Genomic DNA, 44,970 nt, shown 5'->3' on the forward strand with positions numbered 1-44,970 from the left:
TGACGATCCCGCGCGACAAGCTGGTGGTGTTCACCGGCCTGTCCGGCTCCGGCAAATCATCCCTCGCTTTCGATACGATCTATGCCGAAGGCCAGCGTCGCTATGTGGAGTCGCTGTCGGCTTACGCGCGGCAATTCCTCGAAATGATGCAGAAGCCGGACGTCGACCAGATCGATGGCCTGTCGCCGGCCATCTCCATTGAGCAGAAAACCACCTCGAAGAATCCGCGCTCGACTGTCGGCACCGTCACCGAGATCTACGATTATATGCGCCTGCTCTGGGCACGCGTCGGCATTCCCTATTCGCCGGCGACGGGCCTGCCGATCGAAAGCCAGACGGTGTCGATGATGGTCGATCGCGTGCTGGCACTGCCGGAAGGCACGCGGCTGTATCTGCTGGCGCCCGTGGTGCGCGGCCGCAAAGGCGAGTACCGCAAGGAGCTGGCCGAATATCTCAAGAAAGGTTTTCAGCGCGTCAAGATCGACGGCACCTTCCACGAACTCGCCGAAGCGCCCGTACTCGACAAGAAATTTCCGCATGACATCGACGTCGTCGTCGATCGCATCGTTGTCAGGCCGGATATCGGCCAGCGCCTCGCTGAAAGTTTCGAGACCGCGCTGAAGCTTGCCGAAGGCCTCGCGGTCATCGAATATGCCGACGCACCCGCGGCGCCCGCGGACGAGAAGAAATCCGACAAAAAGGTCGCGAAGATTCACGACAAGACCGGCGCCGAGCGGATTTTGTTCTCCGAGAAATTCGCCTGCCCGGTGTCCGGCTTCACGATCCCCGAGATCGAACCCAGACTGTTTTCGTTCAACAACCCCTATGGCGCCTGTCCGAAATGCGGCGGCCTCGGCGTCGAACAGACCATCGATGCCGATCTAGTCATTCCCGACAAGGAACTGACACTGCGCAAGGGCGCGATCGCGCCCTGGGCGAAGTCGTCGTCGCCTTATTACGTGCAGACGCTGACGGCGCTCGGCAAGTTCTACAAGTTCACGCTCGATACCAAGTGGAAGGACCTGCCGAAGAAGACGCAGAACGCCATCCTGCACGGCTCCGGCGATGACGAGATCAAGTTCTCCTATGAAGACGGCGTCCGCTCCTACGACACCAAGAAGCCGTTCGAGGGCGTCGTCACCAATATCGACCGCCGCTTCCGCGAGACCGAGAGCGAATGGGCGCGCGAAGAACTCGGCAAGTATTTCAGCGACGTGCCCTGCAAGGGCTGCGCCGGTCATCGGCTGAAGCCGGAGGCGCTGTGCGTCAAGATCGGCGGCAAGCACATCGGCGAGATTTCCGAACTGTCTGTGAAGAAGGCCGGCGAATGGTTCGAGAGCGTGCCTGCTATGCTCAATGCCCAGCAGAACGAAATCGCGATCCGCGTGCTGAAGGAAATTCGGGAGCGCCTGTCGTTCCTGCTCGATGTCGGCCTCAACTATCTGACTTTGTCGCGCTCGTCGGGCACGCTGTCCGGTGGCGAAAGCCAGCGCATCCGCCTGGCGTCGCAGATCGGCTCCGGCCTCACCGGCGTGCTCTATGTGCTGGACGAACCATCCATCGGCTTGCACCAGCGCGACAATGCGCGGCTGCTCGATACCCTGAAGCGGCTGCGCGATCTCGGCAACACCGTGATCGTGGTCGAGCACGATGAAGACGCGATCCGGCTGGCGGACTATGTCGTCGACGTCGGCCCGGGCGCCGGCATCCATGGCGGCCAGATCGTCGCCAAGGGCACGCCCGCCGAGGTAATGGCCAATCCGGCCTCGCTGACCGGAAAGTATCTCACCGGCGAGCTGTCGGTGGAAATCCCGGAACGCAAGCCGCCGAACCATCGCCGCACCATCAAGGTGGTGAACGCATCCGGCAACAATCTGAAGAACGTCTCGGCGGAAATTCCGCTGGGGCTGTTCACCTGCGTCACCGGCGTCTCCGGCGGCGGCAAGTCGACGCTCTTGATCGACACCCTCTACAAGGCGATCGCGCGCAAGCTCAACAACGCCAGTGAAGGTCCGGCGCCGCACGACCGCATCGAGGGCCTGGAGCATATCGACAAGATCATCGACATCGACCAGTCGCCGATCGGCCGCACCCCGCGCTCCAATCCTGCGACCTACACCGGCGCCTTCACGCCGATCCGCGAATGGTTCGCCGGGTTGCCGGAAGCCAAGGCCCGCGGCTACGAGCCCGGGCGCTTCTCCTTCAACGTCAAGGGCGGCCGCTGCGAGGCCTGCCAGGGCGACGGCGTCATCAAGATCGAGATGCACTTCCTGCCGGATGTCTATGTCACCTGCGACACCTGCAAGGGCAAGCGCTACAACCGCGAAACCCTCGAAGTGCTGTTCAAGGGCAAGTCGATCGCCGACGTCCTCGACATGACCGTGGAAGAAGCCGCCGACTTCTTCAAGGCGGTGCCGCGCGTGCGCGAGACCTTCAAGACGCTGCATCGCGTCGGGTTGGACTACATCCATGTCGGCCAGCAGGCGACGACGCTATCCGGCGGCGAAGCGCAACGCGTGAAACTCGCCAAGGAATTGAGCAAGCGCGCCACGGGTCGCACGCTCTACATTCTCGACGAGCCGACCACGGGACTGCACTTCCACGACGTCGCAAAACTGCTCGAAGTGCTGCATGAGCTGGTCGAACAGGGCAACACGGTGGTGGTGATCGAGCACAATCTCGAAGTCATCAAGACCGCCGACTGGGTCATCGACCTCGGCCCCGAAGGCGGTGACGGCGGCGGCGAAATCGTCGCCTGGGGTCCGCCGGAAGATATCGTCAAGGCGCCGCGCAGCTATACGGGCAAATTCCTGAAGCCGGTGCTGGAAAAGGCCGGCAAGCCGAAGAAGCGGAAGCAGGCGAGCGAAGCGGCGGAATAAATAAAGGAGCCGGCGGTGTGATGATCACATCGTCGGGGAATCCTCAAGCCGTAAGCTCAATATAGGGGCGTCCATGCATGCGGTCGGGATCAATTGTAATTCGCTTCGAGAGGTCGTTCATTTAAAAGAACCTGCCGGAAAGCATTGCTAGCCAAGCATAGCAAATGCGGCGAGTGCCTATCCTTCTCGTTCATCTCAGCCCCGTCCCGTGACACCTCTGGCACTTCACGACCTTCTCGCCCTTCTTCAGCAGGCCCTTGCCTTCGCAATTCTTGCACTTCTGCTTCTTCTTGGTGTTGGGGCCTTTCTGGTTCGCTCTGTCGTCTGCCATGAGGGCCTCCTGCGGGTGACATGAAACGGGTAATGACGGGCTTAGCACGGGCTTAGCACGCTTGCGTGCAGCTCGTGCATCGTTTCGCCGCGCGGATGCGGGTTGAAAAGCGGGTCTGATGGGATCATCCTTCGGGCGGGTCGCATATCGGCCACGACTCAGACGAGAGCAGCCCGTGACCGCCACTGCCAAACACCCAACCAAGACCCCGGTCACCTCCCTGCCCGCCAGCCATGCCCTATAAGCTCGCCATCTTCGACTTCGACGGCACGCTGTCGGACAGCTTTGCGTGGTTTCTCAGCGTCATCAATTCCGTCGCAGACAAGCACAAGTTTCAACGCGTCGAACGCGACCGTATCGATGAATTGCGGAGCGTTGGTGCCGGCGAACTGATCCGGCTGCTCGGTGTCGCCAAATGGCGGATCCCGCTGATCGCCCGCGACATGCGCAAGCGCAAGGCGCAGCAAATCGATCGCATCAATCTGTTTCCCGGCGTCGATCGCATGTTCTGTGAATTGAAGGCGCGCGGCATGACGATTGCGATCGTCAGCTCAGACAGCGAGGACAATGTGCGTCACGTGCTCGGCGATCTCGAGCAGCACGTGGCCTATTTCGCCTGTGGCGCCGGCCTGTTCGGCAAGACGGCCAAGTTCCAGCGCATCCTCGACCTCACCGGCATCTCGGTCGATGACACGATCTCGATCGGCGACGAAATCCGTGATATCGACGCCGCGCGCGAGGCCGGTATCGATTTCGGGGCGGTGACGTGGGGCTATACGAGCGGAGCAGCGCTGGAAGCGCGCGCGCCTAATTATCTGTTTTCCCGGATCGACGAGGTGATCGCGGCGCTGGCTGTGCCCCGACGCTAACGGCCGGTGACAGACAGACGAGACCCGCCGATCTCACGACAAGACCGGCGGGCCTGATCGCGTGTTGTCATTGCCCGTGCTGGGCCATTTCCCCGTCGCTCAAATCCCAGTCCTGCCACAACTGCAGCGTTGCCAGCAGCACCACGAGGCCGCCGAGGCAGGTATGGATGAATCTGAGCATGCCGTCGCCGGCGTAGCCAAGGAAAAGTGGCGAGACGATCAGCCACAGGCCAAGAAGGATCGCGGCCACCTCCTCCCATCGTTGCAGTGCAACGTATTCAAGCTGGGCAAGGCCAAACACCAGCACGCCAACCACCACCGCGTTAATGATCGCGGCGCTAGGGTTCGCCCCGGTATATTCATGACCGTTCTGCGTGGGAAACCAGGGCGACAGCGCGATCAGGACGCCAAGCGCCATGCCGAACCAGTCTTCCCAGGTGCGATGCGTGCCGAGAAAACGAGAGTCTGACATCGTGACCTCCTCTTAAAAGAGGCATACGTCAGCGGCCGTTGGCATGACACTCCAACTGTCAAACGACCAATCCGGCCGCTTCGGGGCGTATGTCTGTAAATGACGTAGGAACCCGCTTTGCCTTTGCAAGGCCACGCCAAAGCCATTTTTCATGGCGTGCGGATCCACAAAACGCCCCGCGCGGCGGCCTGGAGTGAACCCGGTCCCGATGAATCACGCGGGAGTCGCATTGCACCCGCCAGAGGATGATTGCTACCTTCTCCCGGACACTTGTGAATGGAATGACAATGAGCAACGCAGTTTACAACAATACTTCGCTCCGCCGTTTCGAACTCGCGGTCGACGGTTATATCGCTTTCACCGAGTATACCCGGACGTCCGATACCATCACCTTCGTCCACACGGTGGTTCCGCAGGAATTGGCGGGCAGAGGTATCGGCTCCCAGCTTGCCCGCGGCGCGCTCGATGCAGTCCGGGCGGAGGGATTGAAGGTCGTGGCGCAGTGCCCTTTCATTGCGGCATATATCGCGAAGCACGCGGACTATCAGGATCTGCTGAAAGACGCGGCATGACCGCTATTCGCGACAACAAGGCTCGTAATCGCTTCGAGCTGGATGTCGGCGGATCCACCGCGTTTGCGAATTATCGCCGTGCCGGTGATCGCGTCATCATCACGCACACCGAAACGCCACCGGCCCTGCGCGGCCGCGGCATCGCGTCGGAGCTGGTCAAGGGCGCACTCGCATTGATCCGGGCCGACGGGATGAAGGTCGTCGCAGGATGTTCGTTCGTGGTGGATTATCTCGAGCGGCATCCGGACTATGCGGATTTGACGGGGTAAGCCACATTTGGTCACACCCGTCATTCCCCACCACTCCAACTGGAGTGGCGGGAAATGACGAGTTTGGGTCTCAAACGATCTTGATCGACATATCCGGCAAGCCCTGGATCTTGCAGAGCAGCACATCGCCCTTCACGACCGGGCCGACATTTTCCGGCGTGCCGGAATAGATGATGTCGCCAGCCTTCAGCTCGAAGGCTTCCGAGAGTTTGGCGATCTGCTCGGCGACGCTCCAGATCATCTTGTCGAGATCGGAGGTCTGTTTCACGGTGCCATTCACCGCGAGCGAGATCGGACCCTTGGTCATGTGGCCGGTCTTGGCGACCGGATGGATCGGGCCGATGACTGCGGCATGGTCAAAACTCTTGCCGATCTCCCATGGCTTCTTCTCGTCGCCCATGGCGCGCTGCAGATCGCGGCGTGTCATGTCGAGGCCGAGAGCGTAGCCATAGACGTGGTCGAGCGCCTTATCGACGGGGATATTGGCGCCGCCGGATTTCAGCGCGGCGACGAGTTCAACCTCGTAATGATAATTCTTGGTCAGCGACGGATACGGGTGATCGGCCACCTCGCCGATCTTGACGTTCTGGATCGCGTCGGTCGGCTTCTGGAAGAAGAACGGCGGCTCGCGCGTCGGGTCCGATCCCATCTCGCGGGAATGCGCCGCGTAGTTGCGGCCGATGCAATAGATGCGACGCACCGGAAACACGTCGGTTTCGCCGACGATGGGGATCGTCACCGCCGCGACCGTGAAAATGCTCTTCGGTCCGGCCTCGGCCTGCGCGGCCTCGCCGGCCAAGGCGCTGCCGGCCAGGGCAACGGCACCGGTGGTCAGAATCGTTCTGCGGTTGATGGGGTCCATGGCGTTTCTCCTCGTATGTTTTGTCTTGTTTTTTTGGTCTTGTTTTTATGCGTGCTGGCATACCACAGCAAAAAGGCCCGCGCGAGCGCGGGCCTTCAGCTTCATTCAAAAATGAAGAACTTAGTGCTTGATGTCAGCCGGCAGCTTGCCGCCATTGTCGGCGAGCTTGGTCATCATCTGCTTGTGCAGCCAGATATTCATGCTGGCGGAATCGTTGGTGTCGCCCGTATAGCCGAGCTCCTTGGCGAGATCCTTGCGGGCCGTCAGGCTGGAGTCGATGTCGAGCGCCTTCATCAGGTCGACGATCGAGGTCTTCCATTCCAGCTTCTCGCCCTTGGCCGCCACGGCCTTGTCGAGGATCGCCGCAACGTCGACTGAGTCCATCGGCGCGGCACCTGTAGCCGGGGCCGAACCGCCAGCTGCCGGAGCGGCATCAGGGGTTGCTGCACTGGCGCTGGTGCCGAAAATCGCGCCCATGATCTTTCCGAAAATGCTCATATGTCGCTCCCAATAGCTTCCGTGACAGATTGAAGAATTCGTGCAGCGTTTGTTCCGACTGCACCAGCCGGTCCGTATTTGTAGCCGCCCGCATCCGGCTTGCCAATGCGGCACAGCCGACAACGGGAAGAGACATTTCAAAACCAACTGCCAAAGTCATCGGCAGATCGTTTGATGTCGGTAGCAAGGTTCGTCTGAATTGAGGCGAAAGCCCGGCCGCTGCATTGCAGCGCTGTGAATGTCAGACGACATTTTCACCGAAGCGCGAGCCACGGCGCCACGGGATCAGCGTAGGGTCACTTCACAGGTTGCGGCAAGACCAGCTCTTTCGGCACTTTTGTTACGTGCGCGTCTGGTTTGTTCGCGATCGATACCAATGCAGCCTGCACGCTCCCTTTGAGCGCGACAAGGGGGGCACGACCATGGCGAGCCAATACGCTGCCCATGTCGCCGACTTCGCTCACGGCGCAACTGACGCCACCGCCGCGCCCGCCGTTCACACCATCACCTCCGCCGAATTGACCGACGCATTGCGGCTCGGCTGGCAAAACTTCAAGGCTGTGCCCAGCCGCGCAACAAGATCAAGCGCTCGGCCGCGGATTTCCCCGTCTCGCTGTTTCAATGGCGCAGTGACAAGTAATCCAGGCAAGGTCGTCTGATTCCTGCCGAACCGCCGGCCTCTCGCAGAATTGCGCGAGAGGTCGGCGCGCGATTTTGATATCACCACCGCAAGCCTTGTTTTAGCCGTGGTTCACCGGAAGGCTCGTCGCGCACTATTTTCGCGACATCATTTCAATAGCGAATGAGAGCCTTGAGACCATGCGCCCCCTGCTTTGTACGTTCCTGCTTGGTACTGTCCTGATCTCGCCGCTCGCGCCGGCCCTTGCTGCGCCTGCCTGCGGCACCGGCAGTTTCGATGGATGGCTCGCTGCCTTCAAGACGGAAGCAGTTGGCAATGGCATTTCACAAAAGACAGTCGATGCAGCCCTGGCCGGCGTCACCCTCGACAACAGCGTGCTGTCGCGCGATCGCGGCCAGCAGGTGTTCAAGCAAAGCTTCGAGGAATTCTCCGGACGCATGGTGCCACCAAGGCTGCGTCGGGGCAGCTACATGCTGAAGCGTTACGGCTCGGTGCTCGGACGCATTGAGCAACAATATGGCGTACCCGGTCCGGTGCTGGTGGCGATCTGGGGACTGGAGACCGACTATGGCGTGAACATCGGCAAATTCCCCACAATCCGCGCCATCGCGTCGCTCGCCTATGATTGCCGCCGCGCCGAGATGTTTCGTGCTGAATTGCTCGATGCCCTGCGCATCGTCGACCGCGGCGATCTGGCGCCTGCCGAGATGCACGGCGCCTGGGCCGGCGAAATCGGCCAGACGCAATTCATGCCATCGTCCTATCTGAAATTCGCCGTCGACTTCGACGGCAATGGCCATCGCGACCTGTTGCGCAGTGCGCCCGATGTACTGGCCTCAACGGCAAACTATCTCGCCAGCCATGGCTGGAAGCGCGATCAGGATTTTGCGCCGGGGACTGCGAATTTCGCGGTCATCCAGCAATGGAACAAGAGCGAGGTTTATTCGAAGACCATCGCTTACTTCGCCAGCCAGCTCGCCAAGGAGCCGTAAGCGGCGATGATGGAAGGGCCGTCCGCTCCTCAGCAAGCGGCCCCTCCCGTGATCTCCTACTTCGTCATGCCGACATGCATGGCCTTGGTCAGATGGACAGCACACACGCCCATCTTGTTGTCGAGCAACGCTGTCTGCGCGTCGGTCATCTCCTTGAACGCAACCCGTTTCGCATCACCGTCCGGCATCGCCTCGACGGCGGTTTCGGTTTTCATCAGGTTGCTGCTGCTGCAGCCTTCCATACGCGCAGCCGAAGCCGGCACCGCAGCGAACACAACAGCAGCCATGGCGGCCGCTCCCAGTAATCTTGTGATCATCTTGTTTGTCCTTCGCAACAGAACCGGCATCATTGCCGGCTTCTGTAGAAGGAATTGATACGTCCAGCTGTGATCCGGGAAATAACAGCCGCGGTGAATTGAACGTGAGGCGGTTGTGATCGCCACCAAGAACACTCAACTTTTGGCCGCTCCAGACATCACGGGTAACAAACTTACAGAAATGTAATTCGCGTAGGGATCGCGCATGTCGCGGTGTCGGCTCTTCGCGTTATGCACCGAAACACGAACCGATCTCATGTCCGCCATCCGATTACTTGAACGTGCATCCGTCTCGCCGAAGACGACGCAGCGCGAGCACATGATCGCTGCTGCGTGGACATTTCGAGTTGTAGGTACAAATATCCTCACGCAGTTGTATCTTTGGGATAAGCTTCTGATCAGGCCCGCATAAGGATGATTTTACATTCATATCTACTCTACGCATGCGATTCGCGCATGGCGACGGTGGCGATAGCCTCTTGAAGAACCGTCCGATCCAGCCATCTATTTAGGAAAGAACGGCTCGCTCCGGCGCCCCTAAACCCGCCAACGCGCTCAGCCACCGGAACCGCTCCAACCGCATGATTTAAATGACTAATTAAACCCGAAAACTGGCGCGGGAGGTGCCCCAATACGCACGATGCCTGTAAAATCACCTACCAGCGCCAAGAGGTTAATCATTCCTTGCGCGAGCTATGCGATCTTTGACTAGCTGCATCGCAACATTCCCACTGCTGCACTGCGATATCGTCATCTATATTCACTTCAATAGCGAAGCACCTCGCAAGAGATGAATCGCTTAACGAAGGAGAACCAAAATGTTGCTTTCATTCATCCGCATGATCCAGGCGTTCCGCGACTATCAGCGCAACGTTGCCGAACTCTCCCAGCTCAGCGATCGCGAGCTTTCCGACATCGGTCTCGACCGTTCGGACATTCCGCGTGTTGCTTCCGGCGCCTACAACGGCTGATCCGTCCGGGCGGCTAGCCCGTCCAGTTTGACGTTTCACGGATTGCGCCCGCCTCGCGCGGGCGCAATCGTGGTTCCCTGAAGACCACCATCTTCGGAGCCAGACACCTTCAAAGCCAAGCGTCTTCAAAGCTTTGGCTAACCGGCCAAATTTCCGCGAAGCGAATTCCACTTCGCGCCAAAACGCGCTACATGCGGGGCCATGACAACAGCCCCAAACTCAGACGACTGCGTCCATGTGATCGGCGCGGGCCTCGCCGGCTCGGAAGCCGCCTGGCAGGTCGCCAATGCCGGCGTTCCCGTGATCTTGCACGAGATGCGGCCGCACCAGATGACCGAAGCCCATCGCACCGATGGCCTCGCCGAACTGGTCTGCTCCAATTCCTTCCGTTCTGACGACGCGCTCAACAACGCTGTCGGCCTGCTGCACGCCGAAATGCGCAAGCTGGGCTCGCTGATCATGCGCTGCGCCGATGCCAACCAGGTGCCCGCCGGTGGCGCGCTGGCGGTGGATCGCGGTGGCTTCTCCGATGCCGTGACCAAGGCGTTGAACGACCACCCGCTCATCACCATCGACCGCGCCGAAGTGGCCGGCCTGCCGCCTGCCGACTGGCGCAACGTCATCGTCGCAACGGGACCGCTGACCTCCGCGGCGCTCGCAGACGGCATTCGCGGGCTGACAGACGAGAACGCGCTGGCCTTCTTCGACGCCATCGCCCCGATCGTCCATAAAGAATCGATCGATATGGAAATCGCCTGGTTCCAGTCGCGCTACGACAAGGTCGGGCCCGGGGGCAACGGTGCCGATTACATCAACTGCCCGATGACCCGCGAACAGTATGACGCCTTCATCGATGCGCTGTTGGCCGGCGAAAAGACCGACTTCAAGGAGTGGGAAACCAACACGCCCTATTTCGACGGCTGTCTGCCCATCGAAGTCATGGCCGAGCGCGGCCGCGAAACGCTGCGTCACGGGCCGATGAAGCCGGTCGGCCTTACCAATCCGCGCGATCCTCTCGTGAAGCCCTACGCCATCGTGCAGCTCCGTCAGGACAACAAGCTCGGCACGCTCTACAATATCGTCGGCTTCCAGACGAAGCTGAAATACGGCCCGCAGCAGCAGGCATTGCGGATGATCCCCGGCCTGCAGAACGCCGAATTCGCGCGGCTGGGCGGCCTGCATCGCAACACCTTCCTGAACTCGCCAAAACTGCTCGATGAGCAACTCCGCCTGAAGGCGCAGCCTCGCCTGCGTTTCGCCGGTCAGATGACCGGCTGCGAAGGCTATGTGGAGTCGGCCAGTGTCGGCCTGATCGCCGGCCTCTATGCAGCAGCAGATGCCAAGAGCCAGTCGCTGGCGCCGCCGCCCGTGACAACGGCGCTGGGTTCGCTGCTCGGCCACATCACCGGCGGGCACATCGAAACCGTCGATGCCGGCCCGCGCTCGTTCCAGCCGATGAACATCAATTTCGGCTTGTTCCCGCCGCTGGCTCAAGCGCCAACCAAAAAGCCCGATGGCTCGCGGCTGCGCGGCAACGAGAAGACCGTCGCCAAGAAGCAGGCGATGAGCGCGCGGGCGCTGGCGGATATGGATAGCTGGATTGCTGCCAGCCTGTCCGTCGCAGCCGCGGCATGACACCGGCGATTTGAATTTCAGGATTGTGCGATGAGTTTGCCGCCACAGGACGCCGCTGCGCTGTCCAAGACCTGGACCGAAGGCGTGTTGCTGAAACGCGACGTGTTCTCGACCGTCGAGCGCGGCCGCTATCGCACGTCATCGGGTGAAGTCGATGCGGTGCTGCGCCGGCTCGACCAGGTGCCGTGGTGGTCCTATCTGCTGGCGCTGCATCTGTTCACGCGGGAGCGCCGTGCGTTGACGCTGGCGCGCGATCTGCGCGTCGGGCCGGAATTGCTGTGGGCCGGCGACCGCGCGCTGGTGCGCGGCTTCATCGACGGCGTCGCACTGCATCTCGCAAAACCACACCATGACGCGCGCTATTTCAAATCGGCCAAGCTGGCACTGCGCAAGCTGCATCGCATGGGGGTGTGCCATAACGATCTCGCCAAGGAGCAAAACTGGCTGCGCGGCAGCGACGGGCTGGCTTATGTGACCGACTTCCAGCTCGCGGTCTGCTTCAAGTCCCGCAGCCAGTTGTTTCGCGTCGCTGCCTATGAAGACTTGCGTCATCTCCTGAAGCACAAGCGCACTTATGCGCCAGAGCTGCTGACGCCGAAGGAAAAGGCGATCCTTGCGAAGAAGTCGCTGCCGGCGCGGATCTGGCTGATGACCGGCAAGAAGGTCTATCGCGCCATCACTCGCGGCATCTTCAACTTCACCGACCGCGAAGGCGGCGGCAAGCGGCTGGTCAACGACGCGCCGCCGCTGCTCGAGATCATCAAGCAGAACCCGGCAGTGCGCGACGCTTCGATTGTCGCCTTTGCCGACCGGCGCACCGGCGTCGGGCTCTATGCATTCGTGGAGGCCGATGACGTCACACTGGAAACGAAGCTGCAGGGCGAATTGGCTGCCGCAAAGGCTGCGAAGCCGCCGGAGCATCTGCAGGTCGTAACAGCCCTGCCCCGCGACGCCTCAGGCCGCATTCGCACCGAGGTGCTGCAGCTCGTCGCGATGAATCAGGTCGATCTGCTGGAGCCGCTGATGACCAGCGATGCCGACCGCGCTTTCCTGAAGGGCATTCTGGAGTCGCGGAAGAACCTGCGGGATCGGTTCAACTTCGAAACGACGATCAGAAACTGACATCACACTGAACGCGATGCGCGCCACAGCGTCCAGAGGGTCCGCAACCGCGATCTGATGTGAAGTTCGAACGGATCGTGATCCGGTCGCGCCATCTGCTCCAGATCGTACTTCGCCAGCGCCATCGGCAGGAACGCCGCGCGCGCATCTGGAGACACATCTGCTAGCATTGCGTCCGCCGTCGCGAGCTGCTCTTGCGCGCCTGATATCAACTGATCCAGCGTTGCGCGGATGCCCGGCGTCATCTTGCCGACAAACATCTGATCGGCGCTGCTACCGTTCTGCAGGAGCATGTCCTGCGGAATGAACAATTGCCGCCGCATCGTATCATAGGGCAGACGCGCAATGATACGCACGACACCTTGGGCAAGCCCCGCATGCTCCGCGACATGCGCGCTGGCCTCCGAGCCATCGCCGAGGATACTGGCCGACGAAAACAGCAACGTGCCGAGCGTATCGCGAAAATGGCTCTCAAGCAGTGCCAGATCCGGCATCGGGTCGTCGTAGAGATCGAAAATATGCACATCGACCAGCTTCGATAGCCGATCGACGGAAAGATCATGCGTGCGGATCGCCAGCAGCAATTCGGCGGCAACGGGGTTCTGCTCGACATCGCCATGACCTACGCCGGCCAGCATGTCGGTCCACCATTGCAGCCGGATTTCGCCGGGCAATGGCTGCTTCACCAGCTCCCGAACGCGCGCAACCTCGGTGTTGAACGCATAGAGCGCCAGCAGCGAGCGGCGCTTGTCGGCCGGCACGAACAACGTCGATGCGTAACGGTCGAAGTCGTGGCTGCGCACCAGTTCCGCGCAGAACGCCGCGGAGCTCTGATCAGCACCACTCATGGCACCGCAATCAGCGCAGCAGCGACGCGGCGGCGCTCGCCCAGCATAACATTATAGGTGCGGATCGCAGGACCGGTCTGCATCGCGTCGATCACCACATGCAGATTGCGCAAGGCGTTCCGCAAATCATTCGGCACGATCCAGACCTCGTTGCCGGTACCGATAATCAGCGTGTCGATGCCTGCAGCGCCTTCGAATACGCGCCGTAGCGAATGGCGATCGATGTCACTGGCCTTGGTCACCGACCATGCCCATACCGCATCAGGCAGGCACAGCAGCGAGCCCCGATGCGACATGGTGTCGAAGTGGAAGCCGCCCTTGCCGTAGGCTTCGATGGCGGCCGAGCGCGGAAGGTGCGGCGCTTCGGGGTCGACCGGCATCTCAGGGCTTCGGCTTCGCGGCCGGCTTGTCGGCGTCTTCACGGTGTTCGCCGACGCCAAGATAGATCAGCAGCGGCGCGGCGATGAAGATCGAGGTGTAGGTGCCGACCAGCACGACGCCAAAGATCATGACAGCGGTGAAGGAGTGGATCGCCTGGCCGCCGAACGCGTATAGCGCCAGCAACGCCAGCGTCACGGTGACGTGGGTGATGATAGAACGCGACAGCGTCGAATTGATCGACTCGTTCAGCAGTTCAGGCATCGGCATCTTCTTGTAACGACGCAGGATCTCGCGAATACGATCGTAAATGACCACGGTGTCATTCAGCGAATAGCCGAGAATGGTCAGCAGCGCCGCAATACTGGTGAGATCGAAGTCGACTTGCGTGATCGACATGAAGCCGATGGTCAGCACGATATCGTGGACGTTGGCGATCATGGCGCCGAGGGCAAACTGCCATTCGAACCGGAACCAGAGATAGATCAGGATGCCCATGATCGCAACGATCAGGCCGAGCATGCCGTAAGCCAGCAATTCGCCGGACACGCGCGGACCGACCACCTCGACGCGGCGATATTCAACACTGTCACCCAGCGCCGCGCGAACCTTCTGCACGGCAGCCTGCTGCGCAGCATCGCCACCCGGCTGTTCGGCCAATCGGATCAGCACGTCGGCCGCGCCGCCGAACTGCTGCAACTGCACGTCACCGAGCTGCAGGGCCGCGAGCGTCGTGCGCATCGCACCGATATCGGCGGTACCGGACTTGGCCTGCACTTCCAGCAGCGTGCCGCCCTTGAAGTCGATACCGAAGTTCAGCCCGTGCGTGAAGAACAGTGTGATGGCAAGTATCGACAGCAGCGCTGAGATCGGGAATGAGATGCGGCGGAAGCGCGTGAAATCGAACTTCGTATCGTCAGGAACGATGCGGAGCGACGGCAACAGATCGAAGATCGCCACGATCGACAGAATGACGATCAGCGCACCCAGACCTGCCAGAACCATTTGTGTCGTTGTCAAAGTCTGCTCCGTAAACTCAAATCGGCACGCTGGTCGGCCGCTTCCACCTGACCCAGCCGGCGACGATCAGGCGGGTCACGGTGAAGGCCGTGAAAACCGTCGTGATGATGCCGATGCCAAAGGTCACGGCGAAGCCGCGGACCGGTCCGGTGCCGATGTAGAACAGCACCGCAGCCGCAATAAAGGTCGTGATGTTGGAATCCAGAATGGTCGCAAGCGCGCGCTTGAAGCCGGCATCGATCGCCGAGATGGCGGTGCGGCCGGCGCGGAGTTCCTCGCGGATACGCTCATAGATCAGCACGTTGGAGTCCACGGCGATGCCGACCGTCAGCACGATGCCGGCGATGCCGGGCAGCGTCAGCGTGGCGTTGAGCAGCGACAGGATGCCGAAGATCATGAGCACGTTGATGGTGACCGCGATATTGGCGAACAGGCCGAACAGGCGGTAGGTCAGCAGCATGAAGACAATGACGAGGATCGAGCCGACATAGGCGGCGAGTTCGCCCTTTGCGATCGAGTCGGCGCCGAGGCCGGGGCCAACGGTACGCTCCTCGATGATGCTGAGCGGCGCAGGCAGCGCGCCGGCACGCAGCAGGATCGCGAGATCGTTGGCGCCCTGCACCGTGAAGCTGCCGGAAATCTGGCCGGAGCCGCCGGTGATCGGCTCGCGAATGACCGGGGCGGAGACCACTTCGTTGTCGAGCACAATGGCGAAGGGCAGATTGACGTTCTTCACCGTCGCGTCTGCGAATTTGCGTGCGCCAGACGTGTTGAAGCGGAACGAAACGATCGGCTCATTGGTCCGCTGATCAAAACCCGGCTGCGCGTCGGTCAGGTCAGCGCCGGAAACCAGTACTTCCTTCTTCACCAAATAAGGTGTCTTCGGTGACTGCGAGCTCATCAGGAGGTCGGAATCAGGCGGCACCCTGCCCTGCGCCTGTTCGGCCGGAATCGAGGTGTCGACCATGCGGAAGTCGAGCTTCGCCGTCTTGCCGAGCAATTCCTTGAGGCGGGTCGGATCCTGCAGACCCGGCACCTGCACCAGGATACGGTCGAGACCCTGACGCTGGATCAGCGGTTCGACGGTGCCGAGTTCGTTGACGCGGCGCTCCACGATCTGGATCGACTGTTCGACCGACTGGCGAATGCGGTCATTGATCGCGGCTGGCGGCACCGAAAGGCGGATCAGGCCGTTGCCGGCGTCCGTAACTTCCAGACTGCGCTGGCCGCTCTGCCCCATCAGGCCGCCGAGCGGCTGCGACAGCTCGCGCAGCTTGGTGAGCGCGGTCTGATAGTCGGTGTCCTTGGTGATCCGCACTTCGACATTGTCGCCACGAACGCCGAGGCCGGTATAGACGATCTTGGCGTCACGCAGCGTACGGCGAACGTCGTCGCGCACCTGATCGAGCTTGTCCTTCTTGACCGAATTGGCATCCACTTCGAGCAAGATGTGCGAACCGCCCTGCAGATCGAGGCCCAGCACCAGATGGCGCTGCGCCCATTTCGGCCAGGTTTTCACGGTGGCTTCGGGGAAGAAATTCGGAACCGCGCACAGGCAGACCACGAGCGCCGTCAGAATGACCGCCAGCGCCTTCCACCGCGTGAAATACAACATCGAAATGACCCGTCAGATTCTTGAAATGGCGACGCGGAGACGCGTCAGCTCGCGGTCGAGTCGTCCTTGGCCTCGGACTTGTCCGCCTTCTCCTTGGCGGGCTCACCCTTGGTGCGCACACCCGAGATCATCGTACGGAGCTGGCGCACACGAACGCCTTCGGCGAGTTCGAATTCGACCTGCTCGTCATCGACCACCTTGGTGACCTTGCCGACCAGACCGCCCGAAGTGACGATGGTGTCGCCGCGGCGGATGTTCTTCACCATCTCGGCGTGGTCCTTCACCTTCTTCTGCTGCGGACGCAGGATCAGGAAATACATGATCACGAAGATCAGCGCGAACGGCAGCAGTGACATCAGCATGCTGTTGGTGTCGCCGCCGGCTGCAGCCTGGGCAAACGCAGGAGTAATAAACATCGGAAGTCCTCGTGAACGCTGGGGAATAACCGGCGACGCGTCGGCGTTCGGCCGGTTCGGGCAAATTCGCGCGGACTATAGCGGCCGGCGTCCCAATTGCAACGCCGGTAAACCCACTGATTTGTCTGCGATTTGTACCGCTTGCGGATGTGTTCCGGGCTCGATATGGGTGCGCGCCGAGGAAAGTCGAAAATGTCAAAAAAGCCCAATAAAACAAGCCGCCGCCCCGCCCAAAAGGCCCCCGCGACCCGCACGTTAAAGACTGTCCGCACGACCGCGGCAAAACGTCCGCGACCAGCCGCCGCCCCCCGGATCGACGAACGGATAGCGCTCGCCCTCGAAACCATTGCCGCGGGCATGGCCGCCGCGGCGCCGAAGCGCTCCAATGCCGATTCTCTGGCCAGTGCCGACGCCTTCATCTGGCATCCCGACGGCCGCCTTGCGCCGGTGCCCAAGGTTAGCCGGGTCGATATCGGCCTGCTGCAGGGCATCAACCAGCAGGTCGATACCCTGATCGAGAACACCCGGCGCTTCGCCAACGGCCTGCCCGCCAATAATGCGCTGCTGTGGGGCGCGCGCGGAATGGGCAAGTCGTCGCTGGTCAAGGCCGCCCACGCCTCGGTCAATGCCAGCAAATCCGTCGCCGGCCGCCTCAAGCTGGTCGAGATCCATCGCGAGGACATCGAAAGCCTGCCCGCGCTGATGGAACAGATCCGCGCCTCGGACTTCTATTTCATCGTGTTCTGCGACGATCTCTCCTTCGACGGCAATGACGCCTCCTACAAGTCGCTCAAGGCCGTGCTCGAAGGCGGCATCGAAGGCCGGCCGGACAACGTGATCCTCTATGCGACCTCGAACCGCCGCCATCTGCTGGCGCGCGAGATGATCGAGAACGAACGCTCGACCGCGATCAATCCCGGCGAAGCCGTCGAGGAAAAGGTGTCGCTGTCGGATCGTTTCGGCTTGTGGCTCGGCTTCCATAAATGCAGCCAGGACGAATATCTCGACATGGTCCGCGGCTATTGCAGCCACTACGGTATCAAGACCGATGCTGCCGGGCTGGAACGCGACGCGTTGGAATGGTCGACCACCCGCGGCTCGCGATCCGGCCGTGTCGCCTGGCAGTTCGTGCAGGAACTCGCCGGCCGCCTCGGCGTGAAGCTGACGACGAAATAACAATCGACTACGCGTCAAACAAAAAGGCGCCGCCTCAGTGAGGCGGCGCCTTTTTGTTGCAACTTCGCTGAGCCAAAAGCGCTTACGCTCCGTTGAGGAACTGCAGCGGATCGACCGGCGACGATCCCTTGCGGATCTCGAAGTGAAGCTGCGGCGAAGTCACTTCACCGGACTGGCCGGACTTGCCGATCACCTGACCGCGCTTGATGGTCTCGCCACGCTTCACCATCAGCTCACTCGCATGGGCATATGCGGTGACGTAGCCGTTGGAGTGACGAACGAGGACCAGATTGCCGTAACCCTTCAGCTCGTTGCCGGAATAGGCAACGACGCCATCTTCGGCGGCCTTGATCGGCGTGCCTTCGGGCACGGCGACGTTGATGCCGTCATTGGACTTGCCATTGGTCTTGGCGCCGTAGCCTGTGACCACGCGGCCACGCACCGGCCAACGGAACGTCGGCAAAGCGCCGGTTGCGTCAGCGGCTTTAGTCGGCGATTCCGGCGTGGCTTCTTCGGGCGTGGTCGTCGCACTTGCGAGACGCGCCTTTTGTGCGGGTTCGGTCGCAGCAACACGAGTCGCCGGCGCGGTCGTGACAGCGCCGGCAGGCGCCGCGGCAACGGCTGCCGGAGCCGGCGCAGCAAGCGGTGCTGCTGCGGGAGCAGCGGCAGCCATACGCGCAGCAGGCACAGTGATCTTGCTACCGAGCTTCAGCTGGGCAGTCGGCGCCAGGCCATTGGCGCGCGCGAGTTCGGCGACCGGCACGTTATTCCGGCGCGAGATGCTCATCAGCGTATCGCCGCGATTGACGAAATGGGTGGTCGATGTGCCGACGGCAGGTTTGCTCGGAGCAGCAGCGACTGCCGGAGCCGGCGCTGCGTTACCGTGGCGCGGAATGATCAGCGACTGGCCTGGCGACAGCGCGCGCGGCCCCTTGTAGCCATTGGCCTGCAGGATCGCAGCCGACGAGACGTTGTAGCGTTTCGCCAGACCATCGAGCGTATCGCTGGTGCCGACGATGATCGAGGTGCCGCCGTCGCGGGCAAGGCCGTTAGTTGCTGCAACCGAGCGCGGCGCCGTGGAGCCGGTGGTTTCGATCGGCGCACGCGCCGGCGGCGGCGTATACATACCGCTACCGCCCCCGCTGACGGGAGCAGCCGACGCAACTGGACGAGTTGTCGGATAGGACTGCGGTGCCGAGATCGGCGGCGGCAAAGCCTGAGATTGATACTGCGGCTGCGGATTATAGGCTGGGCGTTGATATTGCGGCAGCTCCTGGCGCTCGACCGGCGCACGTGGCGCTCGCTGCGGCACAGAGCCGGTGGTTTCGCCTTGCCAGCCAAAGCCACGGGACTGACCCGAGTCAAAACTTGGATTCTGAGATAGGCGCGTCTGCATGTCGGCGCTGCAGCCTGCAAAACCGATAGACATCAGCGCCAGCACCGCAACTTGCGGAGCGCGGCGCGAGCAAAGCAACTCGACAACGCTGGACATTGGTTACTCACTCATACGCAACAAACAACTGAATTGAGTAAACACCGTCTCCGTTACCAAGCCTTTAACCTTGCGACCAACACGTGACAGTCGCTCACGAACTTTTTTTCAGAGTTCGCGCGCGATGCCTGGAAGCGCCGGGACGAACCGCACGTCCACGAGGTCCTTTCGCTCCAATCCACCTCCGGTTTTGTGGATCCGGACCAAGGTCTGGACGCCATTGTGAGGACCGACCGGCGCAACCAGAATACCGTCCTCCGCAAGCCGATCGGTCAGCGCCACGGGCACCTCCTCCACGGCAGCGGTCACGATGATCCGGTCGAACGATCCCAGATTGGCAGCCGGGTTGAGGCCATCACCGAGCATGACCTCGATATTGTGGAGGCCGAGCGCCTCCAACCGGGTCCGGGCGGCATCGGCCAGCGTGCGATAACGCTCAATGCTAAGCACGTCGCGGACGAGTTTAGACAGGATCGCGGCCTGGTAGCCCGATCCCGTGCCGACCTCGAGCACACGGTGACCGGCATTCAATTGCAGCTGTTCGGTCATATAGGCCACCACGAAGGGCTGGCTGATGGTCTGACCGCAGGCAATGGCCAGGGCCGTATCCCGCCAGGCGTGGGCACGATCGTTCGGCTCGACGAAGCGATCACGCGGAATATCTTCCATTGCGCGCAGCACCAGCCGATCGCTGATCCCACGGCGCCGCAAACCGAGCTGAAACGCCATTTGTTCAGGCGGCTGCCCGACGGTAATCATGGAAATGCCTCACGCAGCACAGGTTAGAAACATGATCGATCTAGCAAAGATAGATTGACGTATTCTGCGATCGGAACCGGGACAGGCCAACGACAACCTTTATTGTTCCGCGCGCGGAACCAGCAACATACTAGCCCGTTATGGGCGGGGCGCTCACATCCGATTTCGCTCTATCTGGCACCGAACACGCAACATGCGTCTTGGGGTCACGAAAACGGCAATGCGTCGACATTGCGTTCAACCCGAGAATTTGCGATTTTGTTCAGAAGATTGGGGCAAGGAAACCGGCCATGACTGCAACGAACCCGCCGGGCGGCTCCGTCTTCCTTGTCGAAGACGAGGTCATGATCCGCATGATGGTCGCCGATATGCTCGAGGAACTCGGCTACAGCGTGGCCGCCGAAGCCGGTGACATCAACGAAGCGATCAAGCTGGCTGGTACTGCCAAGTTCGACATTGCGATCCTCGACGTCAACGTCAACGGCAAGGTGATTTCGCCGGTCGCCGAAGTGATCGCATCGCGCAACCGCCCGTTCATCTTCGCGACTGGCTACGGCGCCCAGGGCCTACCCGAAGAATTCCGCGACCGCCCAACGCTGCAGAAGCCGTTCCAGATGGAAACGCTGGCACAGGTGCTGTCCACGACGCTCAAGGGCGTCGCGGTCTAGGCGACCCCACTCGCCTATCTCGAAATCTCAGCCCATCGCCTTGGTCAGCGCTTCGGAGAATTCATCGTCCGTGCGATCAAGACGCAGCGGGGTAACCGAGACATAGCGCGCAGCAAGGGCTGCGAGATCGGTGCCCTCCAGCGGGGCTTCCGCGGCGACGATGCGTTCGAAACCGATCCAGAAATACGGATTGTTGCGGCCATCGCGCCGCTCATCGACGCGCAGAAAGCCCTGATTGCGCTTGCCCTGCCGCGTGACGACGACGCCCTTCACCTCGTCGGCCGCGCAGGCCGGGAAGTTGACGTTGATCACCGTGTTCTTTGGCACGCCCGCCTTGATGACCTTGCGAAGCACGTCCGGCCCGTATTTCAACGCGGTCTCCCATTGCGGGTTGTGACGCGTTTCCATCGAGAATTCCTGGCTCAGCGCGACCGACGGGAAACCGAGGATGGTACCTTCGAGCGCGCCGGCTATGGTGCCGGAATAGACGACATCTTCGGCGACGTTGCGGCCCTTGTTGACGCCCGACAGCACTAGGTCAGGTTGCTGATCCTTGAGGATGTGCCGCGCGCCCATGATCACGCAGTCAGTCGGCGTGCCGCGCACGGCATAGTGCCGGGGGCCGACTTCGCGCAGGCGCAGCGGATCGTTCAGCGACAATGAATGCGACACACCGGACTGATCGAGTTCGGGCGCCACCACCCAGACGTCATCCGACAATTCCTTGGCGATCTGCTCGATGATCTTCAGGCCGGGGGCGTGAATGCCGTCGTCATTGGTGCAGAGAATGCGCATTCGTGAGGTGCCTTTTCGATCGGGAGGGCCGCTGGCCGGCATCGGTTTTTGCCAGCATGTGCCCCCTTTTGCCACCCCCATTTTGGGCGCCGCGCATGCGCTGCCGAGGCTGTCCCGAAGGCGATTTTTCCCGCGGGCCGGAACATTTCGACGTCGCCGGGATTTTTAGCTTAGGTAGGTGAGTGCCAATTGCGTCAGAAGCATGCGCGCTCGACCCGGATGGCCTTGGTTGTAGCGCGCCATAGGACGACGGAGATGGCGAGACAGCTTGAACGGGTGTTGATCATCGGATTGCCGGCGATCGCGGTTGTCGGTCTGACGGGGTGGCTGCTGCTTCCCAGATGGGCCGAGACCAAGCCCGATCTCACCCTCAATACGGCGGTAGTGGCAACAATGCCTGACGAACTGAGTGAAGAAGACTTTGCCAATCCCACGCCGTCGCAACTCGTCAGCGTCCCCGACGCCGCAGAACTCAACCGTCTCAGCCTGACCCGCCAATCGTTTCGCCGCGGTGGTTTCGGCTCCCGGGCACTGATGACTTTCACCGTCCGCAACGCCAATGATTATCCGGTCAAGGACCTCGAAATCGCCTGTGCCTTCCGCAGCCGGGATGGTCGCTATGTGACGGAACGCCGCCGCGTTATCGCGGAGACCGTCAGCATGAAAAGCCGTAAGGCGTTTCCGATGACGCATATGGGCTTTGTCAACATAAAAGCCGAGAAAGCCAAATGCGCGTTGGTGACCGCCAGCCGCGCCTGAACGCGGCTGGCCGTGACGTGGTCTAGCCGGCCTGCACCACCTTGAGGCCGCCCATATAGGGCTGCAGCACATCCGGAACGGCAATCGAGCCGTCTTCCTGCTGATAGTTTTCCATCACGGCGATCAGCGCACGACCAACGGCCGTGCCTGAGCCATTTAGCGTGTGTACGAAGCGCGGCTTGCCGTCCGGTCCACGCGAACGCGCATCCATGCGACGCGCCTGGAAATCGCCGCACACCGAGCAGGATGAAATCTCGCGATAGGCACCGCCCTCGCCCTGGCCCGGCATCCAGACCTCGATGTCGTAGGTCTTCTGCGCTGCGAATCCCATATCGCCGGTGCACAGCGTCATCACGCGGTAATGCAGGCCAAGCCGGCGCAGCACTTCCTCGGCGCAGGACAGCATGCGCTCGTGCTCATTCTTACTCTCTTCGGGCGTAGTGATCGAGACCAGCTCGACCTTGGTGAACTGATGCTGACGGATCATGCCCCGCGTATCACGACCCGCTGCGCCGGCTTCTGCACGGAAACACGGCGTCAGCGCCGTCATGCGTAGTGGCAGTTCCTTTTCGTCGAGGATGGATTCACGGACGAGGTTGGTGAGCGGGACTTCGGCGGTCGGGATCAGCCAATAACCCTGTCCCTCATTGCCGATCGCACCGGCAGCGAATTGATCATCGCGAAACTTCGGGAGCTGCGCGGTGCCAAACATCGCATCGTCGCGAACCAGAAGCGGTGGGTTCACTTCCGTGTAGCCATGCTCATTCGTATGCAAATCGAGCATGAACTGCCCGATGGCACGCTCCAGCCGTGCAAGGCCCTTCTTCAGCACGACGAAGCGTGCGCCCGAGAGTTTGGCCGCAGCCTCGAAATCCATGAAGCCCATGGCTTCGCCAATATCGTAATGCGCCTTTGGCGTGAACGCGTAGTTGCGCTTGGCGCCGAAGTGATGGCGCTCGACATTGCCATGTTCATCGACGCCTTCCGGCACTTCGTCGAGCGGCAGGTTTGGAATTTCGGCAAGCGCAACCTTGAGCTTATCCTCGGCGTCCTTCACCGCAGCTTCCATCGCGGGCATCGTGGTCTTGAGCTCGGTGACCTCGGCCATCAACGCATTGGCGCGCGTCTCATCCTTGTTCTTCTTGGCTTCGCCGATTTCCTTTGACGCCGCGTTGCGACGAGCTTGCGCCTGCTCGGACGCAAGGATCGCAGTCCGGCGCGCCTCGTCGATCGTCAGCAACGATACCGACAGCGGCGCCAGTCCCCGCCGCTTCAGCGCAGCGTCGAATGCCTCGGGATTGTCGCGGATCGATTTGATGTCGTGCATGGCGGGATTCCTGAGCGAAAGCGGCCCTGAGTACCCCGAATAGCTGACATTTGGAACATCAAATGGCAGGCGTCACTTGGCAAAGAAACCGAGGACGGCCAACGCGTAGAAGATAAAACTCGCAATGATGATACCGCCGACACGCACGGTAATTTGCTGGGTCATCCTGTCTACAGCACCCTTCAAATCAACATCCGTCGCCGGCAGGTCCGACTTTGACGCCAGCAATTCGAAAGTTGAGATGGAGGCAGGAACGATGAAATCGCGGGCTGCCTCGGCATGAGCTTCGGCCTGCCCAACTGGAACGCCTGCTTCACGGAGACGCTTGGCATAGCTCAGAGTATCAAATGCAAAGGCCACGACCATCTCCCCTGCAACCCGAGATACAACCAAAGATAGATTTGTCGTTTCTGAGTTGCAAGGCGCCTTCGCCCTACTCCGCTGGTGTCACGTCCGTGCCGGTCTCCGCAGCCTTGGCAGCAGCGGCCTTGGCAGCGTTCTTCTCGACGATGCTGACGGCAATGATCGAGCCCTCGTAGAGCACCAGCAGCGGGATCGCGAGGGAGGCCTGGCTGATCACGTCGGGCGGCGTCAGCACCGCGGCGATGACGAAGGCGATGACGATGAAGTAGCGGCGCTTCTCGCGCAGCTGCTTCGACGTGAGGATGCCGATGCGGCCAAGCAGTGTCAGGATGACGGGGAGCTGGAAGGCGATGCCGAAGGCAAAGATCAGCGACATCATTAGTGAGAGATATTCGCCGACTTTCGGCAGCAGCTGGATCTGCGCGGTCTCGGAGCTCCCGGTCTGCTGCATGCCCAGCGAGAATCGGATCAGCATTGGCAGTACCAGGAAATACACCAGCAGCGAGCCCAGCGCGAAGAAGAACGGCGTAGCGATCAGATATGGCAGGAACGCGCCGCGCTCGTGCTTGTAGAGGCCGGGTGCCACGAACATGTAGACCTGCGCGGCAATGATCGGGAATGAGATGAAACCAGCGCCGAACATCGCCAGCTTCAGCTGGGTCAGAAAGTATTCCAGCAGCGCCGTGTAGATGAATTTCGAGTTCTCGGGGCCGGCGACCCAGACGAACGGCCAGACCAGCACGTTGTAAATCTGCTTGGCGAAGAAGAAGCAAAAGATAAAGGCCACGGCAAATGCGAGCAGCGCCTTGATCAGCCGGGACCGCAGCTCGATCAGGTGGTCCATCAAGGGGGCCTTGGAGGCTTCGATATCTTCGGCACTCATGACGCTTTGGCGTCCTTCAGAACGTCGGGATTGGCCGCGTCGGGGGCGGCTGCGCCATCATTGGCGGCAGCGTGTGTATCGACCGGCGACGGCTGAACTTCCCGGGTAATGGCCAGCGGCTCGTTCACGGCCATTTCCTGCGCATGCGTCTCGGCCTCAACGAAGGTCTCGGGCGTCGGCGGCTCCGGCGTGGTGGGCCCGGCCGGCGGCGTATCGAGATTGTCGACCTTGTCGATGGTCATATCGACTGAAGAATTGGTGTCGCTGACGTCCTTGGTCAGCGACGCCATGATGTTATTGGTGGTGAAGCCGGAGGCGGCATCCTTGACGTCGTCGAAGGCCTTCTTGACGTCGGCCATTTCGGCTTCGCGCATCGCCTCGTTGAACTGGCCCTGGAATTCCGAGGCCATCCTGCGGGCCTTGCCCATCCACTGCCCGACCATGCGCAGCACGCCGGGCAATTCCTTCGGGCCGATGGCGATCAGCGCGACGACCGCGATGACGACCAGTTCACTCCACCCGATGTCGAACATGTAAAATTCCGCTCACGCGGGGCTTGATGCGCCCGCGTCTCCTTCAATGGCTTCCTCGACCCTCAGGACAATTCCCTCGGGATCTCAGACAGCCTTGCTGCCCACGTCCGTACGGTTGGCGGTCGGCGCCGGCGGGGTCTGGTCGATGGTGCGAACCGGCTCGGTCGGCTTGTCGGCTGGTTTGTCATCGTCGGCCATGCCCTTCTTGAAGGCCTTGATGCCCTGCGCAACGTCGCCCATCAGGTCGGAAATCTTGCCGCGCCCGAACAACAGCAGGACCACTCCGATCACGACGATCCAGTGCCAAATGCTGAGTGAACCCATCCTGCTAATCCTCCAAACACGCGGCCGGTCGCCCAGCCTGATCTGACCGGAACGTAGGCTGCGGGGGTGTCAAAAACAAGGACTTAACCCTCGTGGAATCGCGGATGTCGCGGCGCAATGCCGCGAGCGTTAATGCCGCGATCAGCCCTTGTGGTCGTCGTCCTGGTCGGTTGCGTCCGGCTCGGCGTCATCCGGCTCATCTTCGTCCTGATCGTCCTCGTCGGAGTCATCGTCTTCAGCGTCGTCCGAATCTTCCGCATCGTCGTCGAGTTCGGCAGTTTCGGGCTCTGCGGTTTCGTCTTCGTCCGACTCGTCCTCTGCGACCTCGGCCGTTTCGGCTTCGGTCTCGTCCTGCTCGGGCGCGATCACGTCCAGATCACCGGTTTCGAGTTCCGCGACTTCGGCCACGTCGGCCTCAGGCTCGACGACATCCGCCGTCTCGGTCAATTCGGCCACTTCGGCGAATTCAGCCACCTCGACGAATTCAGCCTTGGCCTCGGCAAATGCCTGGGCCTCACCAGCGAATTCGACGGCGCCGGCCTCCGGTTCCTTGATCTGCAGTTCCGGGAATTCCGGATCGGGCGCCGACAGCGCCAGTTCCAGCTCGCCCCCCTCCAACGGATCCTCGTCCTCGCGAAGCGTCGGATCGTCGGACGGATTGGGCACGCTGAAGCCGGATGGCAGACGCGAGTCCAGCAAGCCTGTGCCCTTGAGTTCCTCGAGACCGGGCAAATCGCCAAGCGCCTCCAGGCTGAACTGCGACAGGAAGCTCTCGGTCGTGCCGAAGGTCAGCGGCCGGCCCGGCGTCTTGCGACGGCCGCGCGGCTTGATCCAGCCCGTTTCCAGCAGCACATCGAGGGTGCCCTTGGAGGTGATGACGCCGCGAATATCTTCGATCTCGGCGCGCGTCACCGGCTGATGATAGGCGACGATGGCGAGCACTTCGATGGCCGCACGCGACAGCTTGCGGGTCTCGGTGGTCTCGCGGGTCATCAACCAGGACAGGTCGCCGGCGGTGCGGAACGTCCACTTGTTGGCGACACGGACCAGATTGACGCCACGCATGGCGTAATCGGCCTGCAAACGGGCCAGCGCCGCCTTGATGTCGACGCCATCCGGCATGCGCTTGGCCAGCGCCGACTGGTCGAGCGGTTCGGTGGACGCAAACAGCAGCGCTTCAAGCAGGCGCAATTCTTCGGGGCGTGCCTCCGACTGGACCTCGGATTGTCCCTCGGACTGCACGATCTGATCCTCGACATCGTCGATGCGTTTCTCGGCGAGGCTTGCCATGTCTGGATCTCCTTCTTCCACTTACTCGGCCGGAACTTCCGGCCCCACCTGCACAGGCTGGGCGATGTGCTTGCGGAAATACAAAGGCGCGAATGCTTCTTTCTGGCTGAGGTCGAGCGTGCCCTCACGGACCAGTTCGAGCGCAGCCGCAAAACTCGAGGCCATCACCGTCGCGCGCTGCGCGGGGTCAGCGACGTAAGCCAGCAGATATTCGTCGAGACGGCTCCAATCCTCGGCCATGCCGACCAGCCGCTCCAGCGACGCACGCGCTTCGCTCAGCGACCAGACTGTGCGCTTGGCCAGATGCACGCGCGTCAGTACGCGGGCCTGACGCTGGGTCGCATAGGCCGACAACAGGTCATAGAGCGTTGCCGTGAAGCGCGGATGCTTGATCTCGGCGATTCCCTCGGCAAGGCCGCGCGGGAAGATATCGCGATTGAGCTGCGGACGGGTCATGAGTCGGTTCGACGCTTCGCGGATCGCTTCAAGCCGGCGCAGGCGATTGGCCAGTGCGGTCGCCATATCCTCAGCGCTCGGGCCCTCGCCCGGCACGGTGGTGTCCGGCAACAGCAGACGCGACTTCAGGAACGCCAGCCACGCCGCCATCACCAGATAGTCGGCGGCGAGTTCCAGACGGATCTTCCGGGCCGCTTCGATGAACAGCAGATATTGGTCGGCCAGCGCCAGAATCGAAATCTTGTGCAGATCGACCTTCTGCTGCCGTGCAAGCGCGAGCAGCAAATCGAGCGGGCCTTCATAGCCTTCGACGTCGACGACCAGCGCCGGCTCGTCGTCGGGAACAGCCTCGGCCGGCAGTCCAGTTTCAAACGACAAAATCTCAGCGCTCATGCACTTGCTCCTGCTCGAGCGATCAAGGCGTCCAGTTCCGCGCGTCCGGCCGCGCGGTCGAATGGCTGCGGCTGGCGGCGGGCAGCAACGGCAGCCTGCGCGCGCTCGAGCGCCTTGCCCGCCAGAACCGGGGTCTCGCTGACAACGTCGCGCATCTCGTCCAGCTTGCCGTTGCAATGCAGGACCATGTCGCATCCGGCACTGACGATCGCCCGCGTCCGTTCCGCGATTGATCCCGCCAAGGCGTTCATGGACACGTCATCACTCATCAACAAACCCTGGAACCCGATACTGCCGCGAATCACCTGCTCAATGATTGTCGCAGAAGTCGTGGCCGGCTGGGTGGCATCCAGAGCGCTAAACACAACATGTGCAGTCATCGCCATCGGCAGGTCAGAAAGCGGACGAAACGCTTCAAAATCAGAAGCTTCGAGCTCACTCTTCGAGTTATCCACGATCGGCAATTTGAAATGAGTATCGGCGGTGGCCCGGCCATGGCCGGGAATGTGTTTCAGGACCGGTAGAATGCCACCCTGCGACAGACCTTCGGTCACGGCCCGAGCGATGATCGCGACCTTGCCGGGCTCGGTGCCGTAGGCGCGATTGCCGATCACGGCATCGGCGCCTGCCACGGGAACGTCCGCTAGCGGCAGGCAGTCCACGGTGATGCCGAGGTCCACAAGGTCACTCGCAATGAGCCGTGAACTCAGCCAGGCCGCTCTGAGGCCCGCCTCCGGATCAGCATCGTAGAGTGCGCCGAACAGGGCGCCGGGCGGATAGACCGGCCAATGCGGCGGTCCCAGACGCTGCACACGGCCACCTTCCTGATCGATCAGGACCGGCGCATCCATGTCTCCGGTCGCCCCGCGCATTTCCTCCACAAGCCGAGCCACTTGGACTGGATGATCAATATTACGCTTGAAGAGGATAAAGCCCCATGGTCGCTCGGCGCGCAGAAATGCGCGCTCTTCAGCGGTCAGTTCCAGCCCAGATACACCGGTGATGAATGCGCGTGTGCTCATGGGGCCGATTAGCCCCCATCAACGCCCAGGGTCAAGGAAACGGCCGTTAATTCCTTTGGACGACGCACTGTCCGCCAGCCGATTTCAGGTTCCCGCAGACCTGCGAGGCCTCATCCTGCGAACCGAACGGCCCGACCATGGCCCGATAATAGGTCCCCTTGTCGCCAAGGTCGGCCTTCTTGATCAACGGAGCCCGCGATCCCAGCACCGAGGGGAACTTGGCCTGCAGAGCCCGGAACGATGCCTGCGCATCGCCCTCCGACCGCTGGGACGAGACCTGGACTACATAGCCACCGGAGACTGCCGGAGCCGTTTGCTGGGTCGGGTTGGTCGAGGCCATCCGTGAAGGCGCCGGAGCAGCCGGAGGCGCGGCCTGCGGCGAGAGCGACATCGGGGCGTTGACCGATGCGTTGGCATTGGTCGCGCGCGGTGCCGCGACAGGTGCTGTTGCGGGCATCTGAGCCGGAGCTGCGATGCGGGCCGGCGCCTGACGCGCGGCCGGCGTGGTCCCGGCGTCGGACTGGTCGCCCTTGACAGCGAAGGTGCGGATCTTGCGCGGTTCGTCGCCGCCCTGCATTGCGCCGTTGCCGACCATGGGCTTGTTGCTTGGCGAGACACTGGCCGTGGATGGCGGGTTGGCGTTCTGGTTCAGCGGCGGAAACACCACGCGCGGACCAGCCTTGGTAGCGTCCTGCACGTTGACCGGCTGCTCTTCGCGCGACACCAGCCGCTCGGGGGCTGCGCCACCGAGACGATCCTGGATCGGCTTTCCATCAGCAGAGGCCGTTGCGGACGGCGCGACGATCTTGTTCGGACCAGGCTCGGCCTTGATCACCGGCGGCTCGCCGGTGCGCGACGATCCCATGAAGGAGCGATAGGCGAAGGCAGCGCCGGTACCGACAACGGCGAGCGCGAGCACGATCGCGACGGTCGCCATGCCACCGCGACGCTTCGGCGCTTCTTCCTGCTCGGCATAGCTATCCTGATAGGCGTAGGGGTCGTCCTGGTATTGACCGTCCTGCGGATGCTGGGCCTGCGCACCATCGGCGTGGCCATACAGGGCATCGTCGTAGCGATCGGGATCGGGGTGTTCGTGAGCCTGATCGTACTGACCGCGATAGTCGTGCGCCTGATGGTCCGCACGCGCGGCAAAGCCCGGCGCCTGATGATAATCGGCCTCCGACTCCGAGTGCTGCTGCTCCTGATGCTGAGCACCGTAACGCTGCACTGGATGAAGGCTCTCGAATTCCTGCTGCTGCGGCTCACGGGATGCCGCACGCTGCATCCACGGCGGCGGGCCGGGCTGCGCGGGTTCTTCCTCATATTCCGGCTCGTCCTGATAGGCCGATTCAGCCTGACGTGGCGCGGGCGCCGGACGGCTGTTACTGGCGAACGGGTCGGTTTGCCCGATCAGCCGCGCGAGTTCGGCGAGCGGATCGCCCTCGCCGTTCGTCCGCGATTGAGGGTCGCGGCCGTAATCGTCATCCGCTGGGAAAGGTCGGTTCTGGTATCGATTAGCCATTGTGATGTCGCATCCCCTTCGGGAAAGCCGCCAACCCGCTTTTCAAACGAAACAGCTGCTATCAAGAACCACCCACAGATCCCCATGTGAGCGGTCGTCCCCAATCTACCGCATCTCGCCCGGTGCGGTGACGCCGAGAACGGCGAGGCCCGAAGCCAGGACTGAGACGACGCTCTGGACGAGTGCCAATCGCGCTTTGGTAAGTTCTGCATCATTAGTGATAATGAAGCGTAAATGAGGCATATCGCGCCCGCGCGTCCAGAGCGCATGAAATTCGCTGGCGAGATCATACAGATAGAAAGCAATGCGGTGCGGCTCATGCGCCACGGCCGCGGATTCGATCATCCGTGGGTACAATGCTAACTGCCGCATCAGGCTCAACTCGGCAACATCGTCGAGCCGCTCCATCACCGCGTCTTCCAGATAGGTAATGCGCGCTCCGGTTTCCAGAGGCAGGTCGGTCAGCATCTCCCGCGCATTACGGAAGATCGAATGACCGCGGGCGTGACCGTACTGGACGTAGAAAACCGGGTTGTCCTTGGACTGCTCGATGACCTTGGCGAGGTCGAAATCCAGCACCGCATCGTTCTTGCGGAACAGCATCATGAAACGCACGGCGTCGGAACCGACCTCGTCGACCACTTCGCGCAAGGTGACGAAATCACCCGAGCGCTTCGACATCTTCACCGGCTCGCCGTTGCGCAGCAGTTTCACCAGCTGCACGATCTTGACGTCGAGCTCGGCCTTCCCTGCCGTCACCGCCTTGATCGCCGCCTGAACGCGCTTGATGTAGCCGCCGTGGTCGGCACCCCAGACATCGACCATATTGAGGAAACCGCGATCGAACTTGGTCTTATGGTAGGCGATGTCGGAGGCGAAATACGTGTAGCCGCCATCCGACTTCAGCAGCGGACGATCGACGTCGTCGCCATAGGCCGTAGCGCGGAACAGGGTCTGCTCACGGTCCTCATAGTCGTCGACAGGTTTCCCCTTCGGCGGCGGCAGCCGGCCGATATAGACGTCCCCCTTGGCGCGCAGGAATTCGATGGTTGCACCGACCATGTCGGTACCGCCATCGATCAGCGAACGCTCCGAAAAGAACACTTCGTGCGTGATGTTGAGCGCGGCGAGATCGCCGCGGATCATCTCCATCATCGTGGAAATGGCCTTTGGCCGCACGACCGGCAACCATTTGTCCTCGGTCATCTGGTTGAGCGCGTCGCCGTGCTCTTTCGCCAGCGCCTGCCCGACCGGGACCAGGTAGTCCCCTGGATAGAGCCCTTCCGGGATTTCACCGATGGTCTCGCCGAGAGCCTCGCGGTACCGCAGATGCGCCGAGCGCGCGAGGACGTCGACCTGTGCGCCGGCGTCGTTGATGTAGTATTCACGGGTGACGTCGTAGCCCGCCGTCGACAGCAGGCTCGCCAGCGCATCGCCGAACACGGCGCCGCGGCAATGGCCGACATGCATCGGACCGGTCGGATTGGCGGAGACATATTCGACATTCACCTTCTCGCCGGCGCCGACGAGGCTGCGGCCATAGGCATCCCCATCGCGTAGCACCGCGCGCAGCGCATTCGCCCATGCGCTGGTCTTCAAGGTGAGGTTGATGAAGCCCGGTCCGGCGACATCGACGGAAGTCACCAGTTCGTCCGTTCGCAGCTTCGCAGCAATCGCTTCGGCGAGGTCGCGCGGCTTGGCTTTGGCTTCCTTCGCCAGCACCATCGCGGCGTTGCTCGCCATGTCGCCATGCGACGCGTCCTTGGTCGGCTCCACCACAATGCGCGACAGATCGATGCCAGTCGGCAGGATGCCCTCGGTCGTAAGGGCATTGCAGATCGCATGAACACGCGTGAGCATATTGGCGAACAGATGCGGGGTCGGAGCGGATGTGGCCATGACTGTACAGGAACCGGAACTTGCGCCGGGACTGTTCCCGGCTGGATTGCGTCAAGGATGGATAGCGGTTTCGTATGCGTTCCGCTGCACTTGTTTGATTTCAAACAGATACAGACTTCTGGAAATCGCAAATTTCGTAGCCCCAAAAGGCACTTACAGGGATCGCCTAACGCAATTCGGGGGTCGAGTCAAAGAGCCGGATATGCTCGGTAATGGCAAACCGGTCGGTCATTCCGGCGATGAAATTGCCAATCCGGCGCGCCTGCTCGCCCTCTGATTCCGGCTCGGCACCCTCAGGCGGCAGCCATTCGGCCGGCAGAACCTCGGGCGAGCGCTGATAGCGCGCGAACAGATCAGTGACGAGACATTCGGCCTCGACCATCACCCGCATGACGCGTTCATGGCGATACATCCGCTGCCAGAGAAAGGCCTTGATCCCCGCCTCGGCCTCCGCCGCATCGGCGCGAAACGCGGCGAGCCTTCGGCCGCAGCGACGAATGTCCTCGGCGGACTCCGGCCGCAATGCGCCGAGTCGTTGCTCCGTCTCGCCGACGACTGCGCCGATCAGATATGAAATCAGCTCGCGCACCAGTTCGGCACCGCGCCGGCTCTCATCAAGGCCGGGATAGCGCCTGTCGATCTCGGCGATCATGCCTTGCGTCAGCGCCATTGCCTTGAGGTCATCGACGGTGAACAGACCGGCGCGCAGGCCGTCATCGATGTCATGGGCGTCATAGGCGATATCATCGGCAATTGCTGCGACCTGGGCCTCCAGCGACGCGAAACTCGACAGTTCCAGATCGAAGGTGCGGTCGTATTCGGTGATCCCGAACGGCACGCCGTGGGTGGCATAGCGTCCCACAGGCGCGCCTGACGCATCCGTCAGCGGCCCATTGTGTTTGACGATGCCTTCGAGGGTCTCCCAGGTCAGGTTAAGGCCGTCGAATTCCGGGTACCGATGCTCAAGCGACGTCACCAGGCGCAGGGTCTGGGCGTTGTGATCGAAGCCGCCATGAGCTTCGAGGCATGCATCGAGCGCCCGCTCACCGGCATGACCAAACGGTGGGTGGCCGATGTCATGGGCCAAGGCCAGCGTCTCGGTCAGGTCTTCGTCGAGGCCCAGTTGTCGGGCCACCGCGCGCGCAATCTGCGCCACTTCCAGCGTGTGGGTGAGCCTTGTGCGGTAATGATCGCCCTCATGGAACACAAAGACCTGGGTCTTGTGCTTGAGGCGCCGAAACGCGGTCGAATGGATGACCCGGTCGCAATCCCGGCGAAATGCGCTGCGGGTCCGGCTCGGAGCCTCGGAAAATAGCCGTCCGCGACTGCGATCGGGGTCGCAGGCATAGGGGGCGCGGGGAGCAGCCATTCCGACCGACACGGCGTGTTTATCCTTGATCCAATTGATTCCTGAGCCCGCCGCACTTAACTATGGGCAGCGGCAGATTCAAATGGTTCGAATCCAGCCCGGAGAGAGATATGACCGATACAGCAGTCACCGAGGCCCCCCTCACCGTCAGCGCGCGTGCTGCGCGCCGGATCGGCGAGATCCTCAAGACCGAAGGCGACGGCGCGATGCTCCGCGTGTCGGTCGAAGGCGGCGGTTGTTCCGGCTTCCAGTACAAGTTCGACGTCGAACGCGCCAAGGCGGAAGACGACATCCTGATTGAACGCGACAGCGCCGTGGTACTGGTCGACCCCTCCTCGGCGCCGTTTCTGGCCGGTTCCGAACTCGACTTTGTCGATGACCTGATCGGCGCTTCGTTCCGCGTGGTCAATCCGAATGCGACGGCGTCCTGCGGTTGCGGGACCAGCTTCTCGATCTGATTCCTCTTAGACTCGTCTAGATTGGCCTATTTCTCGGCGAACAGCGCCCGCGCATTGCCGTGCGCGATCTGCCTGGCGATATCAGGCGGCAACTGCGCCAGCCAGGCCCGATAGGCATCCATGATATCGCCATAGCTCGCCCAGCGTTCCGGCACCCAGGTGTCGGAGCCCAGCAGGAAGCGATCAGGGTAGCGTTCGAACAGCACCCGCCATTGCGGCGTCAATCTGCCTGCCCCGTCCACAATGCCGCTGCGGTAAGATAGCTCACCCCAGAGTTTCGGATATTTTGCCAGCATCGCTGCGACACGGTCCGGTGCAAGGCTGAAGCCGGTATGCGCCCATATGACCCGCGCGCGCGGATTGTGCCGCATCAGGATCTCCACGGCCTCGTCGTCAGCATGGGCATGCAGATAGAGATTGTTGGCGACGGCGAAGTCGACGGTCTTCTTGACCATCTCGGTATCGGCCGCCTTGCCGGTCAGATGGAATTCGCCGACGCCGCGATAATAGCCGCGCTTGAATTCCTCCTGCACCAGATCGAAGATCACCGGATCGTTGAACCAGCTACCGATATCGGCGCGGATACGATACGGCCGGATGAACGGCACAACCTGCAGATCGCCCGACTTGCCCTTCGCCTTGTCGTCCATCAGCACATGCGTGCCAGTGTTCGGGCGGCTGGTGGCGAGAACGCCGGTGACGCGGTTCTTCCTGAAAACCTCGAGCACCTCGTCGGGCTGATAATATGGCTTCGGCTCCCAGTTGTAATGCATATGGGCGTCGAAGATTTCGATCCGATCGTCGGCACATACCGGCGCAACAACGAGTGCGGCCAGCAAAGCGGACGCAGTAAGTGTTCTCACCAGCACTGAGACGTCCCTATTCCGCAGCTACGATGCGGGGACGATCGTCGTGCTCTTCGTCCTCGAGTTGCGGCTGCAGCTTGCGCTTCAGCTTGCGGTCGATGCGATCGAGATAGATGTAGATAACGGGGGTGATGAACAACGTCAGCAATTGCGAGACACACAGACCGCCGACCACGGCAACGCCGAGCGGCTGACGCAATTCGGCGCCGGCACCTGCACCAAGGGCGATCGGCAGCGTGCCGAAAATAGCCGCAAAAGTTGTCATCATGATCGGGCGGAAACGCAGCAGCGCGGCCTCGCGGATCGCGTGTTCGGCCGACAGGCCGACGCGGCGACGCTCCAGCGCAAAGTCGACCATCATGATGGCGTTCTTCTTGACGATGCCAACCAGCATCACGATGCCGATCATGGCGATGACCGACATCTCCATCTTGAACAGCATCAAGGTCAGGATGGCACCGATGCCGGCCGACGGCAGGCCGGAAATGATCGTGATCGGGTGGATGAAGCTCTCATAGAGAATGCCAAGGATCACGAAGGCCGCAAACACGGCAGCCAGGATCAGCACGCCCTGCCCGCGCAAAGAATCCTGGAATACTTGCGCAGTGCCCGAGAAGCCCGTGGCGATCGTGACCGGCAATTTGGCATCAGCCTCGATCTGCGTGATCTGATCGACCGCATACCCCAGCGAATAGCCCGGCACCAGGTTGAACGAGATTGTCACCGCCGGCTGCTGTCCCTGATGGTTGATCTGCAGCGGCCCAACCGTCGGCACAAGACGCGCGACCGCGCTCAGGGGAATGGTCTGGTTGTTCGACGTCTTCATGTAAAGCTTGGAGAGATCGCTCGGATCAATCCTGAACTGCGGCTGCGCTTCCAGGATGATCTGATAGTCGTTGGTCGGCATATAGATGGTGCCGACCTGACGCGAGCCGAATGCGTTGTAGAGCTGATTGCGAACCTGATCGACCGTGACGCCGTAGACTGCCGCCTTCTCGCGGTCGATATCGACCGTCATTTGCGGATTCTTGATATAAAGGTCGGTGGTCACATCGAGCAGACCCGGCACCTTGGCGATGCGATCACGCATCTCCGGCGATACGCGATATAGCGTGTCGGTATCGCTGCCCTGCAGGACATATTGATACTGGCTCTTCGACGGACGGCCGCCGATGTTCAGGTTCTGGATGCTCTGGAAAAAAGCTTGCAGGCCAGGAACGGCCAGCGACTTCTGCCGCAGCCGGGCCATCACCACCTGTGCCGGTTCACGTTCCTTCGCGGGCTTCAGCGCCACGAACAGGCGTCCATAATTGCCCGTCGCATTCGGGCCGCCGGAACCCACCGTGCTATTGATGTACTCGACCGCGGGATCCGTTTTCAGCAACGCGGCGAGCACCTGCTGACGCGCGGACATCGCTTCGAACGACGTATCGGTGGCCGCCTCGGTGATGCCGGTGAGGAAGCCGGTATCCTCCTGCGGGAAGAAACCCTTCGGCACGACCATATAGAGATAGACGGTGCCGCCGAGCGTCGCGAGGGTAACCACTAACATCAGCGCCTTGTGCGCCAACACATGGTCGAGCGCCCATTCGTAGCCGCGCAGCCAGGCCGCGAACATGCGCTCGAAACCACGCAGGATGAAGTTCTCCCTATGCTCGGGATCGTGGGCCTTGAGCACCCGCGCGCACAGCATCGGCGTCAGCGTCAGCGATACAAAGCCGGAGACGATGATCGCCACCGCGATCGTCACCGCGAATTCACGGAACACGCGGCCGACAATTCCGCCCATCAGCAGCACGGGAATGAACACCGCGATCAGCGAGAAGGTGATCGAAACGATGGTGAAGCCAATTTCGCGCGCGCCCTTCAGCGCCGCATCGAACGGCTTCATGCCGAGTTCGATGTGCCGGACGATGTTCTCCAGCATGACGATAGCGTCGTCGACCACGAAGCCGACGGACAGTGTCAACGCCAGCAGGGTCATGTTGTTGATGGAGTAGTCCAGCATATACATCGCAGCGCAGGTGCCGAAGATCGAGATCGGCACGGCCAGCGCCGGGATGAAGGTCGCGGAGGCCGAACGCAGGAACAGGAAGATGACGATGATCACCAGCACGACGGCGATCAGCAATGTCTCCTCGACGTCGGCGACGGCTTCGCGGACCGATACCGAGCGGTCCATCATCACATTGACTTCGACCGACGGCGGCAATTGCGCGCGCAGCGACGGCAGCTTGGCGCGGACGCCATCGACCACGGCAACCGTGTTGGCGTCGGGCTGTTTCTGGATTGCCAGTACGATGGCGCGCTCGCCATTCAGCCAGGTCGCGATCTTGTCGTTTTCGACGGCGTCATAGATCTTGGCGACTTCGTTCAGCTTGACCGGCGAGCCGTTGCGCCAGGCAACGACGACCTGGCCATAGTCGGCGGCCTTGGACATCTGGCCGGAGGCCTGCAGCGAAATGTCCTGCTTCGGTCCGTTCAGCGTTCCAACCGGCGTGGAGGAGTTGGCGCGCGACACCGCTGTGCGGATGTCTTCGAGCGACAGCCCGCGGGCCGCGGCAGCCTCCGGATCGGCCTGGACGCGAATGGCGAATTTCTGCGTGCCATAGATCAGCACCTGCGCCACGCCGGGGATCTGCGACAGCGCCTGTCCGATGGTGATATCGCCAAATTCATTGACGGCCGAGAGCGGCAGCGTCGATGAACTCAGCGCAATGAACAGCACCGGAAAGTCGCCGGGGTTCACCTTGCGGAAGCTCGGCGGGATGGTCATCTCGATCGGCAACCGGCGCTGCGCGATCGTCAGCGCAGTCTGCACGTCCAGCGCCGCGGCATCGATATTGCGATTGAGATCGAACTGAATGATGATCTGGGTCGTTCCCTGCGACGAGCTCGACGACATCGAGGAGATGCCGGCAATCGTCGACAGCTGGCGCTCAATAACACCCGCGACCGAGGCGGCCATCGTATCGGCACTGGCACCCGGCAGCGTCGCCGTCACCGCGATGGTCGGAAAATCCACCTTGGGGAGCGCCGACACCGGCAGCAGCCGGAAACCGAAAATGCCAAACGCGATAATCGTCGCCGTGATGAGCGTGGTCATCACGGGGCGACGGATGCAGAGCTCCGAAAGGGTCATGTTTTATGCCCCGGCCCTGCGGGCCCGGGCCTCGACCCGTGTGCCTTGCATCAGCAAGAGCTGGCCATCGACGACGACATCCTCATCACCCTTCAGGCCTGAGGTGATCACCGAAACTCCCTGGAAGGTGCGATCAACCTCGACGGGCTGAACATGAGCGACACCGTCCTTCACCGTGAACACGAAGTTGCCAGTCTGGCTGCGCTGCACAGCCACGGTGGGCACAACAACGCCGTCCTCCGTGCGCACGATCAGCTTGGTCTGGACCAGAATGCCCGGCCATAGCGTCTCGTTCGGATTACTCATGATGCCGCGTACGGTGACCATTCCGGTCGTGGAATCGACGGCGTTTTCCACCATCGCCACCTTGCCGGTTTCAGAGCGGCCGCTGTTCGGGATGGTCGCAATGACCGAGGTCGATCCCGCCGCCATCGCCTCGCGCAGATCGCCAAGCACGCGCTGCGGCACGGCGAAGGACACATAGACCGGAGCCATCTGGTTGATGGTTGCGAGCGGCGCCGTGTCCGCAGGGCGAACGAAGTTGCCGACCTTCACATTGGCCGCGCTGATCCGGCCGGAGAACGGCGCGCGAATGATGGTATAGCTCTTCTGGACCTTGAGATTGTCGAGCGCTGACTGATCGGCCCGGATGGTTCCGGCCAGGATGTCGGACTGCGTCTTGGCATTGTCGACGCTGACCTGCGTAGTCGCGCCCTTCCCGATCAAGTCCGTAAAGCGCCGCACGTCGCGCTCCGCACCGGCCAATTGGGCCTGATCGCGCGCCAGCGTGCCTTCGGCCTGCTCGATCTGGGCATCGATCTGCCGCGAATCGAGGGTGAACAGCAGATCGCCTTCCTTGACCTTGGCGCCGTCTTCAAAATGAACCGAGGTGATGGTGGTTTCCACCCGCGACTTGAGCGCGACACTCGAAATCGGCGTTACTGTACCGATCGAGTCGACGTCGACCGGGACCGGTTTGCGTTCGGCTTTGGCAATCTCGACCGAAACGATCCGCGCGCGCTGCGGGGCCTGTGCATTCGTATTGCCACCGGTCCACGAGGAGCGCGTCACATAGGCAGCAACCGCGGCAGCGCCGACGAGAACGAGTAGAGCGATCGATGTGCGTTTCTTCATATGGTCCATGTCACCTGGTACAGAAGATCGGGTCGCCCCCGTTTCCCGCCCGTGGCAGCTTTAAAGACAGCGTCTATGCGCTTTAGGCTTAAAGCTTATCATGTTGACAGGCATGATGGTATGCCACGTTGACGTATTTTTGCCATTGTTGTTACCGGAATCCCAGTAGATGAGAATTGCGACCTGGAATGTGAACTCTGTCCGCCAGCGGCTGGACCACCTGCTGACCTGGCTGCGCGACTGCTCCCCGGACATCGTCTGCCTGCAGGAGATCAAATGCGTCGATGAGGCATTCCCGCGCGAGGCCATCGAGGCGCTCGGCTACAATGTCGTCACCCACGGCCAGAAGACCTTCAACGGCGTCGCTCTGCTCTCGAAATATCCGCTGGAGGAAGCCACGCCACGGCTGGCGGGCGACGACGAAGATCTCCACGCCCGCTTTATCGAAGGCGTAGTGTCGCTGAAATCCGGTGTGGTCCGGGTGGCCTGCCTGTATCTGCCGAACGGCAATCCGGTCGATACCGAGAAATATCCCTACAAGCTGAAATGGATGTCCCGGCTGCAGGAGTTCACCCGGATGAGGCTCAAGACTGAGGAGCCGCTGATTCTCGCCGGCGACTTCAACGTCATCCCGGCGGCAGTCGACGCCTATAATCCGGCGGCCTGGATCAACGACGCGCTGTTCAAACCGGAAACCCGCGCGAGTTTCCAGACCCTGCTCGGACTGGGCATGACCGACGCCCTGCGCGCCGTCACCGACGAGCCCGGCCAGTACACGTTCTGGGACTATCAGGCCGGTGCCTGGCAGAAGAACTGGGGCATCCGCATCGATCACCTGCTGCTGTCACCACAGGCCAGCGACAAGCTCATCGACGTCGGTATCGACAAGTATGTACGCGCCTGGGAGAAGCCCTCGGATCACGTGCCGGTCTGGGTCGACCTGGATCTGGAAGCGGCATAGCGGCCCGTCGCCGGCCCTACATACAGACTATCATCGCCCGGCTTGACCGGGCGATCCAGTCCTCGCCCACCCCTAGTCGCGTTTGCCAGACACCCAGTGCTCGAGCATCTGCAGCGCCATGGCACGGTCGTCTTCGGAGGCCTTGGCGATGGCCTTGTTGTAGCTGTCGCGGATCCAGGTGTCGTCGGGGCCGGCATTGTCACGGGCCAGCGTCAGCCACATCAGGCCGCGCGCCATCTGCCGTGGCAGCGATTCACCGTTGAACAACATCTGGCCGAGCAGCGCCTGGGCCTGGTGCTGGCCTTTCTGTGCAGCGAGACCAAGCCAACGGGCGCCATACTTGGTGTCGCGCGGGGTGCCGATGCCCTTCAGGTACAGCCGGGCCAGATCGTATTGCGCGTCGGCATTGCCGAAATAGGACGCGGCATAGGAGAACATCTCACGCGCACGTTCGGTGTCGGCTTTGATCTTCGAGTTCGGAATACCGTCGAGGTAATAGCGGCCGAGCGCCACGAAGGCGTTGGCGACGATGGCGGCCTGCGGCGCGGACGGGCTGTCCTCGGCATGGGCATTGGCAATGCGGCTGAAATATTCGAAGGCGCGCAGGTCGTCCTGCGCCACGCCGTTACCGTCGGCATACATCCGGCCGAGCTTCCACTGGGCGATCGGATGACCGCCTTCGGCGGCATATTGGAGTGCGGTCAGCGAGGTGTCGGGCTTGGCGGACTTCTTCAAGACCGGCGCAGCACCGGGAATGGTCGTTACAACCGGCAGCGCTGCGTCGCTGCTGCCAACGGGCGCGCCATCAAAGGCAAACGCCGGCGCGGCCACAGACGCGGCACCCAACACAAACGCTACAAAAATGGCACGCTCAACTATCCGCATAACAGTATTTCTCGTGGGCCCGGCCGGGTTCGGTCACGGCGCCACTAATGGCCGATACAACCTGCTGGGCATATGTCCACAGCGTCCCTGACATATGGTTAGTCGCGCGACGCTTCCCTTTGGTCGGGCGCGCGGCCAATTCTTTGTCGGTCAATTTTACGTTAAGGCAGCGCTCATCCGTTTCGCGCCTGATGGTGCTACCGTCCATCAATTCGAAGGCGTCAGGAGCCAGAGTCCCCTTCGATCCAACAAGGTCACCGGCAACGGTGATCGACTTGTCGGCAGAACGCATGACGCCCTGGTGGGAATTCCACTTCACGGTCTTCGAGCTCTCCGCAATCATCCGCCCTGTCGCAGCGAGGCAATCTCCCTGCAACCGGCCGTGATCGAGCAATATTGTCTTCAGCAACGGTATGTCGGCAACTTCCAATATGTCTTTGGCGACATAACGGCTTACCCGCTTCAAACCGGTGCTATATGGTGTCTTTTTGAAGATTTCGACGGAGCGGGATTCTTCCGCGCGCAGCTCGTGGCGGGCGACGGGCCGTTCGCCCTGCAGCGAAGTCAGACTCGTCGCGGACGGGAGCGCGCCACGCAACGCCAGCTCCCGGCCTTCCGTCATATGACGGCTAGGCAAACGCGACTTGATGTTCGTCTTGACGTCCATCGCGAACCTGGTTTCTCAGGCCGCTTCGGCGATCCGGGACAGTCCCACTGACATCCCGCCGACCTACGAAGCGCTCCAGCCTTCTGGCTGTCGATAAATGATTTCACGAAGGCGTGTGGCCAAATAGCGGCGGTTACAATACCCACAGCGTGACAGGGTTAAATCTTGGGGAACTGTGGCGGCGGAGACACATGCGTTGCGCGCCGGCAACCCTTTAGAGGTGTATCAAAGTTGGAGGCGCACGGCTGAAAACGAAAACGCCGCCCTTTCGAGGCGGCGTTCAATATCAGGATCGTGCGGAACGGCTCAGGTGTTCAGCACCCGGCCATAAGCATCCAGCACCGCCTCCTTCATCGTCTCCGAGATGGTCGGATGCGGGAAGATGGTGTGGAAGAGCTCTTCCTCGGTGGTCTCCAGGTTCATGGCGACCACGAAGCCCTGGATCATCTCGACCACTTCCGCGCCGACCATATGGGCGCCGAGCAGCTGGCCGGTCTTCTTGTCGAAGATCACCTTCACCATGCCCTGGTCCTCGCCCTGGGCGATCGCCTTGCCATTGGCGACGAAGGGGAAGCGGCCGACGCGGATGTCCTTGCCGGCTTCCTTGGCCTTGGCTTCGGTGAGACCGACCGAGGCCACCTGCGGATGGCAATAGGTGCAGCCGGGGATCAGGCTCTTGTCCATCCCGTGCGGGTTCATCCCCTTGATCGCCTCGACGCAGATCACACCCTCATGCTCGGCCTTGTGGGCGAGCATCGGCGGGCCGGCGACGTCGCCGATGGCATAGATGCCGGGCACGTTGGTCTTGCCGTATTTGTCGATCACGATGCAGCCGCGCTCGGTCTTCACACCAAGCTTCTCGAGGCCAAAGCCTTCGATATTGCCGACGACGCCGACCGCCGAGATCACGCGGTCGACGGTGAGCTGCTGGGTAGCCCCCTTGCCATCCTCGATGGTCACGGTGACTGAATCCGACTTCTTGTCGAGCTTGGTCACCTTCGCGCCGGACATGATCTTGATGCCCTGCTTCTCGAACTGTTTGCGGGCGAAGCCGGCAATCTCGGCGTCTTCCACCGGCAGGATCTGCGGCAGCACTTCCACTACGGTCACGTCGGCGCCCATGGTCTTGTAGAACGACGCGAATTCGATGCCGATGGCGCCGGAGCCGACCACCAGCAGCGACTTCGGCATCTTGTCGGGGTTCATCGCCTCGAAATAGGTCCAGACCAGCTTCTTGTCCGGCTCGAGTCCGGGCAGCACGCGCGGACGGGCGCCGGTGGCGACAATGATATGCTTGGCAGTGTAGCTGCCTGCCCCGAGCGCGCCCTTGGGTGCTGCGGCTTCCGTCTTCTTCACTGTGAACTTGCCCGGCGCATCCAGCGTCGCGTCGCCCCAGATGATCGAGATCTTGTTCTTGTTCATCAGATATTCGACGCCGCCGCTGAGGCGCTTAACGACACCACGTGAGCGCGCGATCACAGCCTTGATGTCGAACGAGACATTGTCGGCAGACAGGCCGTAATCTTTGGCATGCTGCATGTAGTGATAGATCTCCGCCGAGCGCAGCAGCGCCTTGGTCGGGATACAGCCCCAGTTGTTGCAGATACCGCCAAGATAAGCCTTCTCGACGATCGCCGTCTTGAAGCCGAGCTGCGCGGCACGAATGGCCGTCACATAGCCGCCGGGACCGGAGCCGATGACGACGACGTCGAAGGAATTGTCAGCCATGATATATCACTCGATGTTGTGGTGGCCGTTGAAGATGTGAGGGCGCGCAAGATCAGCGCGCTCACACCACCATCATCACGGGATTTTCGATCAGCTTCTTGAATGCAGTGATCAGTTCGGCGCCGAGCGCACCATCGATGGCGCGGTGATCGCAGGACAGCGTCACGCTCATCGTGGTCGCCGCCACAATCTGACCGCCCCTCACCACAGCCCGTTCCTCGCCCGTGCCGACCGCCAGGATCGAGGACTGCGGCGGATTGATCACCGCGGTGAAATCCTTGATGCCGAACATGCCGAGATTGGACACGGATGACGCGCCACCCTGATATTCGTTCGGCTTGAGCTTCTTGGCCTTGGCACGCGCGGCCAATTCCTTCATCTCGTTGGAAATTGACGAAATCGACTTGATCTCGGCCTGGCGGATAATCGGCGTGATCAGGCCGAACGGCAGCGCCACCGCCACGCCGATGTCGGAATGCTTGTGGCGGAGCATCGCAGCTTCCGTCCACGACACGTTCGCTTCCGGAATCTTCTGCAGCGCGACGGCCATCGCCTTGATGACGAAGTCGTTGACCGAGAGCTTGTAGAGCGGCTTGCCGTCCTTGTCCTTGCCGGCTGCGGCGTTGATCTCCTCGCGCGCGGAGGAGAGCTTGCCGAGATCGCAATCGACGGTGAGATAGAAGGTCGGCATCGAATTGGTCGCGGCGGTGAGACGCTGCGCAATCGTGCGGCGCATCGAGTCGTGCGGCACGCTCTCGTAAGCGCCCTGCTCGTACAGCCCGAGAATCTGTTGATCGGACATTGCAGGCGCACCGATCGCGCCAGTTGCACCGGCGGGAGCACCAGCAGGAGCGGCAGGTGCCTTCAGGCCAACACCGGACTTCGCCTTCTCGACATCCGCAGCGACCACACGACCATGCGGACCCGACCCGGTAATACGCCCGAGTTCGATGCCGGCATCCTTGGCGAGCCGACGCGCCAGCGGAGACGAGAATACGCGCGCGCCATTGCTCTGTGCAGCGGCCGGCTGTAGAGCTGGCGCAGCCGCTGGAGCTTTCGCTGCGGAAGCAGCAGCCGGCGCGGGTGCAGCAGCCGCGGGCTTCGGTGCGGGCGCTTCAGCAGCAGGCGCGGACTTCGGCTTGTCGGCCCCTGCCCCCGAGCCTGCAGCCTTCACGTCCTCGCCGTCGGCAGCGAGCACCGCGATGATGGCGTTCACCGCAACATCCTGCGTACCTTCCGCCACCAGAATCTTGGCGATGGTGCCTTCGTCGACGGCTTCGACTTCCATCGTCGCCTTGTCGGTCTCGATCTCGGCGATTACGTCGCCGGACTTGACCGTGTCGCCCTCTTTCTTGAGCCACTTGGCAAGGTTGCCCTTTTCCATGGTGGGCGA

General features: G+C 61.7%; 45 protein-coding genes. 13 read left to right on the plus strand and 32 right to left on the minus strand.

Features of this window, described 5'->3' with window-relative positions:
* On the plus strand, positions 1-2,879 hold a 2,879-nt coding region (uvrA, locus tag ACEK02_RS23510; RefSeq protein WP_371423953.1), incomplete at its 5' end, for an excinuclease ABC subunit UvrA.
* 190 nt (positions 2,880-3,069) lie between these two features.
* Here the strand turns inward: uvrA and ACEK02_RS23515 are convergent.
* Complete coding sequence (locus ACEK02_RS23515) at positions 3,070-3,210, minus strand: hypothetical protein (RefSeq protein WP_371423954.1); 141 nt, start codon at positions 3,208-3,210, stop codon at positions 3,070-3,072.
* Between the two features lie 233 nt (positions 3,211-3,443).
* Here ACEK02_RS23515 and ACEK02_RS23520 point away from each other — a divergent pair, with 233 nt between their 5' ends.
* Positions 3,444-4,079 (plus strand): HAD-IA family hydrolase, encoded by a 636-nt coding sequence (locus ACEK02_RS23520; RefSeq protein ID WP_371423955.1) that lies wholly within the window; start codon positions 3,444-3,446, stop codon positions 4,077-4,079.
* A 67-nt stretch (positions 4,080-4,146) separates the two neighbouring features.
* Here the strand turns inward: ACEK02_RS23520 and ACEK02_RS23525 are convergent, their stop codons facing one another.
* On the minus strand, positions 4,147-4,551 hold the full coding sequence (locus ACEK02_RS23525) for an SPW repeat protein (protein ID WP_371423956.1): 405 nt from the start codon (positions 4,549-4,551) through the stop codon (positions 4,147-4,149).
* Positions 4,552-4,838: 287 nt separating this feature from the next.
* Here ACEK02_RS23525 and ACEK02_RS23530 point away from each other — a divergent pair, with 287 nt between their 5' ends.
* The gene (locus tag ACEK02_RS23530) at positions 4,839-5,123 is read left to right on the plus strand and encodes a GNAT family N-acetyltransferase (protein WP_371423957.1); all 285 of its coding nucleotides are present in this window, start codon (positions 4,839-4,841) and stop codon (positions 5,121-5,123) included.
* Entirely contained in the window at positions 5,120-5,392 is a 273-nt protein-coding gene (locus tag ACEK02_RS23535) for a GNAT family N-acetyltransferase (RefSeq protein ID WP_371423958.1), read from the plus strand. The genes ACEK02_RS23530 and ACEK02_RS23535 overlap by 4 nt, the downstream gene beginning before the upstream one ends.
* Before the next feature lie 70 nt (positions 5,393-5,462).
* Here the strand turns inward: ACEK02_RS23535 and ACEK02_RS23540 are convergent, their stop codons facing one another.
* The 3 genes from ACEK02_RS23540 to ACEK02_RS23550 all read right to left on the minus strand — a co-directional run bounded on the left by ACEK02_RS23540 (position 5,463) and on the right by ACEK02_RS23550 (position 7,216).
* Positions 5,463-6,254, minus strand: coding sequence for a fumarylacetoacetate hydrolase family protein (locus tag ACEK02_RS23540; RefSeq protein ID WP_371423959.1), 792 nt, complete (start codon positions 6,252-6,254; stop codon positions 5,463-5,465).
* A 120-nt stretch (positions 6,255-6,374) separates the two neighbouring features.
* Positions 6,375-6,752: a DUF3597 domain-containing protein gene (locus ACEK02_RS23545; RefSeq protein ID WP_371423960.1), complete on the minus strand. Its 378-nt coding sequence runs from the start codon at positions 6,750-6,752 to the stop codon at positions 6,375-6,377.
* A gap of 296 nt (positions 6,753-7,048) precedes the next feature.
* On the minus strand, positions 7,049-7,216 hold the full coding sequence (locus ACEK02_RS23550) for a hypothetical protein (protein WP_371423961.1): 168 nt from the start codon (positions 7,214-7,216) through the stop codon (positions 7,049-7,051).
* A 355-nt stretch (positions 7,217-7,571) separates the two neighbouring features.
* Here ACEK02_RS23550 and ACEK02_RS23555 point away from each other — a divergent pair, with 355 nt between their 5' ends.
* The gene (locus ACEK02_RS23555; protein WP_371423962.1) at positions 7,572-8,384 is read left to right on the plus strand and encodes a lytic murein transglycosylase; all 813 of its coding nucleotides are present in this window, start codon (positions 7,572-7,574) and stop codon (positions 8,382-8,384) included.
* Positions 8,385-8,440: 56 nt separating this feature from the next.
* Here the strand turns inward: ACEK02_RS23555 and ACEK02_RS23560 are convergent, their stop codons facing one another.
* On the minus strand, positions 8,441-8,827 hold the full coding sequence (locus ACEK02_RS23560) for a hypothetical protein (RefSeq protein WP_371423963.1): 387 nt from the start codon (positions 8,825-8,827) through the stop codon (positions 8,441-8,443).
* 692 nt (positions 8,828-9,519) lie between these two features.
* On the opposite strand from ACEK02_RS23560, the gene ACEK02_RS23565 reads away from it, so the two are divergent.
* From ACEK02_RS23565 to ACEK02_RS23575, 3 genes are all read left to right on the plus strand, one after another.
* Positions 9,520-9,672, plus strand: a complete 153-nt coding sequence (locus ACEK02_RS23565) for a DUF1127 domain-containing protein (RefSeq protein WP_081421766.1) — start codon at positions 9,520-9,522, stop codon at positions 9,670-9,672.
* 201 nt (positions 9,673-9,873) lie between these two features.
* On the plus strand, positions 9,874-11,307 hold the full coding sequence (gene trmFO / locus ACEK02_RS23570; protein ID WP_371423964.1) for a methylenetetrahydrofolate--tRNA-(uracil(54)-C(5))-methyltransferase (FADH(2)-oxidizing) TrmFO: 1,434 nt from the start codon (positions 9,874-9,876) through the stop codon (positions 11,305-11,307).
* 30 nt (positions 11,308-11,337) lie between these two features.
* Positions 11,338-12,429 (plus strand): serine/threonine protein kinase, encoded by a 1,092-nt coding sequence (locus ACEK02_RS23575; RefSeq protein ID WP_371423965.1) that lies wholly within the window; start codon positions 11,338-11,340, stop codon positions 12,427-12,429.
* Positions 12,430-12,431: 2 nt separating this feature from the next.
* On the opposite strand, the gene ACEK02_RS23580 is transcribed toward ACEK02_RS23575, so the two are convergent.
* From ACEK02_RS23580 to yajC, 5 genes are read right to left on the minus strand one after another with little or no spacing between them, the layout of a single operon-like run.
* Positions 12,432-13,277, minus strand: a complete 846-nt coding sequence (locus tag ACEK02_RS23580; RefSeq protein WP_371423966.1) for a phytoene/squalene synthase family protein — start codon at positions 13,275-13,277, stop codon at positions 12,432-12,434.
* The gene (locus ACEK02_RS23585; RefSeq protein ID WP_371423967.1) at positions 13,274-13,657 is read right to left on the minus strand and encodes an Mth938-like domain-containing protein; all 384 of its coding nucleotides are present in this window, start codon (positions 13,655-13,657) and stop codon (positions 13,274-13,276) included. Before ACEK02_RS23585 ends, ACEK02_RS23580 begins: the two co-directional genes overlap by 4 nt.
* Before the next feature lies 1 nt (position 13,658).
* Positions 13,659-14,660, minus strand: coding sequence for a protein translocase subunit SecF (gene secF / locus ACEK02_RS23590; RefSeq protein WP_371423993.1), 1,002 nt, complete (start codon positions 14,658-14,660; stop codon positions 13,659-13,661).
* Between the two features lie 31 nt (positions 14,661-14,691).
* Positions 14,692-16,290, minus strand: a complete 1,599-nt coding sequence (secD, locus tag ACEK02_RS23595) for a protein translocase subunit SecD (RefSeq protein WP_371423968.1) — start codon at positions 16,288-16,290, stop codon at positions 14,692-14,694.
* A 44-nt stretch (positions 16,291-16,334) separates the two neighbouring features.
* The gene (gene yajC / locus ACEK02_RS23600; RefSeq protein WP_149530498.1) at positions 16,335-16,706 is read right to left on the minus strand and encodes a preprotein translocase subunit YajC; all 372 of its coding nucleotides are present in this window, start codon (positions 16,704-16,706) and stop codon (positions 16,335-16,337) included.
* A gap of 192 nt (positions 16,707-16,898) precedes the next feature.
* On the opposite strand from yajC, the gene ACEK02_RS23605 reads away from it, so the two are divergent.
* Positions 16,899-17,882 carry an ATP-binding protein gene (locus ACEK02_RS23605; RefSeq protein WP_371423969.1) on the plus strand — a complete coding sequence of 328 codons (984 nt, stop codon included), beginning with the start codon at positions 16,899-16,901 and terminating at the stop codon, positions 17,880-17,882.
* 82 nt (positions 17,883-17,964) lie between these two features.
* Here ACEK02_RS23605 and ACEK02_RS23610 read toward each other — a convergent pair whose 3' ends face one another.
* Both ACEK02_RS23610 and ACEK02_RS23615 read right to left on the minus strand, forming a co-directional pair.
* Entirely contained in the window at positions 17,965-19,374 is a 1,410-nt protein-coding gene (locus ACEK02_RS23610) for a peptidoglycan DD-metalloendopeptidase family protein (RefSeq protein WP_371423970.1), read from the minus strand.
* A gap of 108 nt (positions 19,375-19,482) precedes the next feature.
* On the minus strand, positions 19,483-20,133 hold the full coding sequence (locus tag ACEK02_RS23615; protein ID WP_371423971.1) for a protein-L-isoaspartate(D-aspartate) O-methyltransferase: 651 nt from the start codon (positions 20,131-20,133) through the stop codon (positions 19,483-19,485).
* Between the two features lie 290 nt (positions 20,134-20,423).
* Between ACEK02_RS23615 and ACEK02_RS23620 the strand changes: the two genes are divergently transcribed.
* Entirely contained in the window at positions 20,424-20,801 is a 378-nt protein-coding gene (locus tag ACEK02_RS23620) for a response regulator (RefSeq protein WP_089264477.1), read from the plus strand.
* A 27-nt stretch (positions 20,802-20,828) separates the two neighbouring features.
* On the opposite strand, the gene surE is transcribed toward ACEK02_RS23620, so the two are convergent.
* On the minus strand, positions 20,829-21,596 hold the full coding sequence (gene surE, locus ACEK02_RS23625; protein ID WP_371423972.1) for a 5'/3'-nucleotidase SurE: 768 nt from the start codon (positions 21,594-21,596) through the stop codon (positions 20,829-20,831).
* A 291-nt stretch (positions 21,597-21,887) separates the two neighbouring features.
* Between surE and ACEK02_RS23630 the strand changes: the two genes are divergently transcribed.
* Positions 21,888-22,355 (plus strand): hypothetical protein, encoded by a 468-nt coding sequence (locus ACEK02_RS23630; protein ID WP_371423973.1) that lies wholly within the window; start codon positions 21,888-21,890, stop codon positions 22,353-22,355.
* Between the two features lie 22 nt (positions 22,356-22,377).
* Here the strand turns inward: ACEK02_RS23630 and serS are convergent, their stop codons facing one another.
* The 11 genes from serS to ACEK02_RS23685 form a co-directional block, all read right to left on the minus strand.
* Positions 22,378-23,682: a serine--tRNA ligase gene (gene serS, locus ACEK02_RS23635; RefSeq protein WP_371423974.1), complete on the minus strand. Its 1,305-nt coding sequence runs from the start codon at positions 23,680-23,682 to the stop codon at positions 22,378-22,380.
* Between the two features lie 72 nt (positions 23,683-23,754).
* Positions 23,755-24,048, minus strand: coding sequence for a hypothetical protein (locus ACEK02_RS23640; protein ID WP_371423975.1), 294 nt, complete (start codon positions 24,046-24,048; stop codon positions 23,755-23,757).
* Positions 24,049-24,115: 67 nt separating this feature from the next.
* Complete coding sequence (gene tatC / locus ACEK02_RS23645) at positions 24,116-24,928, minus strand: twin-arginine translocase subunit TatC (protein ID WP_371423976.1); 813 nt, start codon at positions 24,926-24,928, stop codon at positions 24,116-24,118.
* Positions 24,925-25,461, minus strand: a complete 537-nt coding sequence (gene tatB / locus ACEK02_RS23650; RefSeq protein ID WP_371423977.1) for a Sec-independent protein translocase protein TatB — start codon at positions 25,459-25,461, stop codon at positions 24,925-24,927. The genes tatC and tatB overlap by 4 nt, the downstream gene beginning before the upstream one ends.
* Positions 25,462-25,545: 84 nt before the next feature.
* A complete protein-coding gene (locus ACEK02_RS23655; protein ID WP_092142544.1) occupies positions 25,546-25,785 on the minus strand; it encodes a twin-arginine translocase TatA/TatE family subunit in 240 nt (79 codons plus the stop codon).
* 141 nt (positions 25,786-25,926) lie between these two features.
* Entirely contained in the window at positions 25,927-27,075 is a 1,149-nt protein-coding gene (gene scpB, locus ACEK02_RS23660) for an SMC-Scp complex subunit ScpB (protein WP_371423978.1), read from the minus strand.
* Between the two features lie 21 nt (positions 27,076-27,096).
* Positions 27,097-27,924, minus strand: a complete 828-nt coding sequence (locus ACEK02_RS23665; RefSeq protein WP_371423979.1) for a ScpA family protein — start codon at positions 27,922-27,924, stop codon at positions 27,097-27,099.
* Positions 27,921-28,946: a beta-N-acetylhexosaminidase gene (gene nagZ / locus ACEK02_RS23670; protein ID WP_371423980.1), complete on the minus strand. Its 1,026-nt coding sequence runs from the start codon at positions 28,944-28,946 to the stop codon at positions 27,921-27,923. Before nagZ ends, ACEK02_RS23665 begins: the two co-directional genes overlap by 4 nt.
* A 46-nt stretch (positions 28,947-28,992) precedes the next feature.
* A complete protein-coding gene (locus ACEK02_RS23675; protein ID WP_371423981.1) occupies positions 28,993-30,468 on the minus strand; it encodes an SPOR domain-containing protein in 1,476 nt (491 codons plus the stop codon).
* A gap of 105 nt (positions 30,469-30,573) precedes the next feature.
* On the minus strand, positions 30,574-32,367 hold the full coding sequence (gene argS, locus ACEK02_RS23680) for an arginine--tRNA ligase (RefSeq protein WP_371423982.1): 1,794 nt from the start codon (positions 32,365-32,367) through the stop codon (positions 30,574-30,576).
* A gap of 166 nt (positions 32,368-32,533) precedes the next feature.
* Positions 32,534-33,748 carry a deoxyguanosinetriphosphate triphosphohydrolase gene (locus ACEK02_RS23685; RefSeq protein WP_371423983.1) on the minus strand — a complete coding sequence of 405 codons (1,215 nt, stop codon included), beginning with the start codon at positions 33,746-33,748 and terminating at the stop codon, positions 32,534-32,536.
* 98 nt (positions 33,749-33,846) lie between these two features.
* Between ACEK02_RS23685 and erpA the strand changes: the two genes are divergently transcribed.
* Positions 33,847-34,194 carry an iron-sulfur cluster insertion protein ErpA gene (gene erpA / locus ACEK02_RS23690; RefSeq protein WP_371423984.1) on the plus strand — a complete coding sequence of 116 codons (348 nt, stop codon included), beginning with the start codon at positions 33,847-33,849 and terminating at the stop codon, positions 34,192-34,194.
* Positions 34,195-34,220: 26 nt separating this feature from the next.
* Here the strand turns inward: erpA and ACEK02_RS23695 are convergent, their stop codons facing one another.
* From ACEK02_RS23695 to ACEK02_RS23705, 3 genes are read right to left on the minus strand one after another with little or no spacing between them, the layout of a single operon-like run.
* Complete coding sequence (locus tag ACEK02_RS23695) at positions 34,221-35,063, minus strand: amidohydrolase family protein (RefSeq protein ID WP_371423985.1); 843 nt, start codon at positions 35,061-35,063, stop codon at positions 34,221-34,223.
* A 10-nt stretch (positions 35,064-35,073) separates the two neighbouring features.
* Positions 35,074-38,202, minus strand: a complete 3,129-nt coding sequence (locus ACEK02_RS23700) for an efflux RND transporter permease subunit (protein ID WP_371423986.1) — start codon at positions 38,200-38,202, stop codon at positions 35,074-35,076.
* Between the two features lie 3 nt (positions 38,203-38,205).
* A complete protein-coding gene (locus ACEK02_RS23705; RefSeq protein WP_371423987.1) occupies positions 38,206-39,336 on the minus strand; it encodes an efflux RND transporter periplasmic adaptor subunit in 1,131 nt (376 codons plus the stop codon).
* Positions 39,337-39,505: 169 nt separating this feature from the next.
* On the opposite strand from ACEK02_RS23705, the gene xth reads away from it, so the two are divergent.
* Complete coding sequence (xth, locus tag ACEK02_RS23710) at positions 39,506-40,297, plus strand: exodeoxyribonuclease III (protein ID WP_371423988.1); 792 nt, start codon at positions 39,506-39,508, stop codon at positions 40,295-40,297.
* Positions 40,298-40,369: 72 nt separating this feature from the next.
* On the opposite strand, the gene ACEK02_RS23715 is transcribed toward xth, so the two are convergent.
* The 4 genes from ACEK02_RS23715 to ACEK02_RS23730 all read right to left on the minus strand — a co-directional run.
* Positions 40,370-41,182, minus strand: a complete 813-nt coding sequence (locus tag ACEK02_RS23715) for a tetratricopeptide repeat protein (RefSeq protein ID WP_371423989.1) — start codon at positions 41,180-41,182, stop codon at positions 40,370-40,372.
* A complete protein-coding gene (locus tag ACEK02_RS23720) occupies positions 41,169-41,849 on the minus strand; it encodes a hypothetical protein (protein WP_371423990.1) in 681 nt (226 codons plus the stop codon). The genes ACEK02_RS23715 and ACEK02_RS23720 overlap by 14 nt, the downstream gene beginning before the upstream one ends.
* A 306-nt stretch (positions 41,850-42,155) precedes the next feature.
* Positions 42,156-43,577, minus strand: coding sequence for a dihydrolipoyl dehydrogenase (gene lpdA / locus ACEK02_RS23725; RefSeq protein ID WP_371423991.1), 1,422 nt, complete (start codon positions 43,575-43,577; stop codon positions 42,156-42,158).
* Between the two features lie 61 nt (positions 43,578-43,638).
* Positions 43,639-44,970: pyruvate dehydrogenase complex dihydrolipoamide acetyltransferase (locus ACEK02_RS23730; RefSeq protein WP_371423992.1), on the minus strand; the 1,332-nt coding region annotated here is incomplete at its 5' end.

Origin of the sequence: Tardiphaga sp., from assembly GCF_041424195.1 — a bacterium.
Taxonomy (GTDB): Bacteria; Pseudomonadota; Alphaproteobacteria; order Rhizobiales; family Xanthobacteraceae; genus Tardiphaga.

Bases quoted from the DNA above. Each gene is read 5' to 3' on its own strand.
- ACEK02_RS23520 (WP_371423955.1), top strand. From the start codon at position 3,444: ATGCCCTATAAGCTCGCCATCTTCGACTTCGACGGCACGCTGTCGGAC.
- ACEK02_RS23540 (WP_371423959.1), bottom strand. From the start codon at position 6,254: ATGGACCCCATCAACCGCAGAACGATTCTGACCACCGGTGCCGTTGCC.
- secF (WP_371423993.1), bottom strand. From the start codon at position 14,660: ATGGTTCTGGCAGGTCTGGGTGCGCTGATCGTCATTCTGTCGATCGTG.
- ACEK02_RS23605 (WP_371423969.1), top strand. From the start codon at position 16,899: ATGTCAAAAAAGCCCAATAAAACAAGCCGCCGCCCCGCCCAAAAGGCC.
- erpA (WP_371423984.1), top strand. From the start codon at position 33,847: ATGACCGATACAGCAGTCACCGAGGCCCCCCTCACCGTCAGCGCGCGT.
- ACEK02_RS23620 (WP_089264477.1), top strand. From the start codon at position 20,424: ATGACTGCAACGAACCCGCCGGGCGGCTCCGTCTTCCTTGTCGAAGAC.
- ACEK02_RS23530 (WP_371423957.1), top strand. From the start codon at position 4,839: ATGAGCAACGCAGTTTACAACAATACTTCGCTCCGCCGTTTCGAACTC.
- ACEK02_RS23545 (WP_371423960.1), bottom strand. From the start codon at position 6,752: ATGAGCATTTTCGGAAAGATCATGGGCGCGATTTTCGGCACCAGCGCC.
- ACEK02_RS23675 (WP_371423981.1), bottom strand. From the start codon at position 30,468: ATGGCTAATCGATACCAGAACCGACCTTTCCCAGCGGATGACGATTAC.
- lpdA (WP_371423991.1), bottom strand. From the start codon at position 43,577: ATGGCTGACAATTCCTTCGACGTCGTCGTCATCGGCTCCGGTCCCGGC.
- ACEK02_RS23615 (WP_371423971.1), bottom strand. From the start codon at position 20,133: ATGATTACCGTCGGGCAGCCGCCTGAACAAATGGCGTTTCAGCTCGGT.
- ACEK02_RS23705 (WP_371423987.1), bottom strand. From the start codon at position 39,336: ATGAAGAAACGCACATCGATCGCTCTACTCGTTCTCGTCGGCGCTGCC.
- ACEK02_RS23580 (WP_371423966.1), bottom strand. From the start codon at position 13,277: ATGAGTGGTGCTGATCAGAGCTCCGCGGCGTTCTGCGCGGAACTGGTG.
- argS (WP_371423982.1), bottom strand. From the start codon at position 32,367: ATGGCCACATCCGCTCCGACCCCGCATCTGTTCGCCAATATGCTCACG.
- ACEK02_RS23655 (WP_092142544.1), bottom strand. From the start codon at position 25,785: ATGGGTTCACTCAGCATTTGGCACTGGATCGTCGTGATCGGAGTGGTC.
- secD (WP_371423968.1), bottom strand. From the start codon at position 16,290: ATGTTGTATTTCACGCGGTGGAAGGCGCTGGCGGTCATTCTGACGGCG.
- ACEK02_RS23585 (WP_371423967.1), bottom strand. From the start codon at position 13,657: ATGCCGGTCGACCCCGAAGCGCCGCACCTTCCGCGCTCGGCCGCCATC.
- nagZ (WP_371423980.1), bottom strand. From the start codon at position 28,946: ATGAGCACACGCGCATTCATCACCGGTGTATCTGGGCTGGAACTGACC.
- serS (WP_371423974.1), bottom strand. From the start codon at position 23,682: ATGCACGACATCAAATCGATCCGCGACAATCCCGAGGCATTCGACGCT.
- ACEK02_RS23525 (WP_371423956.1), bottom strand. From the start codon at position 4,551: ATGTCAGACTCTCGTTTTCTCGGCACGCATCGCACCTGGGAAGACTGG.
- ACEK02_RS23640 (WP_371423975.1), bottom strand. From the start codon at position 24,048: ATGGTCGTGGCCTTTGCATTTGATACTCTGAGCTATGCCAAGCGTCTC.
- ACEK02_RS23720 (WP_371423990.1), bottom strand. From the start codon at position 41,849: ATGGACGTCAAGACGAACATCAAGTCGCGTTTGCCTAGCCGTCATATG.
- ACEK02_RS23665 (WP_371423979.1), bottom strand. From the start codon at position 27,924: ATGAGCGCTGAGATTTTGTCGTTTGAAACTGGACTGCCGGCCGAGGCT.
- surE (WP_371423972.1), bottom strand. From the start codon at position 21,596: ATGCGCATTCTCTGCACCAATGACGACGGCATTCACGCCCCCGGCCTG.
- tatB (WP_371423977.1), bottom strand. From the start codon at position 25,461: ATGTTCGACATCGGGTGGAGTGAACTGGTCGTCATCGCGGTCGTCGCG.
- xth (WP_371423988.1), top strand. From the start codon at position 39,506: ATGAGAATTGCGACCTGGAATGTGAACTCTGTCCGCCAGCGGCTGGAC.
- ACEK02_RS23535 (WP_371423958.1), top strand. From the start codon at position 5,120: ATGACCGCTATTCGCGACAACAAGGCTCGTAATCGCTTCGAGCTGGAT.
- ACEK02_RS23575 (WP_371423965.1), top strand. From the start codon at position 11,338: ATGAGTTTGCCGCCACAGGACGCCGCTGCGCTGTCCAAGACCTGGACC.
- ACEK02_RS23700 (WP_371423986.1), bottom strand. From the start codon at position 38,202: ATGACCCTTTCGGAGCTCTGCATCCGTCGCCCCGTGATGACCACGCTC.
- ACEK02_RS23565 (WP_081421766.1), top strand. From the start codon at position 9,520: ATGTTGCTTTCATTCATCCGCATGATCCAGGCGTTCCGCGACTATCAG.
- ACEK02_RS23515 (WP_371423954.1), bottom strand. From the start codon at position 3,210: ATGGCAGACGACAGAGCGAACCAGAAAGGCCCCAACACCAAGAAGAAG.
- scpB (WP_371423978.1), bottom strand. From the start codon at position 27,075: ATGGCAAGCCTCGCCGAGAAACGCATCGACGATGTCGAGGATCAGATC.
- trmFO (WP_371423964.1), top strand. From the start codon at position 9,874: ATGACAACAGCCCCAAACTCAGACGACTGCGTCCATGTGATCGGCGCG.
- tatC (WP_371423976.1), bottom strand. From the start codon at position 24,928: ATGAGTGCCGAAGATATCGAAGCCTCCAAGGCCCCCTTGATGGACCAC.
- ACEK02_RS23555 (WP_371423962.1), top strand. From the start codon at position 7,572: ATGCGCCCCCTGCTTTGTACGTTCCTGCTTGGTACTGTCCTGATCTCG.
- yajC (WP_149530498.1), bottom strand. From the start codon at position 16,706: ATGTTTATTACTCCTGCGTTTGCCCAGGCTGCAGCCGGCGGCGACACC.
- ACEK02_RS23610 (WP_371423970.1), bottom strand. From the start codon at position 19,374: ATGTCCAGCGTTGTCGAGTTGCTTTGCTCGCGCCGCGCTCCGCAAGTT.
- ACEK02_RS23715 (WP_371423989.1), bottom strand. From the start codon at position 41,182: ATGCGGATAGTTGAGCGTGCCATTTTTGTAGCGTTTGTGTTGGGTGCC.